This is a genomic window from Vibrio variabilis (assembly GCF_003263785.1).
Classification (GTDB): domain Bacteria; phylum Pseudomonadota; class Gammaproteobacteria; order Enterobacterales; family Vibrionaceae; genus Vibrio; species Vibrio variabilis.
This window is the reverse complement of sequence record NZ_JYJK01000068.1, coordinates 1-57,671: the sequence shown is the minus strand read 5'-3', so window position 1 is coordinate 57,671 and position 57,671 is coordinate 1. Positions and strand designations below refer to the sequence as shown.

The following is a 57,671-nucleotide window of genomic DNA, read 5'->3' as shown; positions in this document are numbered from 1 at the left end:
CGCCTCCCAAATGAGTTCCACAGTCAGTTCGCTTCGGGACATCTGATTTCTATCGTTAATAACGACTTAATGGGGATTCGATTGATGTTTGGTGTCGGATTCCTGCAGCTATTTAATACCCTACTGGCGTTATCGTTAACCCCGCTATGGATGTGGCGCATTTCCCCCGAATTAACTCTGTATTCGGTGATCCCAATCATCATTGCCTTTGTGATTTTTCGAATCGGTTTCACCAAGATGAAAGATCTGCACATGGAGCATATGCGCCGTTTGCAAAAATATTCTGCTGAACTGATGAGCTACCTTTCTGCCATTGACTTGATCAAAAGTCAGCAAATGAGCGCTTGGGTACAAGCCGAAACCGACGCACTCAACCAAAAGCTGCTCAAATGCCAAATGAAGCTGACCCGCATTCAAGTTTTCTACATGCCCGTGTTGGATTACGCCAACAATGTCATGAAGATCCTCATCTTAGGTCTTGGCGGCTATATGTTGATGCAGCAAGAGCTGACTCTTGGTGAAATCACTGCATTTTTGACCTATTCAGTGCTGCTCTCGATACCGCTAATGGCACTAGGAAGAATCGCGACCATTTATCAGCGCGGTATGGTCGGTATTACCAGCTGCCAAACTATCTTGAACGCTGAGGTACCTGAGATTGACACCAAAACCTTATCAGAAGAAACGCTTGCTTCTCTTAAAGGGCAAACTTTCTCGGTGCGCAATCTCACCTACCGCTATTTACAAGACGATGCTCCAATCCTGGATGGCATTAGTTTCGATATTCCGCCTGGTAAGAAAGTCGGGGTTTTGGGAAGTATTGGCGCTGGGAAAACGACCCTAGTGAACTGTCTTAATCACCATCTCGATGTGCCAAGTCACTCAATTTTTCTTGGCGATCGCGACATCACTAGCTTCTCCAGAAATGATTTGAGGCGCTTTGTAAAAACCATTACTCAAGACCCCTATTTATTCTCTGCAACCATCACTGAAAACGTCAAGTTCGGTAGCGGGAGTCGAACGATTAGTGACGACGATATCCAAGGCGTGTTGGAACTGAGTCAACTCGCTGGCGACGTGGAGCGTTTTGAGCAAAAAGCACAAACCGTGGTGGGTGAAAAAGGCGTCATGCTTTCTGGCGGGCAGAAGCAGCGCTTGAGTATTGCGAGGGCTCTGCTAGAGCCCTGCGATTTGCTTATTATGGACAATGTGCTCTCAGCCGTGGATTACGAAACAGAAAGAAAGATACTCGAAGGGCTGTTTGCAAGGTTGGAACATCAATCGGTGCTCGTGGTCTCTCATCGCGTTAATGCCTTGGAATATATGGATGAGATCATAGTGCTTAGCGAAGGCAAAGTACTCGCCAAAGGCGACCATTTAACGCTATTGAAAACCTGTGACTACTACAAAGAGACTTGGCTCCTACAGCAAACAGAAACGGAGGCAAGCCCATGCTAAAAGGGTTAGATGTAAAATACCTCAAGCACTTCTTTCATTTTGCTCAGCCTTATCGACGTACGGCGTGGATAGGTGTCGCTATGCTGCCGCTCTCCATCGCGTGCAGTTTGCTATTTCCTTGGTTGATTATCCAGGTCATCGATGGCTATCTGTCTCACGGCAACATTGATGCTTGCTCACGCCAATCCTTTACTTAGTCGCGGTGCTGATTGCTAGTTATATCGTCGACACTACCTATGCCTACAATCTCCGCAAAACGGGTCAATTTACCATTGCTGATATGCGCTCTGTGTTGGTATCGCGTGTACTCAAACTGCCACGCAGTTACTTCGATAACACCCCTATTGGAATCACCCTGTCACGATTGACCAGCGATCTAGAAACCATTGGTGATTCGTTTGTGCAAGCTGTGGTAGGACTGGTTCGAGACAGCCTAAATACCATCGCCCTTTTGATCATGATGCTCGTCATCGATTGGAAGCTCACTATGGTTGTTTTGGTGGTGATGCCCCGGTGATTTATTTAACCGTTTATGTGCGTAATCGACTACGTCAAATGCATCAGATCACCCGCTCTGCCCTTGCGAGAGGCATTGGGTACCTGCAAGAAGTACTGCTCGGTGTGAAAACCGTGCAGCTATATCGCGCCGAGCAAGAAGTAGAGACCAAATACCAAAGCTATACTGATGAGTTTTTGGCTGCGCAGATGAAGGTGAACAAATACGATGCGATTCTGTTCGCGTTTATCTCTGGCGTTACCTCAATCACTATCGCGCTAATGATTTGGTTTGGCTCTGGGCAAGTACTTGATGCCTCGCTCACGCTAGGGGTGTTGATTGCCTTTATCAACACATTAGAGAAAGTGTTTATTCCGATCCGAGACTTCACCTCTCAAATTGCGTCTATTCAAAGCTCCTTTGCCGCTTTTGACCATATTGAGGAGCTATTTGTTGAACCGCTTGAGGAAGAAGGACATACATTGCTACCAAGTGATGAGATCGAGCCAAAGCTCAAAGAGTTCCAAAGCTTGGAGTTTCGTGATGTTAGCTTCCGATACAAACAAGATGGACCTTATGTGCTCAACGATGTGTCTTTTACCCTCAATAAAGGCCATCAGGTTGCACTGGTGGGTTCTACAGGATCAGGTAAGTCAACCATTATGCGTTTGATCACTAAGACCTATCGTGACTATGAAGGCAGTATTTTGCTCAATGGTATTGAGCTATCACAGATAGCAGCAGAGGACTGTGCGCACCTGTTCTCGATGATGATGCAGGATGTTCACCTGTTTGAGCAGAGCATCGATTTCAATATTGCGCTTGGAAAACAAGGCGTCGGGCGCGATCAAGTCATCGAGGCGGCACGCTATGTGTATGCCGATCGCTTTATCGATCAACTCCCAAATAATTACGACTTCAAACTCGACAAAAATGGCGCAAACCTTTCGGTTGGACAAACGCAGTTGATCTCGTTTGCACGCGCTGTCGCGCAAGGTGGGCAAATCATGATGCTTGATGAGGCCACCAGCTCTGTCGATTCCATTACAGAGGATTTAATCCAAAAAGCGATGAGTCGTTTGTATCAAGACAAAACCGTCATCGCCATTGCACATCGCCTAAGTACCATTAAACACTCTGACATTATTCTGGTACTCGACAAGGGCGAAATTGTCGAACGTGGAAGTCACCAGCAACTCATCGAGTTTAATGGGCTATACGCAAGTCTGCTAAGTGAATCGAAAGGTGACAGCCTTGAGCAAAAAAACGTAAGTAATATGTAATCCAATTCCGATGATGTCATTAGTTCCATTTACCGTTACTAATGACATCATTAATAAAAACCATCATTCCCATGACAGTTCTGCCAGCTTTGGTTATTCCATTTCATAATCTGTTTTAAATATTTTATGTCTGTGTGAAAATAGCCGCCAATCCTCTAGGATTCCCCTAAATATACGTGCAATCTTCTAAATTTAAGGAGTATTTATGAGATTGATGGATTCGATCGCGAAGAAGCTAGTGCTGGCGATCGCCACTATTATGGTAACGATATCGATATTCGCTTCCTATTTTATTGTTAATCAGCGCTCCGCTTCTGTAGAGAGTCAAGTGACTAAGGAAGTTCAGTTAGTCACTGAAAAAACAGTACGCTCCATTCACGAGTTCTTTCGCGAGCGCTCACGTGTGGTCACAACCTTGGCAAAAAACCCGTTTATTAACAACTGGTTTGCAACTATACTCAGCGGGGCTCTAACATAGATAGCGACCCTACCTATCAGTCGATTGTTGATACCTTTCAATCCATTTCTAAGCACGATCCGCTGATCAAATCGGTCTTCTACGCCCCAGCCAATACTCATGAATATTTCGATCTCAACGGCCGTTATAACAACCTTGACTATTACACTACCAAACGACCTTGGTGGTTTGAAGCACTAGAAAAAGACCGTCTTTTCATTACAAAACCACAAATTGATGCCAACGATAAAAGTATTGTTACTTCAATTAAAACTACGGTAAAAGATAATGAGCAGCAACTTATAGGTGTTTTAGGAATTGATATTCTAGGGACAGAAATCAAGCAGGGCTTGATAGATAAAATGCGCTATCAAGGTGTTGGTACTGGCTTTTTAATTGCTTCTGATGGTGGCATCATCGCATTTAACGATACTCAAGACCGTATTGACATGTCGACACTGCCAACGCTAGCCGACATTGACAAAGTGTTTGCCAATACCTCTGGATTTGCCGAACTTCAAAATCAAGTCAGCCGCCAGCTACAAACCATAGGTTCTGTTTCCTTTAACGGTAAGCCGCACCTGGTATTTGTAGAAGCTGTTACTGATCCCACTCTCGAACTTGATTGGCGTGTTGGCTTCATGGTGCCAGAGAGCTTAATTTCCGAGCCAATTCAAGCGACTTTCTGGGGAACAGTCACGGTAATTCTATTGGTGCTGATCATCAGCGGGATCGCTATGTTGGTTATCATTAATCGCTTCCTAACTAAGCCGTTAAACAATGTTGTCACCGCGATGGACAATATCGCTGTAGGCGAAGGCGATCTAACACAACGTTTGGAATACCAGCATGATGATGAGCTAGGCAAACTGAGTCGCTCGTTTAACATCTTTGTCAACGATATCCAGCAGACCACACAGCTTAGCCTTCGCACCACTGAGCAAGTCACTAACGATGCAATTGAACTGCATCGTATCGCTGAGCACTTTGGCAACACCATTGGCCGTCAAAAGAGCTACATTGAGCAAATTGCCACCGCTTCGACGGAGATGTCACAAACGATCAGTGGTATTGCGGACAATGCGCAAACAGCGCAACAACATGCTTCGGTTGCGTCAACGAGTTCTCAGCAAAGCCAAACATTAACCCACGATGCAAGCACTCTGATGAATGACATTTACCAAGATGTCTCGAAGTCAGAACAAGTGGTTGCCGTTCTTAATGACAATGCCACCGCAATCACTAGTGTACTTGAGGTGATTAAAGGCGTCGCGGAACAAACGAATCTACTCGCGCTCAACGCCGCGATTGAAGCCGCTCGCGCAGGTGAGCAAGGGCGTGGGTTTGCGGTCGTTGCCGATGAAGTCCGCACCCTAGCCCAGCGCACTCAAGAGTCTACTGTGGATATTGAAGGCATCATCGCAACGCTACAAAGCTCTGCAGCTAACGCGGTAGATTCACTGCGCATTGGTCGCTCAAAAACCGAGCAAGGTGTGGAGATGATTGCTGAAGTCGACAATAAGCTCCGTGAAATTCATCAAACGATGGAAATGATCGACTCTCAGTCTCAAGAGATCGCATCTATGGTGAACGAACAAGCCATTGCTTCTGGTGAGATCAGCCAACAGACCGTGTCTGTGGATCAGCTGGCCGAAGACAGTGTCGCCGACACTCGCAAGATGCTCAGCAAAATCGACAAGCAGCTTGAAATGGTGGAAGAGCTTAAGAAGACGATTGGGAAGTTTAAGGTAAGCTAACCCATAGCCCTTACACCCTTGAAACAGTAAAAAGACCTGCTTGTTCGCAAGCGGGTCTTTTTATCTCGTAATGCTGATTAAAGCAGGAAGGCTACTCGAACTATTTGCGAATCCGAAAAATGGCGTATCCGATACTGATGGCGATGAGCACGGCGACAAAGAAACCTATCAATAAATACGCTTGAACGGGTAAATCCATTTAACCACCTTCATATTCAGTGTCATTAGTAACAATCTAGGCACGATAACTGTGGTCACTATTATTGATGGTGCGATTTATAAAATCAATCGGCTTTCATTTTGTTCTCGCAATTGTTCCAACGACTTAGTTTAACCTTTGTGTCGAGTTAAAAACGACAGGTGAAAAAAAACCTGCCATCAAGCAGGTTTTCTATCATTCGAGTATCGGATTACTCTTCAGAAGCGTCGTCCGCTGCTGGTGCTTCAGGAGTATCGGTTGCTGTAGCATCTGCTACTGCGCCTTCTGTCCCCTCTTCACCTTCAACTTCCGCTAACTCTTCCACTTCATCGATGCGTTGTAGACCTACTACAGACTCATCAGAAGCGGTACGGATTAGCGTGACACCTTGAGTGTTACGACCGACTTGGCTCACCTCTGCAACGCGAGTACGTACTAGCGTACCGGCATCGGTGATCATCATCATTTCGTCGCCTTCTTCAACTTGGACAGCGCCAACTACAGGGCCGTTTCGCTCAGAGACTTTGATTGAAACCACACCTTGTGTTGCACGACCCTTAGTTGGGTACTCTTCAAGCTCTGTACGCTTACCGTAACCATTTTGCGTCACGGTTAGAATGTCGCCTTCGTTTGAAGGAACAATCAGAGACACAACTTGGTCATCGTCAGCGAGCTTCATACCGCGAACACCTGCCGCTGTACGACCCATTGCACGGACTTTGTCTTCGCTAAAGCGAACCACTTTACCCTGCTTCGAGAACAGCATCACATCGCTGTCGCCGTTGGTGATATCCACACCAATTAGCGAGTCATCATCACGTAGGTTCACAGCGATTAGGCCGTTAGCACGTACGTTAGAGAACTGGTCTAGTGACGTCTTCTTCACTGTACCGTCGCCAGTCGCCATGAAGATGTACTTGTCAGCGCTGAACTCAGACACTGGCAGGATAGCCGTGATACGCTCACCTTCTTCTAGTGGAAGAATGTTAATGATAGGCTTACCACGAGCTGTACGGCTCGCTTGTGGCAATTGATATACTTTCAGACGGTAAGTCTTACCGCGAGTTGAGAAGCACAAGATGTTGTCGTGAGTGTTAGCAACAAGCAGACGCTCGATGTAATCCTCATCCTTCATCTTAGTTGCACTCTTACCTTTACCACCACGACGCTGAGCTTCGTAGTCACTTAGGTATTGATACTTCACGTAACCTTCGTGAGACAGAGTGACTACTACATCTTCACGAGCGATCAGCTCTTCCATATCAATGTCATGAACGGCAGCAGTAATTTCACTGCGACGCTCGTCACCGTAAGTCGCTTGAACTTCTTCTAGCTCTTCGGTGATCACTTCCATCAAGCGCTCTGTGCTTGCAAGGATGTGCATTAATTCTGCAATCTCTTCTAGAAGTGCTTTGTACTCATCTAGGATCTTCTCGTGCTCTAGACCGGTTAGACGGTGTAGGCGAAGTTCTAGAATCGCTTGAGCTTGTTGCTCAGTTAGGTAGTACAGACCGTCACGGATACCGTATTGGTCTTCTAGCCAATCTGGGCGAGCTGCGTCAGTACCCGCACGCTCTAGCATTGATGCTACGCTACCTAGCTCCCAACCACGCGAAACTAGACCAACCTTCGCTTCAGCAGGTGTTGGTGCGTTTTTGATAAGTTCGATAACTTCATCGATGTTCGCAAGGGCTAGCGATAGCGCTTCAAGGATATGAGCACGGTCTCTTGCTTTGCGAAGTTCGAAAATAGTACGACGAGTCACAACCTCACGGCGGTGATCAACGAAGCACTTCAGCATGTCCTTAAGGTTGAACAGCTGTGGCTGACCATTGTTTAGGGCAACCATGTTGATACCGAATGTGGTTTGTAGCTGAGTCTGCGAGTACAGGTTATTTAGAACCACTTCACCGACTGCGTCACGCTTACATTCGATAACAATGCGCATACCGTCTTTATCAGACTCATCACGTAGTGCGCTAATGCCTTCTACTTTCTTATCTTTAACGAGCTCTGCAATCTTTTCGATTAGGCGAGCTTTGTTCACCTGATAAGGGATCTCGGTAACAATGATGGTTTCTTTGCCATTCTTGTCTTCTTCGATCTCTGCTTTAGAACGCATGTAGACCTTACCACGACCCGTCTTGTAAGCATCGATGATGCCTTTACGGCCACTGATCAGTGCCGCTGTCGGGAAGTCTGGGCCCGGGATATAATCCATGAGCTCATCAATCGTGATGTCTTCGTTCTTGATGTACGCCAAACAGCCATCGATAACTTCATTCAAGTTATGCGGTGGAATGTTAGTTGCCATACCTACCGCGATACCAGAAGCACCGTTTACAAGTAGGTTTGGAATCTTAGTCGGCAGAACCGCTGGAATTTGCTCAGTTCCATCATAGTTAGGAACATAGTCAACGGTTTCTTTATCTAGGTCTGCTAGCAGCTCATGAGCGATTTTAGCCATGCGGACTTCGGTATAACGCATTGCCGCCGCTGAATCGCCATCAATGGAACCGAAGTTACCTTGACCATCTACCAACATGTAGCGAAGCGAGAACGGCTGAGCCATACGAACAATAGTGTCGTACACAGCACTATCACCGTGTGGGTGATATTTACCGATTACGTCGCCGACAACACGGGCAGACTTTTTATATGGTTTATTCCAATCATTACCTAGTACATTCATCGCGAACAGAACGCGGCGGTGTACTGGTTTTAGGCCATCACGCACATCTGGAAGAGCACGACCCACGATAACTGACATCGCGTAGTCGAGATATGAGCCTCTCAGCTCATCTTCAATGTTTACGGGCGTGATCTCTTTAGCTAGATCGCTCATAGAGCCAATATCCCTCTATAGTTTGATCGTATATTCGATACGTATAAGGTGACAAAATATAACACAAGAATAGTGGGTTCGGCATCACTTTCCCTACCCTTTTATCAGGTTGTGACCTTGGTTGTGATTCAAACGTCCACAATTTGCACATTTTGAATCTATGACTCTGAAAAATGGCGAAAAAACACCCAAAATGTTCGAGCTAAGTAGGTCGCAAGCCACAAATGCACCAATTATGCTCACTGGGTAGGTTTTCCCGGTGGAATTTGCGCTATACTTGCGCGCCATACCGGAGCAAAAAGTTGTCGGAACGACTATCTACCGGAACACAGAATTGTCGGAACAGAGAATTGGCACAGATGGATAAGCAACAAAACGTCGATCTAGACGAAATCAGAAAATTTGAAGAGATGGCAAGCCGTTGGTGGGATCTGGAGGGTGAATTTAAACCTCTGCATCAAATCAACCCACTGCGCCTCAACTATGTGTTAGAAAAAGCCAATGGCCTTTTCGGCAAAACCGTACTCGATGTCGGTTGTGGTGGTGGTATCTTGGCAGAGAGTATGGCCAAACAAGGCGCTAACGTCACAGGCCTAGATATGGGCAAAGAGCCACTGGAAGTGGCACGCCTGCATGCGTTAGAAACAGGCACCAAGCTCGACTACGTTCAAAGTACGGTTGAAGACCATGCTGCCGAAAACGCGGGTAAATACGACGTTGTGACCTGTATGGAGATGCTTGAGCACGTACCAGACCCAGCCTCCGTAATTGCTTCTTGTGCCAAGCTCGTCAAACCTGGTGGTCAAGTGTTTTTCTCTACTCTTAATCGTAATATCCAGTCTTATTTGTTTGCGATTGTCGGTGCAGAAAAGCTACTCAAAATTGTACCAGACGGTACTCATAGCCATGACAAGTTCATCAAGCCTTCTGAGCTGATTAAGATGATTGATGCAACCGAGCTAATTGAAAAAGGCATTACCGGCCTCTCCTACAACCCGCTAACGGACAGCTACAAGCTCGGAAAACATGTCGACGTTAATTACATCGTTTACACAGAAAAACCCCTGTAGCGCTTTTAATAAATTGGCTCGTCAAAGACACGAAACAATCGAACACTATATCTAGTACTAGCACCAATTTGGCGAGCCGACACTGCACGCCAAATTAGTGCTACAAATCACGTTAACGAGCCGCCACAAATTGTTCACAAAAACAAGACACTTTCGTCGGTTTTGTGTACTGAAATCGCACTTTTTATCTCCTCAACAATAACAGCCAAAACTTGCCAAAGATCAAGGAATTTTTTTTCGCATCGTTTAAAACGAAACCAATCCGCTAGCACGTGTTTTTGTACAACTAAGACGGGTCTAACTTCCATGGTAAGTGTCCACTAACGTATTTTTTTCTTTCCCCTAGTTATCCACAGTTTCCTCAAATCGCCGAACTTGAAAATCTCGCTCTATAGCACTATCTTGTAACCCGTAAACCAAATGACCCCTATATCTTGTGTTGGAAGCCAATTTCAATAGGGTGACATTGATCACGAAGCCTTCGCTAAGACTCAACAAAATTTCATAAAAGCGAGGTTTCATATTGTTTTGTTAGGGAACACCTCAGAATGAACCAGCAACTTTCCGTTACTAAACGTAATGGCCGCAAAGAAAGTATTGATCTCGAAAAAATCCACCGCGTTATCGCATGGGCTGCTGAAGGCCTAGACAACGTTTCTGTGTCGCAGGTGGAACTTAAGGCTCACATCCAGTTTTATGATGGCATTACAACGTCAGACATCCATGAAACTATCATCAAGTCTGCAGCAGACCTTATCTCTGAAGACGCACCAGACTACCAATACCTTGCAGCTCGCTTGGCTATCTTCCACCTACGCAAAAAAGCGTACGGTCAGTATGAGCCACCAGCACTGTTTGACCATGTGTCTAAAATGGTTGAAATGGGTAAGTATGACGCGCACCTGCTTGAAGACTACACAAAAGCTGAGCTAGACGAGCTGGACAATTACATCGACCACACTCGCGATCACGACTTCTCTTATGCTGCGGTTAAACAGCTGGAAGGTAAGTACTTCGTACAAAACCGTGTAAGCGGTCAAATCTACGAAAGTGCGCAGTTCCTATACATCCTTGTTGCCGCTTGTCTATTTGCCAAGTATCCAAAAGAAACGCGTCTTGACTACATCAAGCGTTTCTACGATGCAACATCGACATTTAAGATTTCACTACCGACACCAATCATGTCTGGTGTACGTACCCCTACTCGCCAGTTCAGCTCTTGTGTTCTGATTGAGTGTGGTGACAGCCTAGATTCTATCAACGCGACGGCAAGCTCTATCGTGCGCTACGTTTCACAACGTGCAGGTATCGGTATCAATGCGGGTCGTATCCGTGCCTTGGGTTCTGAAATCCGTGGCGGCGAAGCGTTCCACACAGGCTGTATTCCATTCTACAAATACTTCCAAACAGCGGTTAAGTGCTGTTCTCAAGGCGGTGTCCGTGGCGGTGCGGCGACTGTGTTCTACCCAATGTGGCACGGCGAAGTACAATCACTGATGGTTCTTAAGAACAACCGTGGTGTGGAAGAGAACCGTGTCCGTCACATGGACTACGGTGTTCAGTTAAACAAACTGATGTACGCACGTCTTGTTCAAGGCGGCAACATTACTCTGTTCTCACCATCGGATGTTCCGGGTCTTTACGATGCATTCTTCGAAGACCAAGACGAGTTCGAGCGTCTATACGTTAAATACGAGAACGATCCGTCAATCAAGAAAGAGACGGTAAAAGCGGTTGAACTGTTCTCACTACTGATGCAAGAGCGTGCGTCTACCGGTCGTATCTACATCCAGAACGTAGACCACTGTAACACTCACAGCCCGTTTGACTCGAAAGTTGCACCGGTTCGTCAATCTAACCTATGTCTAGAAATCGCGCTTCCAACTAAGCCACTAGCGAATGTTGAAGACGAATCTGGTGAGATTGCGCTTTGTACTCTGTCTGCATTCAACTTGGGTGCGATCAACGAGCTTGACGACCTGAAAGATCTGTCTGACCTAGTGGTTCGTGCGCTTGATGCACTGCTTGATTACCAAGACTACCCACTACCAGCGGCATACCGTTCAACTATGAACCGCCGTACTCTGGGTGTTGGCGTGATTAACTACGCTTACTACCTAGCGAAAAACGGTGTTAAGTACTCAGATGGTTCTGCAAACAACCTGACTCACCGCACGTTCGAAGCGATTCAGTACTACCTACTGAAAGCATCTGTAGAGCTAGCAAAAGAGCAAGGTCGCTGCCCATCGTTCCACGAGACGAACTACGCGAAAGGCCTACTGCCAATCGATACGTACAAGAAAGACATCGACCTCGTGTGTGACGAAGCACTTCACTACGATTGGGATGAGCTACGTGCAGAAATCATGGAGTTCGGTCTACGTAACTCTACACTGACTGCGCTTATGCCTTCAGAGACTTCTTCGCAAATCTCTAACGCAACCAACGGCATTGAGCCACCACGTGGTTACGTATCAGTGAAAGCGTCGAAAGACGGTATCCTGAAACAGGTTGTGCCAGACTTTGCCAACCTAAAAGAGAACTACGAACTGCTTTGGAACATCGGCGGTAACGATGGCTACTTGCACCTTGTTGGTATCATGCAGAAGTTTGTTGACCAAGCTATCTCTGCGAACACTAACTACGACCCTAGCGTCTACGATAGTGGCAAAGTGCCAATGAAGAAACTGCTTCAAGACCTGCTAACTGCGTATAAGTTTGGTGTGAAGACACTTTACTACCATAATACTCGTGACGGCGCGAAAGACGACCAGAACGACAAAGCAGCCGTTGTTGAGCAAGACGACGATTGTGCAGGCGGTGGCTGTAAGATCTAATGTGCTCAGCACACAATCAATACAGCATTTAAGATTAGATTTCTCTGCCCTTCCTTGTGAAGGAAGGGCTTAAAAAGGATTGCAGCATCATGGCTTACAGTACTTTTACCCAAACTAAAAATAACGCGCTTAAAGAACCAATGTTCCTGGGTCAACCAGTCAACGTTGCGCGTTACGACCAACAAAAATTTGAGATTTTTGAAAAGCTGATCGAAAAGCAGCTTTCATTCTTCTGGCGTCCAGAAGAAGTGGACGTGTCAAGCGACCGCATCGACTACAACAAGCTTCCAGAGCATGAAAAGCACATCTTCATCAGTAACCTGAAGTACCAAACGCTTCTAGATTCGATTCAAGGTCGTAGCCCTAACGTTGCTCTACTGCCGCTTGTGTCTCTGCCTGAGCTAGAAACGTGGATCGAGACATGGTCATTCTCTGAGACTATCCACTCTCGTTCTTACACGCACATCATCCGTAACATCGTGAACGATCCGGGTGTGGTTTTTGACGATATCGTTGAAAACGAGCACATCCTTAAGCGTGCGAAAGACATCGCACACTACTACGATGACCTGATTCAAGCGACAAACGACTACCACCGCTTCGGCGAAGGTACACACAACATCAAAGGCGAAGAAGTTACAGTTAACTTGTACGACCTGAAGAAAAAGCTGTACCTATGTCTAATGTCTGTAAACGCACTAGAAGCGATTCGTTTCTACGTGAGTTTCGCTTGTTCGTTCGCATTCGCAGAGCGTGAGCTGATGGAAGGTAACGCGAAAATCATCAAGCTAATTGCTCGTGATGAAGCGCTGCACCTAACCGGTACTCAGCACATGATTAACCTGCTTCGTAACGGTCAAGACGACTTCTCATTCATGCAAGTTGCTGAAGAGTGCAAGCAAGAGTGTTTCGACCTGTTCAAAGAAGCCGCTGAGCAAGAGAAAGAGTGGGCAGAATACCTATTCAAAGACGGCTCGATGATTGGTCTTAACAAAGACATTCTGTGCCAGTACGTTGAGTACATCACCAACGTTCGAATGCAGGCGGTTGGTCTTGATGCGGCTTATCCAGAAGCAACATCGAACCCAATTCCTTGGATCAACGCTTGGCTGTCTTCAGACAACGTACAGGTTGCGCCGCAAGAGGCGGAAATCAGTTCTTACCTAGTCGGTCAGATCGACAACGAAGTAAGCGCAGACGACTTTGAGGGCTTCGAACTTTAATGCCAACCATCAAAATAAACTCTATCACCACGATCGAGTCTAACCCCTCTAACACCGTCCTAGAGACGATGGAACAAGCAGGGTTAGAGCCTGAGTATAACTGCCGAGACGGTCACTGCGGTGCCTGTCGCTGTACACTGGTCTCAGGTGAAGTGGAATACGTAGGGTTTGCGATGGCATACACACAAGCAAATGAGATTTTGCCGTGTATTTGTCGAGCTAAAACTGACATTGAGCTCGATAATATTGCGCATCAAATAAAGAAGCGAGCGTAGTGCCTCACTCAGGCTAACGCTCTCTATTCTAAAGTAAACGGCTCATCAGAGCCGTTTTTTTCATTTTATGAAACATCTGACGGTGGTTTGAGTATCACCCTCACCTTCCCTAGCCAACTCTTCTCTTCGGCCACCGAAGACAACATATCTCGCCACTCTGCAAAAGTCACGACCAATGGGTTATAACTATTAACGGGCTTGCTGATCCCATAACGTACCGTCTCGACTTCTGGCTCAAAGGTGCCGAACATGCGATCCCAGATAATCAAAATGCCCGCATAGTTTTTATCAATATATTGCGCGTTAACGCCGTGATGCACTCTGTGATGTGAAGGCGTGTTGATCACCCACTCCAACACCCCCAGTTTCCGTATCCACTGAGTGTGAACAAAAAACTGCAAACCAAGGTTAAGCAGTACAACAAAAATCACCCATTTGGCTCAAAGCCAATGATGACTAGCGGCATCCAAAACAGCCACATCCCCGCTAATGGGTACATCAAGCTTTGCCGAAAGGCCGTACTGAAATTCATGTTTTCTGAACTGTGATGAACGACATGTGCCGCCCACATCCAGCGCACGCGATGGCTAGCTCGATGAAACCAGTAGTAAAAGAAGTCTTGGAGCACCATCAGCACGACAAACATCGACAGCGACATCTGGATATCGAATAGCTTCCAACCGAATAGAAGTAAGTAGAGCTTCGCGATCAGAAAGCCAGTGAGTAAATCCGACAGTTGGTGCATCCCCGCCAGAGAAAAATTACACACCAGCTCCTTGAGTGAATACATGGCCGAATCAGGAAGCCTATTAGCACGCTGCCCAAACCAATATTCGAGTAGCATCATGATCAAGAATAGCGGCGCGAGCGCCACCAACAGCCATTCCGGGTTATCTGCGAGTGTATCCATACCATTCCTATATCGGAGTTATCCAAACGCGTTATCGGCACACGAAGTACCAGTAGGCAGCGCTACCATTTTGCGAAGTGATCCTCTGTTAGACCCATGACGTCATCGAGTTCAATAAGGCGGCCATCACTCAGTGAGATGGTGCCTTTAAAGCGACCGACGAACTGACGGAAATTACTCTTTAACAACCACAGATTAAGTCGCTCTTTACGTACATTTTTGGGTGTAAAAGTAAGATCAATCTGACCGCTAGTATCGTAGATACGCCAAGCCGAGTCTGGATTGTGGCGGTCAAAGTCAAACATAACAGCAGGCATCAAAACGCGCTCACCGTCTATCCATAGCGCATTTTCGTTCACCCCTGTTTCATTAACGCCTGCCGCAAGGTTCAATCCGATCTGAGTGCCTTTTGAGTTGGCGCTAATACTTGCCCATCGCCAGCTGGTCTCGCGCCTCATAAATCCCGCTGAAAAATCATATCCACCGAGCGCGTCATCAAGAGATACGGGCTCACCCTTCACCACTAGCTGCCCTGACACTTTCAGCGCATTATGCTTTTGAGTGTAAGTCCACCCTGAATAACCCGTTGGAGAACTCACCATAATGGGGGCGCTATCATGGCAGGGAGGGGAAAGGGTGACATCCATAGAAAATAGCTGGCACTTCACCGTAACATGCCAAACTCCCTCTTCAATCTTTAAACACAAGTCACCATTATTAAATTGCGCTTTACCCTGCCAAGGAGAGGGTGTCATTGAATAGCCTACCCCTAATGGTCTTAACCAACTCTCCTCAATCAGCTCATTGCTTTGTATATCATAGAGATAACAGAAGCTATTGCCGACGTAACGAATGTCTGCGATGGCGAAACCGATAACAAATTCAGGTGTGAAAAGACTAATGAATTGAAACTGCTTGTAGTGAAAGTACTTCGCTAACGCCCCGCACTCTTTGTCCATGGTAGAAAAATAGCGAAAGTTATCGATATCGAGCTGCTCTGGAATCGAAGTGAGATAACCGAATAACGGCTGTCCATGATCATCGATTAAGGTCTTAATTTGCTGAATTGATGAGAGTTCCATGCTCAAACAACCACGACTTAGAAGGAGAGATTGTACAAGTATGAGTCAAATTTTAACCGGGCGGCTCAAGTTAGAGCAAAAGCACAAAAGAGATCACAGTTTCAATAGATTCAGTTAAGAACAACGTGAATGGCGTGGCACAAAATAAAAGAGCTGGCACATTGGCCAGCTCGAAAACAAAAATTTGTCGTGGGCTTAATCGACTGTCGATAGTATCGAGTCTGCTGTTCCCATCGATACGGCTTTATCTGCAATGCGACGACCGCCATCGTCGTAGAGTGAAATGCGAAAACCGTCGTCTGACAGGAACTCTTCGCCAGGAGCCTTTAACCACATAGCTGCTATATCACCGCACTTTTTACTGAGTGCTTCTCCAAGCATTATCTGCTCGTTCGCCACTTGATAGAACACTCTTATTCTGGATTGTTGGATCATATCTCCCCCCTCCTGATCACCACTTTTTCTGGGGTGAAACTTTATTCTAATCAACTGGAAATAAACGGCTACTCTCAAAAATGAGAATTTGAAAATCCCTTTAGAGATCAGCGTACTGTGAGGTAGATCTAATTTTTATATATAAATAACCAAACGGAATATATTCACCCTATTGCACTTATGCATTGAGGGCGAACACGTCTGTTACGGATCTATGTCGTGATTTGATCAAGCGGTAAAAAGACATCTTGAGTCCGAGTTAAAAAACCGTAGTCAGGAAACATCGGCTTGTTTTCTAGGTAACGACGAAGCATATCTGCTGCTACTGTGCTGATAACCGTCTTCACATTTTGATTGCTGTATGTGCGCTGCAATTTTAGAGTCTGTCCCCATTCACCTTTTGGCGTTGATATCGCCAAAGAGAATTGGTCATTCTCAAGCTTGCCTGTTGAAATCGCGATATCAGCATTGCAGTTACCTTTGGTCGCACCCGCAAGCGCCAATGTTGCGCCTAGCTGCTCACTGTCTCGATCCAATGGCGATGTGGTTTTCGCCCCTAATATCCAGGTCGCGCCGCAGTACTGCGCCAGTTTTTCATTGTCTTGCAGCCAAGAAGCCAAATAGCCTTTCGTGGCATGCTCAGAGATGGCAATGGTTCGATTGTTCAGCTCAACCAAATGACCCAATCGATCGAGCATTGGCTCATCCACACTGACCACATTGCTATGAAGAAGCTTCTCGATCATTGCCAGAACGCGAGTACCTGTATCAAGATCGTCTGCCGGACCAAATAACTTCACTTCAATAAACGGCAAGTATGAACGATAACCAAGCTCATAACCCGCTGGTAAGGATAGATGTTTCAGTGTGTCAGCAATACCCGATTCCGACAGGCCAAATGTGTATATGCGGCGGCACACTCGGCCTTGCGTCGTTTGAAAATGCTTCGCTAAATCAGGCAAGATCTGCTCCGTCGCCATCTTCTTAAATTCGCTTGGCACTCCGGGAGTAAAATAAAACAAGCAGTCATTGATCATCATCTTAAAGCCACAAGCGGTACCGATTGGGTTATCCACCACACTAGCTCCTTGGGGAAGCATTGCTTGTTTAATATTGCTCTCGGGCATCACTTTGCCACGCTTAGCATAAAAAGAGTTGAGAGTATCAAGCCAGCCTTGATTGAGAACTAATGGCACGTCAGCAGCTTCCGCTGCAATTTCAGCACTCAAATCATCCGAGGTGGGACCAAGTCCGCCATTAACAATGACCACATCAAGGTTAAGACTTAACATTACCAGCTCTTGCAGCAAAGTCGCTCTCTGATCGCCCACCGTCGAGCGCTTATACATAGAAAACCCATGCTCATAAAAGACACGACTGAGCCAAGCGGCGTTGGTATCCACAATGTCACCATAAAGCACCTCTTCTCCAGTACTCAGCATCGCTATTTTAGGCATGTTTTCTCCTTATTCGTTTTTCTCTAAGAATGACATGAGTTTGAGAAATAGCAATAGGTCTCTGTATTAACACGTTTTGTGCCCCTACCTACATTTAAAGCACTCAGTCGCTAGCTTTACCTTCAATCCTTGAAGTCGGTCATGCGCCCGACCGCTTTTGGATCTAAACTAGAAACAACTAATCAATTAGTTATCGGTTTTGTACCTGTGGAGGGAAATGTATGAGCAGTAGTACCTTTATCGTCAACTTTGTTGGCCAAGCGACCCCAGCCACCATTAAAAACCTCGCATCAGTGACCCACGAAAACGGGGGAAAATGGCTGGTGAGTAAAGTGAACTTTATTGAAGACAACGTTGCCGCTGTCATTAAAGTCGAGCTTCCAAGCGACAATGCGCAAGTTGTCAAAGACGCCTTCAACAATCAACAAGGTTTGCTCGTCCAGATTTCAGATACGGATCCGCATCGTCATGAGCAGGAGACGGTTTTCCAGCTAAGACTCGACGCCAATGACAGAGCAGGTATCGTCAATGAAATCACTCAGTTCTTAGATGGACAAAATATTCGTATTTTAGATATGGATTGTCACCGCGTGTTTCTCGCTGGCGGCGGCGGTATCGGCTCTAGCTATTTACTGCCAACATGGCATTGAAGATCCCACCTGCCATGCAAATAGAGGATGTGGCGAGTGAACTTGAAGCGTTAAGTGAAGATACTCGTGTGATTCTTGAGTCGTAGCGGACTAATTAGTTTCAGCTGAAAAAAGGGCAAACAGGGTTTGCCCTTTTTATTTGCTTCAAACTGACTAAACGCGATTGTCTCCAAACCCATAAGCGATAATTTGGCTTATCTCAGAGAGCGAACGACCGGATTGCTGGTGCCATTCCATGAAGGCTTTGTTTGCAGCAGTCAAAGCACGTTTAGTACCTCTTCCAGAATCAATGATGTTGGTATTACGAAGATACCCTTCCACATCATTGGACAAAATGAAGGTATCTACGCCCAATTGACGTAACGCATAAGGTCCGGTATTGCCCCCAGACGAGCGCCGTGTTTTTTCAGATGTGCCCATAAATCCGTTATCGACTCCTTCGGCCAATCTGCCACCATTTGGGCGAAAGAATCGTATTCAAAGCGTGCTCGCTGAATCATCGCCGCATTGGCAGGAATGGACATCACCTTGGTCATATGACGAATAATTTTAGGGTCTTGCGCTTTTTGCTCCCACTGTTCTTCAGAAAGCATGAGCAAGGGGTCAACACGAAATTGGAAAAAGTGCTCTTCAAAGTTCGGCCATTTGTTTCTCACAACTTTCCATGAGATGCCACTTTGGAACACCTTCATAGAAAAAGCAGACAGCCAACGATCCTCCGGAATGGCGGCAACTTCATCTCGCGTAAGAGGCTTAGAAACTATAGACTCAAGCCCTTGCTCTCCCCCTTTACGCTCTGCTGCTCTCGCATAAATCGAATCAAACTTTTCCATAACTTTCCATTACCTACTGAAAAATCAAACTAACTCATATTCCAAGCCTAATGCTTGGTAGCTATCGATGACTTCTTGACGTCGGTAGCAATCAAGGCTGTGATCGTTTATCAATCCCGCGGCCTGTAAGTATGCATAGACAATGGTTGAGCCGACAAACTTAAAGCCACGCTTTTTAAGATCTTTACTGAGCGCATCGGAGACTTTTGAGGTTGCAGGATAATCTTCCAGCATTGTATAGCGACTAACCAATACCTTGTTGCCGGTAAACGACCAAAGATAATTGCGAAAGCTGCCAAACTCTTTTTGAATTGCGATGAAATGCTGAGCATTGGTAATGGTAGAGCTAATTTTCAGCTTGTTGCGAATAATGCTCGTATCTTGTTGCAGGCGAAGTTCATCCTCTTTGGTCATAGCTGCGACCTTCTCTACATCAAAGTCAGCAAAGGCAATGCGATACCCTTCGCGCCTTTTGAGGATGGTGTACCAACTTAGCCCTGCCTGTGCAGACTCTAACACCAGAAATTCAAACAAGGTTTTATCATCAAGGACGGGTACGCCCCACTCTTGATCGTGGTATTCCACATAATCTTGCTTGGTTTCATCTAGCCAGGGCAGCGATTCGCCATGATTGGTATCTCCTTTACAATCCATATCCACCAGAGTTCAGGATACTCCTAACAAACGGCCTGTGCCAGTAAGCAACTGACACAGGCGTGATTTTCTATAAGTTTTGGTTAGCTTTACTATCGATTAGATCTTGAATCGACCAATTTCACTCTCTAGCTTTTGTGACAAATCAGACAGTTCAACCGCTTGCTGAGCCGCTTCTTGCGCTTCTTCAGCCAGTTCATCAGAGACGTCGCGAATACCTTGCGTATTGCGGGTAATTTCAGACGTAACCGAAGCTTGCTCTTCAGCAGCCGTAGCAATTTGCGCGGCCATATCACTGATTTGCTCAACTGCGGCGTGGATCTGCGTCAAACTCGCTGCTGCGCTATTGGCATCATCAACACTGGTTTCAGCCAACGCTTTGCTGTCACCCATAATGCCAACCGCCTTCGCCGTTGTGCCTTGTAAAGTTTCAATCGTGCTTTGGATCTCTTGGGTAGAAGCATGAGTGCGCTGACTCAGCACACGAACTTCATCTGCCACAACCGCGAAGCCGCGGCCTTGCTCTCCTGCACGAGCAGCCTCAATCGCAGCATTGAGTGCCAACAAGTTAGTTTGCTCAGCAATATCCTGAATCGTCGAAAGAATGGTATTGATGCTGTTACCGTGAACTTCAAGCTCTTGGATAACCGATGTAGCGACATCGACTTCCGCAGCCAAATTTTGAATAGAGTGTTGAGTTTGCGATACCTGACCTGCACCATGAGTGCTAGCCCCTACCGCCTCAGACGAGTTCGACGCGGTCATGTCTGCGTTGTTCGCAATCTCTTGTGTCGCGGCGGCCATCTCATTGATTGCGGTCGCTACCATGTTAATTTCATCTTGCTGAGTTTGAATACGCTGACTTCTCACTCGCGCATGCGTTGCCGTGTCTTTAGCTTGTTCAGACAGTGCGATAGAGACATCTTTTAAGTGCATGATAGTTTCATGCATATAGCTGACGAACGTATTGAAGTTACGCGCTAACTGCCCCACTTCATCTTTGCTTCTTGGCTCCAATCGCTGAGTTAGGTCACCTTCACCAGACGCAATTTCCTTGAGCGCTTTCGATACGCGAGCCAGATCGTTGACCAAGAAACTCATTAGCCATGAAGCAATAAGCGCGACCAACACCAAAATAATCACTGAAGTGATAACAAGTTGTGTCAATGCCGTCTTATGTCCAGCAAGCTCTGTAGCCTTGTCCATTTCAATCGCAAATACCCAATTAGTACCCGGCACTTGTGAGAACAGCATCAGCTTCTCAGAACCACCCAGAGTTAGCTCCAAGATCGAACGATCCGCGACTTTTTGCTCAATAGTACGAGTTGTAAAGTTTTGGCCTAGCGCCGTGACCGGTTTCAGCAACAGTGACTTCTTAGGGTGAGCGAGAAACGTGCCGTTAGTAAGATCAATCAGCATAGCACTGGCATTGTTACCGACGTTTAGGCTGATCACATCATTCACTAGCTGATCAATCAAAACATCAGCGCCGACAATACCGGCCATTTTTCCTCGGATTCGCACAGGTTCAGCAATGGTTACCAGTAGCGCATTGGTAATCGCATCTTGATACGCTTCTGTAATGATCTGTTTGTTTGCGGCTTTTGCATCCTGATACCAAGGACGTGTTCTTGGATCGTAATCGGCTCGATTGCGCTCAGGATGAGAGCGATACATCTCACCTTCAGGCGTACCGAAGAAAATGTCATCGAATCCACCAGCGATACGCGCTTGCTGCAAGTAAGGCACTTTATCCTCTTGGTCAGCGAAGCCATTGAACGCGCTGGCGATGTCTTTACGAATATCAATCCAGTTTTTGATACCTTCAACAGCGGCATGCGATACATTATTTGCACGCGCAGTAATTGCGGCATTGGTTTGAGAAGAGAGTTGATTGGCAGAAAGGATGGTCAAAGCCAAAGCCATAATAATCACTGCGCTCAACGTAGCGGCAATGAGCTTTTGTCTTAATGATAGGTTCATAAGTTATTATTCTGTTATTTATAGGATTTACTGGCCATTCACTCTAATTATGAATTCGTGAATGGCGGTCGAATAATATACATATTTCAAGACAAAATCGAGAGGCAATATATTGACCTTTAATAAATAGCCAACGTCAACATTCTGACATTTGTAAGAATCACAGCATAAAAAAGGGCAGCTAATAAGCTGCCCTTTTATTGATAGTAGTCTCTTTAATAACGCTCTGTCTTCATACCCATTAGCAAGCTCACACACATCATGAGCAAGATAACGGTGAATGGTAGTGCTGATGAAATAGCACCGGCTTGCAGAGCAGCAATCGCTTCTGTGCCACCAATCCAAAGAAGCGCAACCGCAATAGCACCTTCCATGAATGCCCAGAATACACGCTGAATAACTGGCGCATCGACTTTACCACCAGCCGTAATGCTATCGATAACCAAAGAGCCAGAGTCTGACGAGGTAATAAAGAATACCAGTACCAGAACGACAGCAATGATCGAAAGTAGCGTACCCATTGGCAGTGCATCGAACATTTCGAACATCGCCAGCGGTACATCACGTAGACCGTTAGCACCAAGCGTACCTACTTGGTTCACGACTTGATCAATGGCCAAACCACCGAACACAGACATCCAGATCACAGTCACAGTCGTTGGGACAATCAGTACTGCGGTAATAAACTCACGAACGGTACGACCCTTGGATACACGTGCGATAAACATACCGACAAATGGTGACCATGAAATCCACCAAGCCCAGTAGAATACAGTCCAGCCGTGCATCCAAGCTTCGTCTTCACGACCGTGTGGGTTACTTAATGGAATGATGTTCTTTAGGTAAGCAAACAAGGTGTCTGGAATCGCTGCGAAGGTTACCGCGTAACCAATGATCGCCACCAAAATCAGCAGCAAGAACGCCACGATCATGTTGATGTTACTGATGACTTTTACACCACCATCAATACCACGCAGCACCGATACAACCGCCAGCAGTGTCACAACCGCAATAACGATCACTTGTAGCGTCATGCCCGCTTCAACACCGAATACGTGCTGAATACCACTCGCCGCTTGCTGTGCACCCAAACCCAGTGACGTTGCAAGGCCGAAGAGTGTCGCAAGTACCGCAAGGATATCAACGACGTGCCCTGCCCAACCCCAAGCTCTATCGCCTAGAATTGGATAGAAGATGGAGCGCATTGAAAGAGGCAACCCTTTGTTGTACGCAAAAAACGCCAGTGAAAGTGCTACCACGCCGTAAATCGCCCAAGGGTGTAGACCCCAGTGGAACATCACCGCCCCCATCGCAAGCTCTTTTGCTTGCTCGGTATTCGCTTCTACGCCAAGCGGAGTTTCGTACCATCCGGTGAAGTAAGCGACTGGCTCAGCTACACTCCAAAACATCAGCCAATGCCCATACCGGCGGCAAACAGCATCGCAAGCCAGGACATGAATGAATAATCAGCGACAGCATCGGTACCGCCGAGGCGGATTTTTCCGAAAGGCGTCACAATCAACACCAAACAGAAAATGACGAAAATATTGCCAGACCACATGAATAGCCAGTCAAATTTGTTGATGATGCTCCACTTAATTCCATCAAGTGCGCTCTTTGCCGTCTCGGCATCAACAATCACTGTCATTACTAGGAGAAGCGCAATAAAACCTGCACTGATCCCGAATACAGGGTTATGAACATCAAACCCCCACTTTTGGACGTTGTCCTGTCCTATGGTGTAATCAGTACTGTCAATACTGTACTTATCAATACCCTTTGTCATGAATCCTCTCTATGACTAAATTGCTTTCAACTCAAAGCATTTAATGTTCTATATAACGGCGACATTGGCATACAACATCGCTGAGAACACGCATTAATCTACTTTTCGGCGACGTATACTAACAAATTATAAGGGTAATTTCACGATGCGTGATTTTTATGCTTGAAATTTGAGCAAACAGGAATAGAAAAAAAGGTTAGTACTCGAATGAGTGCCCTTGAGGAGACGAGAATGATGAAAGTACATTTTTGCGCACAAGCAAGAATAAAAACTGGGCGGAATAGGACACAGAGTGCCTGCTAGCCCAGCCCAAATGGTTAGTTTTTAGAAATACTACTGTCCAATTGAAGTACAGGAGCCGCATCGAGATCATCAGCGTTCATCATTAATGAGATACGTTGAATAGACGACAAAAGCAGTGTCTGCTCCCAACTCTCCAATGCTTGAAACTTATTAACGAAGTTGTCTTGCAGTGGCGGAGGTGAATTTTTTAGAACTTCTTGCCCTTTTTCGGTTAGTACTGCGTGGACTTTTCGTTTGTCTTGCTGACTGCGGACACGCGTTACGTATTCTTGCGCTTCTAGACGATCAATAATCGTCGTCGCGGTTGCTTGACTAATATTAGTGGAGTTGGACAACTCACGAATCGTCACATCTCCCATATCTCGAATGGTATTCATGAGGATCAATTGCGGGCCAGTCAAACCACACTCTTTCTTAAGCTTCTTCGAATGTAGATCGATAGCTCGAATGATCTGACGCATCGCTACTAAGACTTCTTCGTGTTTTTCCAAAACTCATTCCAAACGTTCACTGATATTGCGGGCACTTTATAACAGAACTTTGCTATTGATGCGTGGGAAATTTGATAAAAATTATGTGAGATCACATTGGGGTGAGTGGTTGTCGCAACTTCACCGCATTATGACAACCCATTCTCCAACGCATACTTCGCCAACTCCGCCGTAGAATGCAAATCCAGCTTATGCTTAATATTCTGGCGATGCGTCTCCACCGTTCGATAAGAAATATTCAGCAGTTGAGCGATCTTCTTGCTACTGCAACCCTGCGCTACCAAAGTCAAAACCGATTCTTCACGGCGACTCAGCGGATTGGACTTTACCGCCGTTGGAGTAATGTCTTGAGAGAATAAGGTTTGGGTTACCGATTCGCAAAAATAGGTCGATCCTTGATGAACCGTTTTAATGGCTTGAACCATTTTCTCGGCAGAAATTTCTTTAAGCATGTAACCAACTGCCCCAGCCTGCATCACCTTCATGATGTACTCACGATTGTCATGCATGGTCAGCATTAACACGCGAACATTCGGCAACTCGGCCTTGAGTACTTCCGTCGCTTCAATGCCATTCATTATTGGCATGCTGACGTCCATTAATACAACATCTGGCATCGATTGTTTGATGACTTCAACCGCTTCCACACCATTGCTGGCTGTTGCCACCACGTCAATATCGGGTTCGCGCTCTAAACGCGCCATAAATCCTTCAAGCACTACTTGATGATCATCGACAATCACTACACTAATTCGGTCGTCCATCACACCGCTCCTTCTACCGTCAACAACACGGTTATTTCCGTGCCTTTGCCATACTCGCTAATCAGCTCGAACTCACCACCGATAAACTCGACTCGCTCGCGCATATTACGCAGACCTATTCCGCGGCTATTCATCGCGCTACCAACATCAAAGCCGACGCCATTGTCAGACACAATAAGTTGCAGTACTTCACCAAACTGCTTGAGAAACACCGTCACTTCGGTCGCACTGGCATGCTTTTCAATATTATTTAACGACTCCTGCACTACTCGATACAGTGTAGTCGCTACTTCAGATTTCAGTTTGGGTGTATTGGCGTCAAGTACCAAGTTTGTTTCCGCCATCGAGTAATTTTTAAAGTCTTGCAGCAAAGTGGTAATAGCGGCCTCAAGTCCAATATCATCCAACGCACTTGGCCTTAGATGATGAGATATGCGTCTTACTTCCATAATCGCTTCTGACAGCGAGGATTGAGATTGTTTGAGATGATCCATAGAACGGTCATCCACACTGCCCGTGTCCATCAACTCCAAATGACACTTACTCGACACCAGCAACTGATTTACACCATCGTGAAGCTCCCTTGCTAGATGCTTGCGCTCATCTTCTTGAAACATCACCGTTTTATGCGCCAACTCTTTAAGGTTCTTATCAGCAAGCTTATGTTCGTGCCAATTGATCGCCAGCGTTAATACAATGATCACTGCAACTGTCACGGCAAAAATAGTGACAATAGAAAACATGGTGGTTTCGATATTATTGTCGATAGCCGCGCGCAGTACCGCCACTTCTTGCGCCACATCTTCAATGTATAAACCGGTGCCAATCATCCACTCCCACTTATCAAGCCACGCAGCGTAACTCAACTTGGTGACCGTTTCCCCGGTTGAGGGTTTTTGCCACAGGTACTGATGAAAACCGCCCCCGCTTGCGCTTGAAACAGCAGTGCTTCTATCAGGTAATCGCCATCTTGGTCTTGGAGCTTGAGTAGGTTTCGTCCGACTAACTCGGGAATGATGGGGTGGACTAAATTGGTGCCAACCTTATCGTAAGCAAAGAAATAACCGTCTGTTCCATAGCGAAGACGGTTCAAAATCGCTTTCACTTCAACCTTAGCTTCTCGCTCCGACAAAGTAGGATCGAGATACGCCTGCTCGATAGCATCAAAAGCGAGCTCAACACTGTCTTTCAACGCGGCTTCTTTGGTGCGGATCAAGCTCTCGCGAAAGATGCTTATTTCCTTTTCGCCCAGTGCTTTAGCTTGGTAGAGAGTAATCCAACTGACGCTCGCGGTTACAATGACCAACGGGATCAACGTCAGAAGAATCAGTTTGGCTTTTAACGGCATAGAAATCCTTTCCTAAATTCGCCTTTGCACTTACGAGTAAAGCTGCACTAAGTGCAGCTTTATTAACCATACCAACGAGTTGAGATGAAATGAAACGCTAAGCAGAGCTTACGCCAAGGCGATCACATTCCATAGAATTCTGGGAACATCAGAATGGAGGCCAGCACCGCTATCTGTATCGCGATGAATGGCATCACGCCTCGATAAATATCACGTGTTGTCACTCCATTTGGCGCTACCCCTTTGAGATAAAACAAGCTAAACCCAAATGGCGGCGTCAAGAATGAAGTTTGTAGGTTCATCGCAATCAAGATTGCAAACCAAGTCATGTTGATGCCAAGAAGCTCAGCGACTGGCGCAATCATAGGTACGATGATGAAACAAATTTCAACGAAGTCGATGAAGAAACCAAGGATCAAGATAACCAGCATAGTGATAATCAAGAAGCCCCACTTCTCACCTGGTAGTTCTAACATCCACTCTTCCACCAGCATATCGCCGCCAGTATAGGTAAATGCCATAGAGAATGCGGTCGCACCAAGCAAGATAGCGAACACCATCGCCGTCACTTTGACGGTCTCTTTAGACGCATCGTAAAGCATGCTCCAGCTAAACTGACGATAAAGCAGCGACAGCACAATCGCACCAGCACCGCCGAGAGCAGCAGACTCAGTAGGCGTCGCAATGCCCGCGAAGATAGAGCCCAATACCACCACGATCAACGCCAAAGGAGGAATGATAGCTTTGAGTGCTGTTTTCACCTCGTCTGAACGTGATATAGATTCATCTCGGGGGATTGGCTGCGCACTCTCTGGATTAAGCTTGGCAAAAATAAGAATGTAAATGACATAAGCACCAACCAGAACAAACCCAGGCCACAGCGCCGCTTGGAATAGATCGCCAACCGGCACACCCAACACATCACCCAGCAAGATAAGTACGATAGAAGGCGGAATAATTTGCCCAAGGGTACCCGACGCGCAAATCGTGCCGCAGGCAAGCCCTTTGTCGTAATTGTACTTAAGCATGACAGGCAAGGAGATAAGCCCCATTGCGACAACAGAAGCACCAACTACACCCGTTGATGCGGCCAGCAATGCGCCCACCAGTACGGTAGAGATAGCGATACCGCCACGCACGCCGCCAAACAAGCGCCCCATGGACTCAAGAAGCTGCTCTGCTAAGCGCGTCTTTTGAAGCACCAAACCCATGAAGACAAACAGAGGCACCGCCATAAGTACCGTGTTCTCCATGATGGATTGGATTCGATATGGCATAAAGGCAAACATCTCCATGCCTTCTGCCCAAACACCAAAAATTAATGCAATGCCACCAAAGGTAAAGGCGACAGGGAAACCAAGAAGTAGCGCGAATAAGGCTACAAAAAACATCACAATACCGATCATGAGAGCGTCCTTATTCTTTAGCGTCGGAAGACTTTGCGTACATCAAATGCGGATTAAACAACTTGTTCAATGAGTGAAGCACCAATCCGCAGCCAGCAACCGCCATAAATGCGAAGGACAATGGGATCATCGCTTTGATGACCCAGCGGTAAGGTAAGCCACCTGGGTCACCGGAGGTTTCACCAAGCTCAAAACTTTCTTTCGCAAAGTCGATGCCGTACCAAGCGACCAATAGGCAAAATGGGAACAAAAAGATAAAGGTGCCGAGTAAGTCGATAATCGCCTGCGCCTTCATAGATAAACGCTCATAGAACACGTCCACACGAACGTGGCCGCCTGCTTTAATGGCATAAGGCACACCTAATAAGAACACCGCTGAAAACAGGTGCCACTCCATTTCTTGGAAGGCAATCGACACATCATTAAAGACGTAGCGCATGACAACGTCATAAACCACGTTTGCTAACAGAAGAAGAAAAAGAATACTGGATAACCACCCGAGCGCATCGGCTATCTTGTTAAACAGTCTTTCGATATAAATTAAACTACGCATACAACTTTCCGCCTATCCGCCGTGATTCGTTAATAGTTATGATTAGGGCGTATGACAATGGGTATAAAAAGAAAGTGGCGCAGGAGCTACGCCACTTGAGTTGGGGGTTAGTCGTCGAACTTGTTTAGGTAAGCTTTCGACGCGATATCAGTCCAAGAACGCACTTGCTCTAGGTAAGCGGCTTGTGATGCTTGGATCTCTTTCGCCATTTCATCTTTGTCAGCATGTTGCTTAAGCAGTTTGTCGTTGGCATCACGAAGTGCATCCATCACTTCTTTCGGGAAGTCTTTCACTTTCACGTCAGGGTAATCCGTTTGAATAGTCGCCCAGTTCTTACCACTTTCGTGAGTTGATTGGATGTACATGTCGTACGCGGCTGTCTTCATAGCAATTTGCAGAATCGCTTTCAGGTCATCCGGAAGCTTATTCCAAGTACGTTTGTTAACTAGGAACTGAAGCTCAGTTGCTGGCTCATGCCAACCTGTGTAGTAGTACGGAGCAATTTTGTGAAAGCCCATACGAAGGTCAAGTGAAGGGCCTACCCACTCTAGTGCGTCAATCGTGCGACGTTCTAGTGATGTATAAAGTTCACCGGATGCGATGTTCGTTGGTTTAGCACCGACTTCAGCCAGGATTTCACCCGCGAAGCCTGGGATACGCATTTTCAGACCTTGTAGATCCTCTACGCTGTTGATCTCTTTCTGGAACCAACCGCCCATCTGTACATCAGTGTTACCGCCTGGGAAAGACAGCAAGTTATGTGGGTCATACACTTTTTCCATCAACTGCATACCACCACCGTGGTAGAACCACGCGTACTGCTCAGGTGCCGTCATACCAAAAGGCATAGTTGTAAAGTAGAGTGTATTTGGCACCTTGCCTTTCCAGTAGTAAGACGCAGAGTGCCCCATGTCGTACTGACCAGATTTCACCATATCAAACACACCAAATGGCGCTTTGTGTTTGTTGGACGAGTCGATGCGAATTTGCAGACGACCGTTCGACATCTCTTCGGCCATTTTCGCCATGTTCTTCGTTGCATCACCGAAAATTGGGAAGTTTGGCCCCAAGTTTCTGCAAGTTTTAGGCGATAGACTTTATCGTCAGCGCTGGCATTACCGGCAACAAACGCTAGGCAGGTGGCAGCTACGATGGCCGTGCTCTTCATGACACGTGATACTGATTTCTTGATTAGACTCATTATTCAGTTCCTTGAGTAGGTTCCTTTTTGAAGCCAGTCACTGGCTCCAAGTTTCACATTCCAGATAACTATGGATGGAAAACCCAGCAAGGTGTATTAGTGGGAGCACGCAGTAATAAGACTATCAACAGATCGACTTCGACCTTGGTATTACGTATTACTACGTAGGCGATAAGTGAGAGCGCAACTCACCACGAATTAAAATCAGTAAGTTAGAACATTCGAAAAGAAAACTAGAGCGAGAAAAACACGTACGCATTTATTATCAGCAAGTTATTACAGGATGGCTACTTTTGTGACACCTGTCGCTAACATCTACCGATTTGCCAAACGACAGGATCAAAAAAACCCCTCGAAAGGGGTCTTTTTGAAATTGGGTAAAGTGAAAAGCTTATAGCGCTTTGTAGATCACTTTGTTGCCCGCTAGCTGCTCTTTAGCTACCAAACCTTCTTCAAGAAGTTTCTTTAGAGCGCCAGTTGCCCAAGAGGCTGCTTTCGCATCTTCTTGGCCAGCCGCAAGGCCGATACCTTTCGGGTTGATGCCTTCAGCGTTGTTAGCAACGATGTCTAGCACTTGTTGCTGTTTAGGAGTTAGGGCTACATCAACTTTTTTTGTCGCAGTTGCGGTTTCAACGACAGGTGCTTTTGCTACAACAGGCTTTGCTGTTTTTGTTGCAGCGGCTGTGTTGGCAACTACCGCTTTAATACGCTTTTGCAATTTTGCTTGCACTTTGCGCTTATGAGCAAGTCTCATCGAGTTTTCTCTCCAATTCACTGCATCAAGGCAGTGGTCAAAATTTGAAGCGCGTTTTATACCAAAATTTTGAATGCTTTTGTAGGGTCTTGACACAAACTCGAGACAAAAATGCCGTCCCAAGCCAACAATGACTATTATTTAAACAATAAACTTTGTGGTTGTTTCACCAGTATAAAGTGAGGTCAGTATTCATTGATGGCATCGATTATGGACACATTACATCTTAGCAATCACCACTATACTTGGGACTCCCCTACCGTCAGAATGCTGGCCGGAGTGGGGGCGTTGGTGTGTTTCTGCTTTTTATTGCTCTCACCTTCTTGGGAGCATGCTTGGCTGTTCATTGCCATTTTTGCAAGCGTGTCGGGCTTTGCTTACCTTATGCTACAAAAAAGTCGCGTCACATTTACCCTAACCAGCACTCATCTTCAACAGCATTTGTTTAAAGGCGGTTGGGTGCTGCGCTGGGCGAACGTCGAAAGAATCGGGATTTGCACCCAGCACCAAGAGGGCTGGCACAAGCCCCTACCCTGGATTGGTCTTCGAATAAAAGAGTATGGTCCTTACTTGGATGCCATCTGTCCGCGGATTGCTACCGATATTCTACTCAGCCAACGAGCGCTACTTTATATCGGCGCGCAGCAAACCTCACCAACCAAGAGCTTTGAAGACATTGTTCTAGACGCGGAACCCTTTGTCGATGAACGCGGCGTCGAGTACAAAGGACTGCTGGCCATGCTTGCTAATCGGATGAAGCATCAAAGAGAGTTTTACGGATACGACGTATTTATCGCCGAAGCCGATTTAGATAGAGCAGGAGAAGATTTTGTGGGATTGGCTCGCCGCTATCAAGCAGCGGCAAGCCGGAGTGAGATTTAGTAGAGAGGCATCTCATCAGCAACGTACGGGTTAGAGACTCGCTCACGACCAAACGTCGATTCTGGACCATGACCAGGTACAAACGTCACATCATTACCGAGTGGCCACAGCTTGGTTTTGATGGAGTTGATCAATGTTGCATGATCGCCTTGAGGGAAGTCGGTACGTCCAATGCTACCATTGAACAATACATCACCGACAAATGCGACCTTAGCGCCTTCATTAAACAAGCACACGTGCCCCGGAGTGTGACCGGGTGTGTGGAAAACACTCAAAGATTCATTGCCGAAAGTAACAACATCGCCTTCGTCTAGCCACTCAGTTGGCTCAAACGCTTCCGTTAACGGCCAGCCAAACATTTGGCTCTGACCTTCCAGACCTTGAAGCCAGAAGTTGTCCGCTTTATGCGGGCCGATGATGTCCACTTTAAGGGATTCGGACATCTCTACCGTACCACCAACATGATCAAGATGACCGTGGGTCAAAACTAGCTTCTCAACCGTCACGCCAAGCTGCTCAACCAAGCTAGCAACTGTTTTACGTCGCCACCTGGATCAACCACAATACCTTTCATTGTTTCATCACACCATACAATAGAGCAGTTTTGCGCGAAGGTAGTGACCGGAACGATTTGATACTTAAGACTCATGATAAACCCTATATTTTGTAAACTGAGGCGACTATGACACTGTCCCAGAAGAATAACAAGTCTCGGCCGCTGACCAAACAATGAAAATCAGAACAGTGATTCGTTGATGTTCTGGATACCACCATACCCCGGAGACAACAAAGCCACCGTGGCGAAACTGGCACGATGGCTCGGTATCAGTATAAGGTTTTACCCGACTATCGATTACTCGATAAGGCTGCCTCTTCTACTGGATTACGCTTGTCATCGTAACGATAGACATCACCGCGGAAGTGCGCCTTGCCGTCTACGAGCCAAGCTGTTTGATAGATGATGTGAACTGGAATTCGCTCTTTGAAGGCAATGGCCTTATTCGGACGCGAGGAAGCGACGTCGTCTAGGCTCTTTCCTTGCACCTCTAACAACACTTCGGCAAATTGATCGGCATGTTCAACCCTGACGCAGCCCGAACTAAACGCTCGTAAGCTCTCATCAAACAAATGCTTGCTTGGCGTGTCATGCAAGAAAATGGCTTGCGCGTTTGGTGTGTTGAACTTGTATTGGCCGAGTGCATTGAGCTCCCCTGCTTTCTGGCGCATTCGATATGGGAATCGCCTAGCGTTGACCTCACTCCAATTGATCATAGTCGGATCAATTCTGTTCTGGTTATTCCAGCCTTCCAAAATCTCGAAACGCTGTGAGAACAAATAGGTCGGATCACGCTTCACCTTAGGAATGATGTCTTTCACCATGATCTTCCACGGCACATTCCAAGTTGGGTTCAAAATTAAGGAATCCATTTTAGTTTCAAAAATTGGGGTTTGGCGGCTGGTTCTACCGACAATGACTCGCGATTCAAATCGTGTTTCACCTTCATCCCAATATCTAAGCTGAAAGCTCGGAACATTAACCAAAATGATGTTTTGACGCTGCTCTGGCCATAAACGGGAGCGCTCTGAGTTCAGCGCTAAGATCCTAAGTTTGTCGTCGGCAGACTTATTCAACCATTCGACCGTGTTTGGTCCGATAATACCGTCGTCATTCAGTCCATAGAGACGCTGAAATTCTCGCACTGCAAAATCTAGTGCCTCATCAAACAGATAATCATCGCGAACCAAAACCTCGACGTCCGATGCTTGTAAACGTTCCACCAACAACGCATATTGTTGCGCCGTCAGCACATCGCCCATACGCAATAGTCCCGTTTGTTCGTACAACGGCATATCCAGTTGAGATTTTACTACCAGGTCAATATAAGCGTTTTCAAATCCCGGCTGTTTAAGCATGGGTGAGGCGAGGCTGAGAACATAATCCGCTTCCGTACCTGCCTCAAAGGCAGAGACCAGCAAATCCACTTCAGTCGCAGAAGCCTTGGCATCACTTCATTTAAATCGGCTGTGAAATACCACTCTTTGCCTTTATCCGCAGCGGTAGCGACATAGCTCATATAAAGCAAGAACGTATCTGTGGTTAGTCTGTCATAAAGGACAACATCTTGCTTCTGATAGGCAGCTTGCATTAAATCAACGCGATGCTCAAACACTGGGCTAAAACCAGCGAGTCGAACGACGTCGAGTTGAAGGTTAACTTGAGCATTCAACTCAACATCCGCCCAAAGCGTCGCTCGTTCCAGGCGAGAGTAGACATAATCGACGAGCTGTGGATAAAGGAATTCACTGTCGATGCTCGGCATCGATTCGGTCTGTTCAGAAGCTTCTGCCGAACTCGATTTCAGGATAGGTTCTATATGTTTGACAGAATAAGAGGTAAGCTCGCTTGAATCAGACACGAGCTGATCTGGCGCCGCTGAAGCGGCGACTGAGTATGACAATACCGAGACCAACAGACTCGGCAAAATTAACCAGTTTCGCATCTACCCACCTCCTTAGACAGAGTCTTAAGTATGGCAGAAATCACACTTTGGAAGGTGCTAATTTATTTTAAACCAGTGAGCGTCTCATTTATGTGATAGCACTCCAATGGTTATCCCATTGAATCCCCGAGACAAAGGCACTTTTGGTGAGATCCGCATTTATTTTTACGATCTTTCCAACGCCAGAGCTTACATAAAATTGGTCATTTTTAATCACCACACCAGAGGCATCTGGTAACACATTGATCTCTAAAAGTTCGAGAGATGATTTATCCCAAATACCGTAACAGTTGCCTCTTGGCGAGGTCGCTAAGATATGCGAATCCGTTGCGGCGATACTCGCTATATAATGGTTGAAGCGCGCCCATTGCTCTGGTTCACCCCCGAGTTCAACCAAAGGCTCACCAGTCCTATGCATAGCGACCAATGGAACATAATCGTCTGGCTCGCCTCGATACTGCTGACCACACAATACGGTTTGATCGCCATCATGAGCCAAGTGCCGAATGCTCTTGTAGTGATCCGCTAGCATCACTTGATCAAGCAACTCCCCATTGGCTGACAAATAGCTAAGGCTTGGCGTCATTGTCGCCAAATTAATTGGTGTTCTCCCTTGAGTATGAACCCCGCCAACACCAACCACCAGCCTGCCATCAGACATAATAATGATTTCATGCGGGCCGATCCCAAATCCGGAAAACTCGGCAGCTTTTTTGTAGCTATTCTCGGCATCGTAGACACCAATAATGCCTCGACTCGTTCTGCGTTCTCCTTGAGTAGCGTACAACCATCGTCCATCGTTTGAATACACTCCGTGACCGTAGAAGTGACGATTATTTTCCGCTGGAATGAGTACCTTTTCTTCACCATCTCGATAGTCAAAAACCATCGCATAACGGCCGGGACGACGAGCAAACATCACAGCATGATGCTTTGATGGGGCGATCGCTACTCCATGTCCCCGCGCTGGCAAAGGAAAACGGTGTTGAAATTGCCCCTGCTGAGAGTAAACCACCGCCTCATATTGACCTTGGCGCCGAATCGCGCCACCAATCAACACCTGGTTTGAGCTTGAAGTGCCAAGCTCAATGCTGCCCTTCGCTGAGGTTTCTATTCGCTGCGCAACCCGCAAGCAATGAGGGCGAAACCGACCCCATTGCCAACGCTTTGGCCAAATTACGTTTAGTGATATCAATCGCCATCTGTTGCATTAAACCCTATCACGACGCCCAGCTTTATTGCCGCTTCTTCACCGATCAGGTATTTAAGCTGCTCCAACTTGTTGAACTGCGCCAACGCGGTTCGGTAACCCGCTTTAGTTTGCAACATATCGAATAGGCTCGACTCTTTCGGCCATGTTTCTAGCGTATCTTGGAACTGCTGAGCAATATCGTCAGCGAGCGCTTCATCGCCTTTAACTCGTAAAATAAAGTCAAGCCCACTTTCTTCGGCCAAATACAAAGCCTGCATTGCCACTAAGTTCTGCTTTAGATTCGCAAGTGATGTTTTAGCGCGCCAAGATTCTGAAAAATACGGGCGTGGAGCCCAATTTTCGCCAGCGGTCGCGATAGCTTCTTCATACTGTAATCAAGCTGATTAGTCAGTAGCGCTAGATATTCCGCATGCCATGCTTTTGTATCTAGCTCAGCCCAAGGGGTTGTGCTCCAAGCCTGCAAAACGGTGTTTGAACGATCGACCAGAGAGTCCGTGACTGCGAGAAGCAAGCTGCAATCTTCCTTACTCCCTTCACTCATGCTTGAGGCACCGTCATATAACAGCCATTCCACAGAGCCAAGTCCTTGAACAGTGACGCTCTGAGATTGAATCGACGTCATATCCCAACTCTTGGTTTTGATCGCCGTCGCCATCTTACGGCCAGTGGTATTTTTTTTGTCGGGCCAAAACTGAATGTTCCAGTTTTGCTCCAAGGCATCTGAGGGGCCTCGCTCCTGCCCTTGAAGATGCATCCAACTCTTCATCCCGTGCTGCCAAGCGATTTTCACCTCTTCTAGACTGCTTTGAGAGTCGCAATAACGTACAGATTGATCGCGAAGTTTGAGCATAGAATCATTAACGCGCAGAGCCGAATCAAACTGGATCGCATACACACCTTGGCTTTGATGATTACTCGCTTGAGGACGCATGTTGTCGGTACTGGTTGATGATTGACACCCCGCCAGTAGCAGTAAAGCCGCAATGGTCACGGATTTTTGATAATACATCACTGCCTCCTATAGCGATTTTAAGAAAGCAAGCAGCGCTTCACGCTCTTTCTTGCTCATTGCTAGCACTTGATTTCTGGAAGCTTGGGCTTCACCGCCGTGCCACAAAATCGCCTCTGTTAGGTTACGAGCGCGACCATCATGAAGAAAATACGTATGGCCATTCACTTCTTCGGTATACCCAATACCCCATAGTGGTGGCGTTCGCCAATGCGAACCAGAGGCAGCGTATTCCGGGCGACCATCAGCCAGTCCCTCCCCCATATCGTGTAATAACATGTCTGTATAGGGATGAATTGTCTGATTCGACAAAGCTGGCAAGCCTTCACGTTTCGCCGTTTGGATATTGGTTCGATGACAGTTGTCACAACCCACTTTTTTAAACAGGGCTTCGCCGGCTAGCACCTCTGGGTTATCTATGTTGCGACGCTGTGGAACGGCAAGGTGCTGTGTATAAAACTCAACAAAATTAAGAATGTTGTCGCTAACCTCAGGATCGCCGCCACTTAGGCTCTCGGTGCACAAGTCTTGCTTATCGGTGCAGTTTTCTTCAGTAAACAGTGCACTGGTTAAACCAACATCACCGTTGAATGCCGCGGCATTTTGCTGCATTAAGTTTGGTTGTCCCGCTTTCCAGCCAAATCGGCCTAAGGTCATCTCTTTGGTTCGAACATCGAGCACATAGTTAGGAATACCGGCAACAGACGTGGTGTCCTGTTGCTGCTGCTTGGCAAACTCTAGGATGGTCGATTCAGGAATGGATTCAAGCAACCCAAGGCCGATCATAGGTGGAGCGACGCGAGCTGACATCATGACATCTGGATGCATATCTCCATAAGCAAGTTCAACGATCTTTAAGTTTGGCTTACGAAGCATAACCGTGGTGCCATCTTCAAATCTCATGGCGACGTCGTCATAAGTAATATGTAGTTGGCCTTCAGGCGCCATATCAGGAAGAGCAAAGTCTTGAAGCTGGCCACCATAGGTTGGCTCAGGAATCACGCCTGACATTTTAATTGCTTGTTTTTTTTCTTCTGTCTCTGCAGGAATACTTAAGCGAACTAACATTGACACCGCATGCTGGTCATTCGCCTCTGGCGGGTGTCCACGACCATCTTTTATATGGCAGTTTTGGCATCCATTAGTATTGAATAAAGGCCCTAGGCCATCGCGAGCATCGGTTGACGCAGGCGCTTGAACCCAAGGGTTTCGAAAGAAACTGTTTCCGACACTAAAATCGAGACGTTTGCTCATCGGCAAATTAGCCGCTGGCATGGAAAAAGCGTTGGCTCCGTCTTTTTTGACTGTGGTTTTGCCACCGGAAAGTCGGCTAGGTGTCGACTCCGCAAAAACGGAAGTAGAGATTAACGCAAAAAGCGCAACCCAGATGATGTTTGATCTAGACATACAGCACTCACAAATAGAACAACAAAGGGGGCAAGTGCCCCATTTCACGGATTTTTATTATGATTAGAACTCGTGGTCAGCTGTGTCTGGGCTCAGGCTATCAATGCCTACAATACCCGCAGCACGTTCGATTGAACCTGTTTGAGCAACAAGCGCAATAATCGTCTCATTCACAAGTTTGTTGCCTTGTGGGTTGTTTGAAGCGATAAGTTGATCAAAGTACTGGTTGTCTTTTTCAGCAGAAGTAACAAGTTTGCCTACTTGAGCACGAGCCAAGTCAAACTGCTTTTGGATCTCTTTCGCTGCCGTTTTGTCTTTTTGCTCAACTAGGTTAGCAATGCTTGGACCATCAACGAGAGTGCCATCAGCGCGTACATAGGTACCGGTGTAGACGTTGTAGATACCCTGCTCGTTATAGTAGTGAGAGTTGTGTGTATTATCAGAGAAGCAATCATGCTCATCTTCAGTAGAGTTAGCCTCTAGCGCCACTTTCATGCGCTCACCAGCAAGTTCACCCAGAGATAGCGAACCCATGCCAAATAGCATCTTGCGTAGGCCGTTGTCCGCTTTGTCAGCAAGAAGCTCTGCACGGTAGTTATCTTTTTCAGATGCAGACCACTGCTTTTCCATCCACTGCAGATCTTGAATCAGAAGAGCAGAAGCCGCTTTTAGGTACTCAGCACGACGATCACAGTTACCATTGGTACAACCTTCACCAACAACGTAATCCGTGTAAGGACGAGCGCCAGCGCCGGCATTCGTGCCGTTCAGATCTTGACCCCACAAAAGAAACTCAATGGCGTGGTAGCCAGACGCCACGTTAGCTTCTGAGCCGCCTACTTCGTTTAGATCTGCAATAGCTTGAGGCGTAATACTTGCCACATCTAATGTCGTTGCACCGATCTTAAGTGTTTTATTAGCGACGATGTTCGCCTGTGCGCCTTCATTGCCGAGTTCGTATTGATAGTCACTACTTACGTAGTCGATAAGCCCCTCATCAAGAGGCCAAGCGTTGAGTTGCCCCTCCCAATCATCGACAATCGCGTTACCAAAGCGGAACACTTCTGTTTGCTGGTATGGCACGCGTGAAGCGAGCCAAGCTTGTTTCACGTCAGCAAGGCCTTTTTCCGATGGCGACGCCAAAAATGTGTCAATCGATGTGTCTAACTCTTGCGCTGTAATACGCGCATCAGTAAATACGGCAAGAGCAAGATCGGCGTAGTGTTCAACAACTTGATCTTTAGTGACTGCTGAAAGAGCAGACGTGGAGGTGATAAGAAACGAGGCGGCAATTGCGCCCTTCACTGCGGTTGTTACATTCATGAAAGCATCCTTGTTGAGCTTAATTTTTATTATTTAGTGCGAATCATTATCATTAACACTATCAGCCGCGATAATACCTGGTTACAATTTATTTTCAACAGTGAATACAAAAAAACCTCACATGTGTGAGGTTTTTATTCAAAAGATTAACAATCTAGTCTAAAGCTCAAGATGATGCTTTCCGTGTGACACTTTGGCCTTGAGATAGCTTTCATTGCCATCTTTAACATGAGCACTGGTGTTAACGACGTCTTCGATATTGATGCCATGCTCGCGAAGTTCACGGATTTTCTTTGGATTATTGGTCACTAAGCGGATTGAGTGAATGTCTAGTGCTTTGAGCATTTGAGCAGCTTCGGTGAAATCACGTAAATCATCACCAAACCCAAGATGATTGTTCGCTTCGTATGTGTTCATACCTTCAGACTGAAGCTTGTAGGCATCGAGCTTGTTGTACAAACCAATACCACGCCCCTCTTGGCGCAAGTATAAAATGATGCCACCTTCACGACCCATCTTTTGAATGGTCTCTTCGAGTTGTTCACCACAGTCACAGCGAGACGAGTGAAATACATCCCCCGTCAAACATTCGGAGTGCATTCGCACTAGAGGTAGCGCTTGGTCTTTGTCTGCTGCTTTAAAGATAATAGCAACGTGTTCTTTGTCGGTCTCTAAGCCGCGAAAAGAGAGCATTTCCGCATCGATGTCGCTTTTTGCACCGACTTTTAATTGTATTCTGGCACGTACTTCCGCCATCGTATTTCCTACTAGATTTTCTGAGGCTATCAGTGAGCTTATCTCAGCCATAGTCTTTTTCTCCAATATGGGAACTATGGGGCTAATACCGCACTTTTCAACAATAAGATCACCATGAAAAATGTTATATTATAACATTTAGTGCTTTTGTAAAATGAAAAAAGCCCCGAGTGAATCACTCAGGGCTTAGAATTTGTTGGAGTTAATACGCTGATTATGCTTGCTTTTGCTTCCATACTGCCAGCTGTACCCAAACGTTTTCCAGCTCTGCCAATTCTTCTTTTGTTAGCAGAGACATGGTTTTCGAGGTACTCGATGCGCTAGCACCATTTGAAGATTGAAGGTGCGCGTAAAAGTCTTTTTTTAATTGGCTGATCACTGCTTCCACTGCTGTTCCACCTTACGTTTAAGACACTCCGATGCTTTGGCATCATACCATTCTGATCAGATCGTACAGCTTTTTTAGCTATCTCTGGAACTGCAATCACATTTTGCCTACGTTTTTCATGTTTTTTTCTAAAACTTAACGCCACTCGGACGATAGCGCTATTTTTGTACTGAACTTTTTTGTTGCCACTGTACAATAACGGCACACCAACTAATAAAGTAAAAGCAATGTTGAAAATCATCAGTAATCAAGACTTCGACACGTTTTCTGAAAACGCGAAACAAGCACCGCGCAAACGTAGCCACCATAATCTACACGAACAGTTGGATGCAGGTGTACAACGCCTATTCATCTCAACTGAGCCAGAAACTTACATGCGCCCACACCGTCACAGTGAAGAGCACAAATGGGAGCTATTTTTGGTATTAAAAGGTCAACTTGACCTGCTTATTTTCGATGACGAGGGCAACGTAACTCAACGTCACAGCCTATCACCAGAAACCAACCGCGCTATCGAAATTCCACCAGGTACTTGGCACGGCTATGCATGCATGGAATCTGGTACTGTCGGTCTAGAAATCAAAGAAGGTGCGTACATCCCGACACCTCAAGAAGATTTCGCTCCATGGTCTCCTGCTGAAGGTGAAGATGGCGCTAATGAGTACCGTGACTGGATGAGAACCGCGTTACCGGCATAATCCTCACGAAAAACCTAGCCGCCTTGCTGGTTAAATGTCCTCAGTCAGCCATGTTTTTGCTGGTAACATCGACCATAATGTTGATAATACTCGCTCCCTAACGCTGACTGAGGATACCTCGTGACCACTCCGGCATTTTCCACACTCAATCTCCCTACTGAATTACTGAGCACTTTGGATAGCCTTGGCTACACCAAAATGACCCCAATTCAAGCAGACTCACTACCAAAAATCCTTGATGGTAAAGACATCATCGGTCAAGGAAAAACCGGTTCAGGTAAAACGGCGGCATTCTCACTTGGCCTTCTTGCCAACCTCAACGTCAAGCGCTTTCGTGTGCAATCATTGGTTCTTTGCCCAACGCGTGAGCTTGCTGACCAGGTTGCAAAAGAAATCCGTACCCTAGCTCGTGGTATCCACAACATTAAAGTGCTAACGCTTTGTGGCGGCATGCCAATGGGGCCGCAAATTGGCTCTCTGGAGCACGGCGCGCACATTCTCGTCGGCACACCAGGTCGTATCCTTGATCACCTCGAGAAAGGTCGCATCAACCTGGAAGAGCTCAACACATTGGTATTGGATGAAGCCGATCGCATGCTGGAAATGGGCTTTAAAGATGCACTCGATGCCATCATTGGTGAAGCACCTCGCGATCGTCAAACGCTACTATTTAGCGCGACATTCCCTGAGCAGATTCAAACCATTGCCTCAACGGTTATGAAGCAGCCAGAAATCGTGAAGGTAGAGAGCAAGCACGATCATTCAAGCATCCAGCAGTTCTTCTATCAAATCGATACCACAGAAGATCGTGACAACGCGTTAGAGAATCTATTACTGACACATCAACCAGAGTCTGCGGTTGTGTTCTGCAACACTAAAAAAGAAGTTCAGAACGTGGCGGATGAACTTCATCATCGCGGCTTTAGCGTCATCGATATTCACGGCGACCTAGAGCAACGCGACCGCGACCAAGCGCTGGTTCAGTTTGCCAACAAGAGTGTCTCTATCCTAGTCGCAACCGATGTTGCTGCACGCGGCCTTGATGTCGACAACCTAGACGCTGTATTCAACTACGAGCTGTCACGTGACCCAGAAGTGCATGTACACCGCATCGGTCGTACTGGCCGTGCGGGTAACAAAGGCTTGGCATTTAGCTTCTACAGTGAGAAAGAGTTCTATCGTGTGGCGCGTATCGATGAGTATTTAGATATGCCTATAGAGCCAAGCACGCTACCACCAGCGTCCTCAAACCGCCCTTATCAGTCAAAGATGACCACGATTCAGATCCAAGGTGGTAAAAAGCAGAAACTGCGTCCGGGAGATATTTTAGGCGCTCTAACAGGCGACAAAACGCTTTCAGGCAACCAAATTGGTAAGATCAATATGTTTCCAATGAGCGCTTATGTGGCAGTGGAAACGTCGATTGCTAAAAAGGCGCTCGGTAAAATCACCAACGGTAAGATGAAGGGCCGTAACTTCCGCGCTCGTATCATCAAAGCTTAACGTTTGTAGAAGCCGCCCTTTGTAAATATAAAGACTCGGCGTTACAGAGATAGAGCGATGGATGAAAATGGACAGCCCTGTTTGCAGCGTCCACATCCATCGCACTTACTTTCACTCGCGGTGGGTAAGCTGTAGTTTTCCAGCTCTATAGCGTTTTGAGGACACGCGTCCTGACACAAGTAACAATCGCCAAACAGCGCATTTTGACAGCTCTCTAGAAAGCTTGGTCGCAAGCCGTTATCGGTGATACTTCCGTGCAATGCGCCTGTTGGGCAGCTTTTACCACACTCTCCACACTGACTGCAGTATCCATAATCCAGCGTTAGCTGAGCTAACCCGCCTTCGATTGAAATGACCTGTTCAGGGCATGCTTTTTGACACTCACCACACCCATCACAGATTTGCTGAAACAATACTTCGTCTATCGCTTTTGGCGGTCTAGGTAATACTCTCACTACCTTTTCTGCATTCAACTTTGAAGCAAGAGAGTCATCGGTCTCAGCCGGATGACGAGTCGCGCCATTTGTTAGAGCGCGAAACAAACCACGGCGGCTTATCGTCTTGTGCTCCATATAGGCTTTTACGTACTGCTCATCACGACTCATAGCTTTCTCACGATAGTTTTCTCACGATAGATGGGTGTATTTTTAACGATATAGCTTCACAGAATTTGGCGTAATGTCGAGTACATCCTGCACCACTTCACACCATAGAGATACCAACGCTGCCAACTGTTTGTAGCTGTTGGTTGTGGCATGCTTTTGTACTAATTCAAAGTAGCGGTAACACCAAGTGAGCAAGTGCTCGGACAATAGCGTTTTTACTACTTCGATATCTTGCTGCTGCTCTAAAAGTTGGCTAACTGCAAACAGCATCAAACCAATTTGATCTTCTGGTTCACGCATGCCAGTGTCTAACTCAATGCCGTGCTCACGCAAGAACTGGCGATAGGCAACGGTACTGTCACCAAAGATCACTTCTTCTTTATCGGTATACACAGAACCCCAAGGTGGAGCCGACATCACTTCGCCGCCTTCAAACAGCAAAAAGAAGTCTTGGTTTAACGCATCTGGTAGCTCTGTTTGAGCGGTTTTACACCAAGCTTGAATCTCGCTGTTTTCCAGCGCTTTATCTTCCGATAAGGCTTTGATCAAGGTTTGGTTGTTGCTATCAGTGAGCGGAAAGTACAAAAGTGAGCCAAACACCTTGGCCATGGTCTGTAGGCTTTGAAGATCAATAACGTCTGATTGTGACATGAACTGAGATTACCAAGTTATTCTAAACATTAAAGCTGAGTGTAATAGAGGGCAGGCACAAACGCCTACCCTCCTCACTCATTACATGCCTGCAGTCATATGAAGACCAAAGAACACGCTGCGACCAATAAGCTCTGCAACCATAACCATCGCAAAACCCACCACCGCGATTGGCATAGAGCGAGATTCAGAACGCATAGCCCAAACCCAAGCGGCAATACCCGCAAACACCAACACAAAACGTAGATTTTGAATTTCTGCCATGTTTGGCACAAGCTCAGCTGCCGATACGATCGCTGAATGGATGCTAGGTAGTGAACCCACCATGGAGATCGTCGTCATCACAAGTGCTAGACCTGCAACCGATGCAACAATTGCCGTGATCTTGCCAAGCTTAGGGCACTCAAGTTTTGCTCCACGCATTAAGATAAGTGACAGCATCACGCCGCACACTACTGCCGTTAGTGCGAACGATTGACCGGTAAACGGTGTATCCCAAGTAGGAACAGTATCAATGATGTACACATTGGTCATTGCGTACATAAACACCACACCAATCACCATTGCCGCAACCAATAAGCCTTTGCGAATCGCTTCGCTGCCCTTATCAATAACAGACAACAACCAATAGATGCCACCCAAACCAAAGAACATTGAACCAAACAAAATCTCGCGCGATAGCCACGAGGTACCCACTTGATTTAACGCGTTAATGGCGCGCATTGGGCTACCTAAGTGCATGGTCGAGGCCATAAAGCCTAGTCCCATAAACACCCAGATAAAGAACATGTTACGAGTAATGCCCGTTTTCACGTGCGCATCTGCTTTTCCAAACAGTGTGATTAGACCCATCACGATAAATGCACCCACAGCAGTTTGTGCAAATACAGTGAAGAAAATCAAAGGCCATTCATGCCATCCCATCTTAGACCTCCTTAGGGTTTGCTAGGTGACCAGTCGTGTCATTAGTTGGACGCGCATGACGGTTTGGCTTGATCACAATATTAGGTTTCGTCAGTGAAGAAGACGGAAGCGGTGCTACATCGGCATTAGTGCCGTACTTGGCACGAAGCTCAGCAATCGGGCCAAACTCCAATGCTCTCAGCGGGCATGAGCCAACGCAGATAGGTTCGAAGCCCTCAGCTACGCGCTCAAAACAGCCGTCACACTTGGTCATGTGACCTTTTTCCTTGCTGTACTGAGGCGCACCGTAAGGACACGCGTTGGCACAGTGTTTACAGCCAATACATACCTTCTCATCTACGATAACAAAGCCATCTTCACGCTTGTGCATCGCACCAGACGGACACACTTTCGCACATGCAGGCTCATCACAATGGTTACATGCGATAGAGGTGTAGTAGGCGAACACATCCTGACGGTAGGTACCGTTTTCTTCTACCCAGTTACCACCAGCGTATTCATACACACGACGAAAACTGCGGTCGACACCCAAATCTTTAAAGTCTTTGCAAGACAACTGGCAGGTTTTACAGCCAGTGCACTTACTCGAGTCGATATAAAAACCGTATTGTTTCATGAGTTAGTCCTTACGCCTTCTTAACCAGTTGAACTTCGACAAGGTTGGTGTGTTGCGGGTTACCCTTCGCCAATGGACTTGGCTTTTGAGACGTCAACACGTTGATGGAACCATTGTGATCCACCTTATTGCCATCTGGTGCGTACCAAGCGCCCTCACCCAATGCCACAACGCCTGGCATCATTCGAGGCGTCACTTTCGCGTTGATTCGAACTTCACCACGGTCGTTATAGATCTTGATGCGGTCACCGTTCTTAATTCCACGACGTTCAGCATCCATCGGGTTGATCCACATTTCCTGGCGCGCGGCTTGTTTGATGATATCAACGTTGCCGTAAGTCGAGTGACAGCGAGCTTTAAAGTGGAAACCGGTCAATTGAAGCGGGTACTTATTGCGTAGAGGCGAGTCCCAGCCTTCGGAAGTACTTACATAGATCGGTAGCGGGTGAATCACATCACCTTCAGGCAGTTCCCATTCCGCAGCGAGTCTTGCTAGTTCTTCAGAATAGATTTCAACCTTTCCAGACGGTGTCGTCAGCGGGTTGTTCTCTGGATCTTCACGGAATGCTTGGTAAGCCACATAATGCCCATTCGGGTCGCTACGCTTAACAATGCCCTGTTTGCGAACCGTTTCAAAATCTGGAAGTGTTGGGTCTAGCTTCAAGGTTTCCGCGTACAGATGTCGCAGCCAACCTTCTTGATCGCGGCCTTCGGTAAACTCTTTGCCTACACCCATACGCTCAGCAAGATCCGAACAGATTTGATAGATACTGCGCGCCTCGAACTGAGGCTCAATCGCTTTGTCTGCAAAGATGAAGTAAGGCATGTTCGCAGCTTTACCGTCCATACAGAAGTCCGCCTGCTCTGACGTGGTCAAATCTGGCAGGATGATGTCCGCGTACTTCGCTGAAGAGGTCATGTGGTTATCAATCACCACAATCATTTCACACGCTTTGTCATCTTGAAGGATGTCGTGGGTACGGTTGATATCTGAGTGCTGGTTGATAATACAGTTACCAGCGTAGTTCCAGATGAACTTAATTGGCACATCAAGCTTATCTTTACCGCGCACACCATCACGAGTTGCCGTCATTTCAGGTCCACGAACGATCGCATCGGTCCAAAGGAACATAGAAATAGACGTTTGAATCGGGTTTTCAAGGGTCGGGAAACGAACAAACGGAATGTTGTAATCTGACTCACGCGCACCAGAGCCGCCGCCATGAATACCTAAGTTACCCGTTAGTAGTGCCAACATCGCGATAGCACGAGAGGCGATCTCACCGTTTTGAGTACGTTGTAAGCCCCAACCTTGATAGATAGCACATGGTTTCGTTGAACCAATTTCGCGAGCCGTCTGGATGATAATATCAACTGGAATACCAGTAATTGGCGCCGCCCATTCCGGTGTTTTCTCGATGCCATCTTCGCCAAGGCCAAGAATGTAAGACTTATAGTCGCTGTTGGCTGGTGCTGAGGCTGGCAAGGTCTTCTCGTCGTAGCCGATGCAGTATTTGTCTAGGAATGCTTGGTCAACCAAGTCTTCTTTGATCATCACGTGCGCCATTGCAGCAATAAAGGCGGCATCGGTACCTGGTTTTATTGGGATCCACTGATCTTCGTGGCCGGCTGCTGTATCGTTATAACGCGGATCAATCATGATCATGCGCGCGTTCGATTTCGCTTTGCTCTCAATTAAGTGGTGGATCAAACCACCACCAGACATGCGCGTTTCAGCAGGGTTGTTACCGAACTGAACGATCAGCTTACTGTTTTCAGTGTCTGAGAAAGAGTTGCCGTTTGCCCAACCACCGTAGGTGTAGCTCAGGCCTTTCGCAATCTGTGCTGTCGAGTAGTCGCCATAGTGGTTCAGATAACCGCCAGTTAAGTTCATCAAACGTGCAATCAGAGACTTACCCGGAGGCCAAGACTTAGTGACCGTGCCGCCAAGCGTACCCGTGCCGTAGTTCAGATAAATCGCTTCGTTACCGTATTCTTTTTTGATGTGATCTAGGCTATTAACGATCTCTGTGTAAGCCTCATCCCAAGAGATGCGCTTAAACTTACCCTCACCACGCTTACCAATACGCTTCATTGGGTATTTAAGCCGATCCGGATTGTAAACACGGCGACGCATTGAGCGGCCACGTAGACACGCACGCACTTGGACATCTTTATTCGCGTAATCATCGGTACCGGTGTTATCGGCGTCGACCCATTTGATCTCGCCATCAACTACGTGCATGCGCAGTGGGCATCGACTACCACAGTTAACAGTACAAGCACTCCAAACAACCTTTTCGTCACTTGGTGCTGATTGGGTTTCTGCGTGGGCAGATTTGAAGGGGAGAGAGATGGCGCTTGTCGCTGCCGCGAGACCACCGATGGCCGACGAGGATTTAATGAACCCTCGACGCGTCAACGACGGCGTCAATAATTGCTTCAGTTTATTATTCATATGGACATGCTCAGTTATAGTTATGCATCATCACAGGCATGTTACAAACGAAAAAGCTGGAAACAGTTGATAGAAATCAACTCTACTACTTAATAGGTAATTTCTGACAAAAACTTGTCATTTAGTAGAATATTTTTAGAACAGGCGTTCATAAAAACAAATAAATTATCACATTTACGCTTAACCACAGAATGTATTGAGAATTATTCCGAGCAAGTAACGCAAATAAATCGTATTACATGCTCATCTATCTTCCCTAAACAGAGCTAAATTTCAGCAATAAATAACTGCGTTATCAAAGGGTGTGCAGTCGCTCCTGTGAGTAGCACTATGTCGACATTTGGCAGTGGTGGCATGTTGTCTAGTACAACGACATCCTTGTTTACGCTTAGTTGCCCCATCGCCCCGATGCCAAGTCCTGCAGAAACCAACGACCGCTGGGCGGATGCCGTATTGCAGCATGCGATAAGTTGATGATCCACACTGCGTTTCGCCAAACTATCAATGGCAGCAGCATGGTATTTACAATCGGTTTGAAATAGAACTAAAGGCAGCGGCCTTTGAGAGACATCAAAATTCTCAGCAGCAATCCACACTCCATGATCGGACTCAAGCCAATAGCCCTCTTCACTGTCTGGTGCTCTTGTCACTATCGCTGCATCGATTTTTCCTTCATCGAGCCACTCTCTTAGCACCACACTGGCTGAGAATAGACTTGAACAGAGCACGTCGGCTCCGTTTTAGTGATGGCACTGATCACTTTTGGAAGAATGGTTTCATTGTAATCTTCGGGGCAGCCGAGCCTGAGTGAGGTTTTGTTTTGATACTTCTGCACTTGATGCAACGCTTTATCATGCAGCGCCAAGATTTGCTCCGCATGTGCTTTTAGAGCAAGCCCTGCTTCTGTGAGCATCATATTACGTCCCTGACGCTCAAACAGTGGCGTCCCCGCTTCGCTTTCTAGCTTCTTCATCTGGCGCTAAATGCCGACTGCGTTCGATTGATCTGTTTCGCTGCCCGAGTAAAACTGCCCGTTTCCGAAAAGGCCAGATAACTGCGTAGCGCTTCAATATCCATATCTCTCTCCACCCATCGATTCCATTGATGGCACTCATTAAAACTATGCGTTAGTCACCCATCAAACCATTGATTATGATGAAAATCAAACCAGAAAGGAGGCGACATGAGACTGTATATTGCAAACCAAAACTACTCGAGTTGGTCACTACGAGCCTGGCTTATCTTTGCTCAAAACAATGTAAATGTGGAAGTGGAAAAGCTGACTCTATTCACTCCCGAGTTTTATCAAACACTCGCCGAAGTCACTCCAACGGCCAAAGTACCTGCCCTTGTCGACTCCGATATCACTACTTGGGATTCACTCGCCATCATGGAGTATGTCAACGAGCGGTATCTTGACGGTCGTTGCTGGCCAGCGTCTATCCTCGAGCGCGCCAAAGCACGAGCCGTAGTCAGTGAAATGCACTCAGGTTTTATGGCGCTTCGTAATGAGCTACCCATGAACTGCCGCGCGCGTCGCATAGTTGACTTGAGTGAGGCTGCTGGTGCGGATATCAAACGAATCGATGAAATGTGGTCGGAGCAAATGAGTCAATACCCAGAACAATGGCTATTTGGCGACTGGTCTATTGCTGACGCTATGTATGCCCCGTTGCACTCAGATTTAGAACCTATGGCATCGAGCTATCTGAGCCTGCAAAGCGCTATCAAGACAAAGTCCTCTCGAGCGCGGCGATTTTACGATGGCTTGCAGAGGCAAGCTCAGAGACGGATATCGTGATGGAAGATGAAGCAGGCGAAGAAGTCTGTGCCTAGCATTTAACATCAACTACACTAAAGCCATGGAAAACAGGTAAATAGTACTTAAAGGAACCTCTCCATGGCTGGCGCAAGTTTACTGACGCTTATTGATGATATTGCTGTACTGATGGACGATGTGGCTGTCATGTCCAAAGTCGCGGTAAAGAAGACCGCTGGCGTGCTCGGTGACGACCTAGCGGTCAACGCAGAGCAAGTCAGCGGCGTCTCTACAGAGCGTGAACTACCAGTAGTCTGGGCGGTAGCGAAAGGCTCACTACTTAATAAAGTCATCTTAGTGCCAGCAGCACTTTTGATTAGCTTAGTTGCCCCTTGGCTTATAACTCCCCTACTCACCCTTGGAGGCGCCTTTCTCTGCTATGAAGGCTTTGAGAAAGTACATCATTGGTGGAGCCATCGCGGTGAAACCTCAGTATCAAGCAGCAGTCATCCAGCTCTCACCATGAGTGAAGAAGAGCTCGCTGACTACGAAAAACAAAAGGTGAAAGGCGCCGTTCGCACCGACTTTATTCTCTCTGCTGAAATAGTGGTGATTGCACTGGGCACTATGATGGCACAGTCTCTTACCATGCAAGCGATAGGTTTAAGTGTGGTAGCAGTATTAGTCACCGCTGGTGTTTACGGTTTGGTGGCGATCATCGTCAAACTTGATGATGCTGGGCTATGGCTTATCAATAACAACCCTAACAAGAGTTCGATAAAACAAAAGATAGGCATGGGTCTGCTGCAGTTTGCTCCGTGGTTGATGAAAGCACTGGGCATTGTCGGCACTATCGCTATGTTCCTAGTTGGCGGTGGTATTATCGCCCACGCCCTACCCTGGCTAGAACACTTAAGCGCCGCTCAAGCGGACACCTTTAATCATATCCCTAGCCTGGATCTATTTTGGGAAAGTATTGGTGCCAGCATGATTCATCTCGCAAGTGGCGCTGTCCTTGGCGCGGTCTGTTTTGCGCTGCACCAAGGTTTTATGGCGTTCAAAAATAAATAAACGGCACACTCTTTATCGGAATGTGCCGTTACAAAATAGCGAATCTATCGCTTTACTAAATCAAGTGAATGCGCTGGTTAGCGTTTCAGCTCAGACAGCTGATCAGAGAACCAAATCTTGCGCTGGAAACGCGGGTTCTTAGAAGACATATCGATCTTGTATGGATTTTCTTCTTCCAAACGCTGCGGGATGTCTAAGATCTTGCTTAGCTCCTGAGCTAAGTACTTCTCAATCTTGAGTACTACCATCTTCTTACGCAGGCGACCTTGCTCATCGCGGTTAAGAATGGTCGGCATAGTATTCAGCGTCAGAATCTCGCCTAATGCAGGATGAGACATACGCTCACGACCTTCGGTACTGGCGTAGAAATGAGAGACGGTAAACACCATGTTCTCAGGTTTAAGCTGCTGCAGGAACTGGCACGATTTCACCACGGTTGAACCGGTGCGAACCATGTCGTCAAACAGCACGATGCTGGAATTTTCTAGCCCCTCGAAGGTGTCTTCACTCTCTTTGTGCAGAGTAATTTCAACTTTGCGTTCAGCTGTGCGCTCTTTATCCAACATGATGAATTTGGCTTTGCTCAAACCAATTCGGTTGTACATCTCTTTAACGAAATCACGTGCCCCTTTGTCTGGCGCACAAAGTACCAAACCTTCGCCATCTGGACCGTAATTCAAGATGTTAGAGTTAAGCAGGTAATGCGCGTAAATCTGATAAGGAATAAGGTTATAGAATCGGCCACCAAATACATCGCTGAACATCTTTTGCACGGAATCTGAGTGGTTATGTACCGTTACCACATCATCAACACCAGACAATTTCAACAACTGCGCGTAAAGCTGCGCGGTAAACGGCTGACCATCAAATTTCTTAATGTCCGACACAGAGCGCTCACCACCCGTATCACCAAGCTCAGGACGCGCGCCACGATCTTGTGCAGAAAAGAACAAATCTGGCTCCACCAACACCACACGACTCGCACCGTTTTCTTTCGCAGCACGGGCAATAATAAAGTTGTGCATGGCTAGCTCTTGACGACTCGTCACAAGATTACCGGTGCTGACGATGATAACCGTCTTACCTTCTAAGCTATTACCTATATTGTCCATATCGTCCTCATCAGAGATGAAGCGCGGGCAAAATTCGGTATTCATGAAGTGCTTCATACTGATGACATCAGAGATGTCCTCATGCTGCCCCATCGCATAAGCGACATCAATGGCAAACGGGTTATCGGAAGAGTTACTGACAATCACTATATCGCTAGATAGTGGATTTTGGCTGCTCATGGCATTCCTTATTGATTCGGAAAGTGAGTGGGTTGTGATGGGGGTATTCTAGCGGGAAAGGGAGCAAAACGGCAGGGGGAAGGGTAATTAATGGTAAGTGTGGCTCTGCCTGTCATCGCTATACCTTTGCCACTACCGCCAAAGACTTCGTCATTCCGCACTTGATGCGGAATCTACTCGACGCGTATGTCAGATGTTTGAGGAGCTCTTGTTAGCTCATTTTTGGACAAAAGCATGCTAGCTGGTCAATGTCGGCACAGTAATGGACAGAGATAATTTAAGGGAAAGTTTTGTGCATTCAATACCAGATAACAGCGTCTAATCTTTCAGTTAGTCGTAGCAGATACTTTCTAGAGCCTCAATGCAAACCTCATAGCGACTACAATCTTCATTATCTCTTCACAATTCAGATTAGCTGATATTATTCAGTAGGTTAAAATCATTTCTTGCTTCATTTTTCCCCTATCTTTGTTCGTTATTATTTCATCATCAATCAAGCAACGTTCGTTCAGCCGACTTAACCTTTTAGGGGATATGATGAAAAAATTGACCAAAGCGATTATCACATGCTTGATGATTGGTTCTATCGGGAGCGGAGCATACTACTACCAAGCTCAGAACGCTCAACAAGAGATGGTGTACACCACTGACACGGTTCGCAAAGGCAACATCGAGGATGTCGTGTTGACCAATGGCGTACTTTACCCAAACAAATTGGTTAACGTCGGTGCTCAAGTCTCGGGAGAAGTTGAACAAATTGCTGTCGAGTTAGGCCAAGAAGTCCAGCAAGGCGAACTGATCGCGCAGATAGACAATCTCACTCAACAAAATGAGCTCAAGAACGCAATTGCTTCACTCGACTCTATCGAGCACAAATTCGCGCTAAACAAGCCATGATCAAGCAATCTACCTCCACCTTTGAGCGCTACAAGTCGATGCTAAGTAATAAGGCGTCATCACAAGCAGATTACGACAGTGCCGAAGCAGAACTTACCATCTATCAAGCTGAGTTAGACCAGTTAGTGGCAGAAAAACAGAAAGCCGAAATCAACGTCGATACTGCTCGCCTAAATCTGAGCTACACCACAATTGATGCGCCGATGAGTGGCACCGTGGTGTACGTTTCAGTAGAGGAAGGGCAAACGGTCAACACCAATCAATCTACACCATCGATTGTTGAGATTGCCGACCTCGATACCATGGTGGTTCGCGCTCAAATTTCTGAGGCGGATGTCATTCATGTCAGTGAGGGGCAACAGGCTTACTTTTCGATTCTTGGTGCGTCCGACACTCGTTTTAGTGGTGTATTACGATCGATTGAGCCGGGGCCGACTTTAATGAATGGTGATGATAGCAATCTAGAAATTGGTGATAGCGATGCGATCTATTACAACGCACGCTTCGAGGTGCAAAACCCAGACAGACTCTTACGCATTGGCATGACGGCTCAGGTATCAATTGTTCTTGATAGTGCCGATGATGCTTTGGTGATCCCTGCTCAAATTCTGCAAAGCACTGGCAAAGAGGGTTATCAAGTGCCGGTTATGCAGGGTGACAAAGTGGAGCTAAGAAACGTTGAAGTTGGGCTCAACAACAAAGTTTATGCCGAAATCACATCCGGTCTTCAAGAGGGAGATAAAGTGGTTATTGGTCAAGCGTCATCAAACGCAACGAGCAATATGCCAATGCGTGGTCCAGTTAACCAAGGTCCAATGAGAATGTAAGCCATGAATAATCCACTATTAGAAATCAAAGGTGTGAGCCGAGCATTCCAATCTGGCGATCAAGCTCTTACTGTGCTGAATAACATTGACCTGACGATCAATCGAGGCGAGATGGTGGCGATTATTGGCGCTTCTGGCTCAGGCAAATCGACGTTGATGAACATTCTTGGTTGTCTTGATAAGCCCTCCCAAGGGCATTATCTGATTGATGGTCAGGATGTTTCAAATATGGATGCTGATCAGCTTGCACAATTAAGACGAGAAAACTTCGGATTTATTTTCCAGCGCTATCACCTACTGAGTGACTTAACGGCGCTTGAGAACGCAGAGATCCCCGCACTGTATGCGAACACAACTAAAGAACAACGCCGTGAAAAAGCTGAGCAGTTACTTACTCGCTTGGGTTTAGAGGAGCGTCTCGATCACAAGCCCAATCAATTGAGTGGTGGTCAACAGCAGCGTGTGAGTGTTGCCCGAGCACTGGTCAATGGTGGCGATGTGATCCTTGCTGACGAACCAACAGGTGCGCTCGATAGTTACAGTGGCAAAGAGATGATGCAACTTATCCAAGAGCTTCACGCTGACGGACATACCATCATTCTTGTTACCCACGATCCTAAGGTTGCCGCATTTGCTGACCGAGTTATCGAAATCAAAGATGGTCAAATCATCCAAGATCAGCAAAACCGCGATAAACCAAGCTCACCAGTTGTGACTAAAGAGACCAACGAGACTCCAGAACACAACAACAAACAACTCAGCATTTTTCGCTATCTAGAGGCGTTTAAGATGGCGTTGCTTGCGATGTCTAACAACCGTCTACGAACCTTTCTGACCATGTTAGGGATCATCATCGGTATCGCCTCAGTGGTATCAGTTGTGGCAATGGGGACTGGCTCACAGCAAACCATCCTTGAAAACATGGCAAATATGGGTACCAACACAATAGAGATAAAACCCGGAACTGGTAGGGGTGATAAACACTCGGGTCGTATCCGAACGCTGACTGCTGATGATGCCAAAGTGCTGGAAAACTTTGCCTTTGTGGATAGCGTGACACCAACAGTACGAGCGAATGGTGCCATCCGTTATGCCAGTGAAGCGCATACCGGAAGCGTTGAGGGTGTGGGTTTAGACTACTTTCGAGTTAAAGGGCTTGAGCTCGAACAAGGGCAGTTTTTCAGCCAAGAGAGTATCGATTCGCTCGAACAAGTAGCGATCATTGATGCCAACGTCGTCACCGACGTTTTTCAAGACGAGGACCCGATAGGGAAGGTCATATTCCTTGGTCAGCTACCTGTGCGCGTTATTGGGGTCACAGCAGAGCAAGAAGATAGCCTTAATAGCAGCGATACCTTGAATGTTTGGCTACCTTACTCCACGGTATCGGGTCGATTGCTTAATCAAAGCTTTGTGAACGACATTACAGTAAGACTCAATGACGAGGTATCAAGCTCGGCAGCTGAACAGGCGATTATCACGCTCATCAAAGCGCGTCATGGCGCGGAGGATTTCTTTACCGTCAATACCGATGCGATTCGTCAAAACATCGAGAAAACCTCATCCACCATGACCATGCTCATCTCAGCCATTGCCTTTATCTCATTGGTTGTAGGCGGAATTGGTGTGATGAATATTATGTTGGTATCCGTTACCGAGCGCACAAGGGAGATAGGTATTCGCATGGCCGTTGGAGCTAGACAAACTGACATCTTACGTCAGTTTCTGATTGAAGCTGTGTTAGTCTGTGTTTTAGGTGGTTTGATGGGAATCGGCTTGGCTTACTTTATTGGATTTGCATTAGAGTATATGGGTAGTGACATTCGAATGATCTATTCAACAAACTCTATCATCGCAGCGTTCAGTTGCTCGACTCTAATTGGCGTGGTCTTTGGATTTCTACCTGCGAGCAATGCCGCCAAGTTAGACCCAGTAGAAGCATTAGCACGAGATTAAATGCAAAGCCCCATCACTTATAGTGCATGGGGTGAGCTCTCTTTAGGATTAGGACAGACCATTGAAACTACTCTACAAATTCTTCTTTGCTTTCTGTGTGACGAGCTTTACATCAGTAGGATTAATGTTGCTGCTGGTCACGCATAACCTATCAACGGGTTTTAATGATTATGTCGAAGCCGAAGAGCTAAAACATGTTGCGGCGCTGCAAGAGCAACTGACCCTGTTTTACGACCAAGAAAAAAGCTGGGACTCTTTAAAGCAAGATGATGCACTGTGGAAGAGTATTGTTAACTTTCATCGCAAAGTAGACCAATCAGCACAAGAGGCAGAAAGCGAATACAGTTTAGGACGTTTACTACACGTACCACGACGAGTGAGCCTTTTTGATGCTAATAAAGAGGTGGTGATCGGGCGTAAAGAACTTCACCCAGAAGCCCATAACCAGCGCATTCTGCATGATGGTAATGTGGTGGGCTACCTCTCATTCATACCCGCTCAACTTAGTAGCTATAGTGCCGAAAATGAGTTTCTGGCTAAACAGACCAGAAATTACTACACCATCGCACTTGCTGTGGTTGTTCTATCATTTGTTACTGCGTGGGTTTTCTCTCGGCATCTGGTCTCACCTATCAGCCGTCTTATCTCCGGTACTTATCGAATGATTCGAGGTGATTATCAAGTTCGCGTTGAAAAGCAAAGCAAGGATGAAATTGCTCATTTGGCGCAAAACGTGAATATACTGGCGCAAACCTTAGAGAAAAATCAAACTAACCGCTCGGTATGGATGTCGGATGTTTCGCACGAACTCAAAACACCATTAACCGTGATGCGTGGGCAACTGATGGCCATTCAAGATGGCGTTTTCCAAGCCGATGAAAAGCGCATTCAACTGATGGTGGATCAGGTGGATTCATTAAGCCGCATCGTTAACGATTTGTACCAACTCTCTATCACCGATGTCGGAGGCCTCTCCTATAAAAAAGAGGTGGTGCAGCCAGCACAATTGCTACTTGAAGTGTTGAGCGGATTTGAAGCAAAGTTCGATCAAAAATCATTCTCCGTTGACTGTTCGACGTTAATTCCTCTACTGAACAATGCACATTGTCAGGTACTTGGTGATAGTGACCGTCTAAAGCAGCTATTTACCAATTTGTTGGAAAACAGCTACCGATATACGCATGCGAACGGGCAAGTGAACCTTATTGCTCAGATTGAAGATCAAAACCTCACACTAGTGTTACAAGATTCAGCACCAAACGTACCTATTGAGATGCATGACAAACTGTTCGAGCGTTTCTTTCGAGTCGAGTCCTCTCGAAACCGCGAACATGGCGGATCAGGGTTAGGCTTGGCTCTGTGTCAACAAATTGCCGATGCGCATCAAGGCAGTATTGTTGCGAGTGATTCACCATTTGGCGGTCTAAAAGTGACCATCCGATTACCACTGTTTAAGGAAGTCAACCCATGACAAGACCTCAAGTTTTGATTATCGAGGATGAAGCTCATATCGCAGAAGTTCTGGTGGCGTATTGCCAAAACAGTGGCTTTGGAGCAACACATCTCGCGAGTGGCGCTAACGTCATCAACTATATCAAGACACACCATGTCGATATGATGTTGCTTGATTTGATGCTGCCCGATACCGATGGCATGGAAATATGCAAACAGGTTCGAGCATTTTCTCAGGTGCCAATAATTATGATCACGGCAAAAAGCGAAGAAATTGACCGACTGCTGGGGCTTGAGTTTGGAGCGGATGACTATATCTGCAAACCGTTCAGCCACGTGAAGTCATTGCCCGCATTAAAACGGTATTACGCCGAGTAGCACCGACAAATACGAAAAATCAGCAAACATCGATGATCATCGAATCCGGTTTTGAAATGAAGCCTGCTGAGTTTGAAGTTCGCTTTGAGGGGGCGTTAATTGACCTAACTCCCCAAGAGTTCAAGATCCTAAAACTATTTCTTGAGAACACAGGTCGAGTGTTCAGCCGTGACGATATTTTAAATCGGGCTTATTCAGACACGGCTGATGTCTCGGACCGTAACATCGACACTCACATCAAGAATATTCGTAAAAAAGTAAGTAAAGTTTCTACGGGCGAATCACCAATTCGTTCCGTTTATGGTGTGGGGTATAAGTTTGCTCACCGAAGTGGGTAGGCAAATATTGCATCTTTAAAATGTGTTTGTAACTCATAATGGGGCAAAAATGCGTTACGAAAAACCTTTCATTAGTAGTCATTCGAAAAATACGAGTGTATCAACGCCACTTAACTCGACTTTCAGCATTAAGTGGCAGGTCAGTACCGCGGTGGTTAGATTCCTGCCTGCGCAGGAATGACGTCATCTCAAAGTTGGGTAGCTCACGCTAGCCGAAGATTGACGAGCACAAATGGCCCCCTTACTTCCACCCCTGC

General features: G+C 46.6%; 38 protein-coding genes and 14 pseudogenes (1 of these 52 running past the window's edge). 20 read left to right on the top strand and 32 right to left on the bottom strand.

Going from position 1 to position 57,671, the window contains the following annotated elements; genetic code table 11:
- The 5 genes and pseudogenes from TZ48_RS10200 to TZ48_RS10185 all read left to right on the top strand — a co-directional run.
- On the top strand, positions 1 to 1,458 hold the 3' portion of the coding sequence (locus tag TZ48_RS10200; protein ID WP_112479061.1) for an ABC transporter ATP-binding protein. It extends 306 nt beyond the left edge of the window; 1,458 of the gene's 1,764 nt are visible here — the last part of the coding sequence; its start codon lies beyond the left edge, outside the window; it ends in the stop codon at positions 1,456 to 1,458.
- Positions 1,452 to 3,237: pseudogene (locus TZ48_RS10195) on the top strand (ABC transporter ATP-binding protein). Before TZ48_RS10200 ends, TZ48_RS10195 begins: the two are co-directional and overlap by 7 nt.
- 205 nt (positions 3,238 to 3,442) lie before the next feature.
- A complete protein-coding gene (locus TZ48_RS10190; RefSeq protein ID WP_112479060.1) occupies positions 3,443 to 3,715 on the top strand; it encodes a hypothetical protein in 273 nt (90 codons plus the stop codon).
- Positions 3,679 to 4,023: pseudogene (locus TZ48_RS26305) on the top strand (PDC sensor domain-containing protein); the annotation flags it as partial. The gene TZ48_RS10190 and the pseudogene TZ48_RS26305, both read left to right, overlap by 37 nt.
- A gap of 21 nt (positions 4,024 to 4,044) precedes the next feature.
- The gene (locus tag TZ48_RS10185) at positions 4,045 to 5,451 is read left to right on the top strand and encodes a methyl-accepting chemotaxis protein (RefSeq protein WP_112479059.1); all 1,407 of its coding nucleotides are present in this window, start codon (positions 4,045 to 4,047) and stop codon (positions 5,449 to 5,451) included.
- Positions 5,452 to 5,861: 410 nt separating this feature from the next.
- On the opposite strand, the gene gyrA is transcribed toward TZ48_RS10185, so the two are convergent.
- Positions 5,862 to 8,495 carry a DNA topoisomerase (ATP-hydrolyzing) subunit A gene (gene gyrA / locus TZ48_RS10180; protein WP_112479058.1) on the bottom strand — a complete coding sequence of 878 codons (2,634 nt, stop codon included), beginning with the start codon at positions 8,493 to 8,495 and terminating at the stop codon, positions 5,862 to 5,864.
- Between the two features lie 359 nt (positions 8,496 to 8,854).
- On the opposite strand from gyrA, the gene ubiG reads away from it, so the two are divergent.
- From ubiG to yfaE, 4 genes are all read left to right on the top strand, one after another.
- Entirely contained in the window at positions 8,855 to 9,565 is a 711-nt protein-coding gene (gene ubiG, locus TZ48_RS10175; RefSeq protein WP_112479057.1) for a bifunctional 2-polyprenyl-6-hydroxyphenol methylase/3-demethylubiquinol 3-O-methyltransferase UbiG, read from the top strand.
- A gap of 548 nt (positions 9,566 to 10,113) precedes the next feature.
- Positions 10,114 to 12,402, top strand: coding sequence for a class 1a ribonucleoside-diphosphate reductase subunit alpha (gene nrdA, locus TZ48_RS10170; protein ID WP_112479056.1), 2,289 nt, complete (start codon positions 10,114 to 10,116; stop codon positions 12,400 to 12,402).
- 89 nt (positions 12,403 to 12,491) lie between these two features.
- On the top strand, positions 12,492 to 13,625 hold the full coding sequence (gene nrdB / locus TZ48_RS10165; protein ID WP_112479055.1) for a class Ia ribonucleoside-diphosphate reductase subunit beta: 1,134 nt from the start codon (positions 12,492 to 12,494) through the stop codon (positions 13,623 to 13,625).
- Entirely contained in the window at positions 13,625 to 13,900 is a 276-nt protein-coding gene (yfaE, locus tag TZ48_RS10160; RefSeq protein ID WP_042498113.1) for a class I ribonucleotide reductase maintenance protein YfaE, read from the top strand. The genes nrdB and yfaE overlap by 1 nt, the downstream gene beginning before the upstream one ends.
- A 65-nt stretch (positions 13,901 to 13,965) precedes the next feature.
- Here the strand turns inward: yfaE and TZ48_RS10155 are convergent.
- From TZ48_RS10155 to TZ48_RS10140, 4 genes and pseudogenes are all read right to left on the bottom strand, one after another.
- Positions 13,966 to 14,810: pseudogene (locus TZ48_RS10155) on the bottom strand (sterol desaturase family protein).
- Positions 14,811 to 14,872: 62 nt separating this feature from the next.
- Positions 14,873 to 15,892 carry a DUF2804 domain-containing protein gene (locus TZ48_RS10150; RefSeq protein ID WP_112479054.1) on the bottom strand — a complete coding sequence of 340 codons (1,020 nt, stop codon included), beginning with the start codon at positions 15,890 to 15,892 and terminating at the stop codon, positions 14,873 to 14,875.
- A gap of 195 nt (positions 15,893 to 16,087) precedes the next feature.
- On the bottom strand, positions 16,088 to 16,327 hold the full coding sequence (locus TZ48_RS10145; RefSeq protein WP_112479075.1) for a 30S ribosomal protein S6 modification protein: 240 nt from the start codon (positions 16,325 to 16,327) through the stop codon (positions 16,088 to 16,090).
- A gap of 212 nt (positions 16,328 to 16,539) precedes the next feature.
- Positions 16,540 to 17,784 (bottom strand): CinA family nicotinamide mononucleotide deamidase-related protein, encoded by a 1,245-nt coding sequence (locus tag TZ48_RS10140; protein WP_112479053.1) that lies wholly within the window; start codon positions 17,782 to 17,784, stop codon positions 16,540 to 16,542.
- A gap of 221 nt (positions 17,785 to 18,005) precedes the next feature.
- On the opposite strand from TZ48_RS10140, the pseudogene TZ48_RS10135 reads away from it, so the two are divergent.
- Positions 18,006 to 18,520, top strand: a pseudogene (locus TZ48_RS10135) (glycine cleavage system transcriptional repressor).
- Between the two features lie 67 nt (positions 18,521 to 18,587).
- Here the strand turns inward: TZ48_RS10135 and TZ48_RS10130 are convergent.
- The 11 genes and pseudogenes from TZ48_RS10130 to TZ48_RS10080 form a co-directional block, all read right to left on the bottom strand.
- Positions 18,588 to 19,267 (bottom strand): annotated as a pseudogene (locus tag TZ48_RS10130) (DNA-3-methyladenine glycosylase I).
- Between the two features lie 24 nt (positions 19,268 to 19,291).
- Complete coding sequence (locus tag TZ48_RS10125; protein ID WP_112479052.1) at positions 19,292 to 19,921, bottom strand: DNA-3-methyladenine glycosylase I; 630 nt, start codon at positions 19,919 to 19,921, stop codon at positions 19,292 to 19,294.
- Between the two features lie 99 nt (positions 19,922 to 20,020).
- The gene (locus tag TZ48_RS10120; RefSeq protein WP_112479051.1) at positions 20,021 to 21,904 is read right to left on the bottom strand and encodes a methyl-accepting chemotaxis protein; all 1,884 of its coding nucleotides are present in this window, start codon (positions 21,902 to 21,904) and stop codon (positions 20,021 to 20,023) included.
- A gap of 215 nt (positions 21,905 to 22,119) precedes the next feature.
- Positions 22,120 to 23,690: pseudogene (locus TZ48_RS10115) on the bottom strand (BCCT family transporter).
- A 317-nt stretch (positions 23,691 to 24,007) separates the two neighbouring features.
- Complete coding sequence (locus TZ48_RS10110; RefSeq protein WP_112479050.1) at positions 24,008 to 24,484, bottom strand: MarR family winged helix-turn-helix transcriptional regulator; 477 nt, start codon at positions 24,482 to 24,484, stop codon at positions 24,008 to 24,010.
- A 128-nt stretch (positions 24,485 to 24,612) separates the two neighbouring features.
- Positions 24,613 to 25,248: a response regulator transcription factor gene (locus TZ48_RS10105; RefSeq protein ID WP_042498079.1), complete on the bottom strand. Its 636-nt coding sequence runs from the start codon at positions 25,246 to 25,248 to the stop codon at positions 24,613 to 24,615.
- Positions 25,248 to 26,596: pseudogene (locus TZ48_RS10100) on the bottom strand (cache domain-containing protein). Before TZ48_RS10100 ends, TZ48_RS10105 begins: the two are co-directional and overlap by 1 nt.
- A 122-nt stretch (positions 26,597 to 26,718) precedes the next feature.
- On the bottom strand, positions 26,719 to 28,002 hold the full coding sequence (locus tag TZ48_RS10095) for a TRAP transporter large permease (protein WP_112479049.1): 1,284 nt from the start codon (positions 28,000 to 28,002) through the stop codon (positions 26,719 to 26,721).
- Between the two features lie 10 nt (positions 28,003 to 28,012).
- Positions 28,013 to 28,555 (bottom strand): TRAP transporter small permease subunit, encoded by a 543-nt coding sequence (locus TZ48_RS10090; RefSeq protein WP_112479048.1) that lies wholly within the window; start codon positions 28,553 to 28,555, stop codon positions 28,013 to 28,015.
- 107 nt (positions 28,556 to 28,662) lie between these two features.
- Positions 28,663 to 29,756 (bottom strand): annotated as a pseudogene (locus tag TZ48_RS10085) (TRAP transporter substrate-binding protein).
- Between the two features lie 391 nt (positions 29,757 to 30,147).
- A complete protein-coding gene (locus tag TZ48_RS10080; protein WP_112461504.1) occupies positions 30,148 to 30,510 on the bottom strand; it encodes a MarR family transcriptional regulator in 363 nt (120 codons plus the stop codon).
- Between the two features lie 210 nt (positions 30,511 to 30,720).
- Here TZ48_RS10080 and TZ48_RS10075 point away from each other — a divergent pair, with 210 nt between their 5' ends.
- A complete protein-coding gene (locus tag TZ48_RS10075) occupies positions 30,721 to 31,392 on the top strand; it encodes a DUF2982 domain-containing protein (RefSeq protein ID WP_112479047.1) in 672 nt (223 codons plus the stop codon).
- Here TZ48_RS10075 and TZ48_RS10070 read toward each other — a convergent pair.
- The 9 genes and pseudogenes from TZ48_RS10070 to TZ48_RS24945 form a co-directional block, all read right to left on the bottom strand.
- Positions 31,389 to 32,041: pseudogene (locus tag TZ48_RS10070) on the bottom strand (MBL fold metallo-hydrolase). The gene TZ48_RS10075 and the pseudogene TZ48_RS10070 sit on opposite strands and share 4 nt — an antisense overlap.
- A gap of 197 nt (positions 32,042 to 32,238) precedes the next feature.
- Positions 32,239 to 33,237 carry a L,D-transpeptidase family protein gene (locus TZ48_RS10065; protein WP_162674532.1) on the bottom strand — a complete coding sequence of 333 codons (999 nt, stop codon included), beginning with the start codon at positions 33,235 to 33,237 and terminating at the stop codon, positions 32,239 to 32,241.
- 23 nt (positions 33,238 to 33,260) lie between these two features.
- Complete coding sequence (locus TZ48_RS10060; protein WP_112479045.1) at positions 33,261 to 33,893, bottom strand: hypothetical protein; 633 nt, start codon at positions 33,891 to 33,893, stop codon at positions 33,261 to 33,263.
- 88 nt (positions 33,894 to 33,981) lie between these two features.
- A pseudogene (locus TZ48_RS10055) lies at positions 33,982 to 35,104 on the bottom strand (DUF1513 domain-containing protein).
- A pseudogene (locus TZ48_RS10050) lies at positions 35,085 to 36,115 on the bottom strand (imelysin family protein). The pseudogenes TZ48_RS10055 and TZ48_RS10050 overlap by 20 nt, the downstream one beginning before the upstream one ends.
- A 9-nt stretch (positions 36,116 to 36,124) precedes the next feature.
- Positions 36,125 to 37,522 carry a di-heme oxidoreductase family protein gene (locus TZ48_RS10045; RefSeq protein ID WP_112479043.1) on the bottom strand — a complete coding sequence of 466 codons (1,398 nt, stop codon included), beginning with the start codon at positions 37,520 to 37,522 and terminating at the stop codon, positions 36,125 to 36,127.
- A 63-nt stretch (positions 37,523 to 37,585) separates the two neighbouring features.
- Positions 37,586 to 38,845: an imelysin family protein gene (locus TZ48_RS10040; RefSeq protein WP_112479042.1), complete on the bottom strand. Its 1,260-nt coding sequence runs from the start codon at positions 38,843 to 38,845 to the stop codon at positions 37,586 to 37,588.
- Positions 38,846 to 39,004: 159 nt separating this feature from the next.
- Positions 39,005 to 39,601: a GTP cyclohydrolase II gene (locus TZ48_RS10035; RefSeq protein ID WP_112479041.1), complete on the bottom strand. Its 597-nt coding sequence runs from the start codon at positions 39,599 to 39,601 to the stop codon at positions 39,005 to 39,007.
- Positions 39,602 to 39,815: 214 nt separating this feature from the next.
- Positions 39,816 to 39,989 (bottom strand): hypothetical protein, encoded by a 174-nt coding sequence (locus tag TZ48_RS24945; RefSeq protein ID WP_042498055.1) that lies wholly within the window; start codon positions 39,987 to 39,989, stop codon positions 39,816 to 39,818.
- Between the two features lie 227 nt (positions 39,990 to 40,216).
- Between TZ48_RS24945 and TZ48_RS10030 the strand changes: the two genes are divergently transcribed.
- Positions 40,217 to 40,687 carry a WbuC family cupin fold metalloprotein gene (locus TZ48_RS10030; RefSeq protein WP_112479074.1) on the top strand — a complete coding sequence of 157 codons (471 nt, stop codon included), beginning with the start codon at positions 40,217 to 40,219 and terminating at the stop codon, positions 40,685 to 40,687.
- A 120-nt stretch (positions 40,688 to 40,807) separates the two neighbouring features.
- Positions 40,808 to 42,190, top strand: coding sequence for an ATP-dependent RNA helicase DbpA (gene dbpA / locus TZ48_RS10025; RefSeq protein WP_112479040.1), 1,383 nt, complete (start codon positions 40,808 to 40,810; stop codon positions 42,188 to 42,190).
- Between the two features lie 41 nt (positions 42,191 to 42,231).
- Here dbpA and TZ48_RS10020 read toward each other — a convergent pair whose 3' ends face one another.
- The 6 genes and pseudogenes from TZ48_RS10020 to TZ48_RS09995 all read right to left on the bottom strand — a co-directional run bounded on the left by TZ48_RS10020 (position 42,232) and on the right by TZ48_RS09995 (position 48,521).
- Positions 42,232 to 42,795, bottom strand: coding sequence for a ferredoxin-type protein NapF (locus TZ48_RS10020; protein WP_112479039.1), 564 nt, complete (start codon positions 42,793 to 42,795; stop codon positions 42,232 to 42,234).
- A gap of 42 nt (positions 42,796 to 42,837) precedes the next feature.
- A complete protein-coding gene (locus tag TZ48_RS10015; protein WP_112479038.1) occupies positions 42,838 to 43,446 on the bottom strand; it encodes a TorD/DmsD family molecular chaperone in 609 nt (202 codons plus the stop codon).
- 81 nt (positions 43,447 to 43,527) lie between these two features.
- Positions 43,528 to 44,370: a DmsC/YnfH family molybdoenzyme membrane anchor subunit gene (locus TZ48_RS10010; RefSeq protein ID WP_112479037.1), complete on the bottom strand. Its 843-nt coding sequence runs from the start codon at positions 44,368 to 44,370 to the stop codon at positions 43,528 to 43,530.
- A 1-nt stretch (position 44,371) separates the two neighbouring features.
- The gene (locus tag TZ48_RS10005) at positions 44,372 to 44,986 is read right to left on the bottom strand and encodes a DMSO/selenate family reductase complex B subunit (protein ID WP_042477459.1); all 615 of its coding nucleotides are present in this window, start codon (positions 44,984 to 44,986) and stop codon (positions 44,372 to 44,374) included.
- Positions 44,987 to 44,996: 10 nt separating this feature from the next.
- Entirely contained in the window at positions 44,997 to 47,444 is a 2,448-nt protein-coding gene (locus TZ48_RS10000; protein WP_112479036.1) for a DmsA/YnfE/YnfF family dimethyl sulfoxide reductase, read from the bottom strand.
- Between the two features lie 266 nt (positions 47,445 to 47,710).
- Positions 47,711 to 48,521, bottom strand: a pseudogene (locus TZ48_RS09995) (LysR family transcriptional regulator).
- Positions 48,522 to 48,627: 106 nt separating this feature from the next.
- On the opposite strand from TZ48_RS09995, the pseudogene TZ48_RS09990 reads away from it, so the two are divergent.
- Positions 48,628 to 49,280, top strand: a pseudogene (locus tag TZ48_RS09990) (glutathione S-transferase family protein).
- Between the two features lie 64 nt (positions 49,281 to 49,344).
- Positions 49,345 to 50,274 carry a DUF808 domain-containing protein gene (locus TZ48_RS09985; RefSeq protein ID WP_112479035.1) on the top strand — a complete coding sequence of 310 codons (930 nt, stop codon included), beginning with the start codon at positions 49,345 to 49,347 and terminating at the stop codon, positions 50,272 to 50,274.
- Positions 50,275 to 50,351: 77 nt separating this feature from the next.
- Here the strand turns inward: TZ48_RS09985 and TZ48_RS09980 are convergent, their stop codons facing one another.
- A complete protein-coding gene (locus TZ48_RS09980; RefSeq protein WP_112479034.1) occupies positions 50,352 to 51,566 on the bottom strand; it encodes a phosphoribosyltransferase family protein in 1,215 nt (404 codons plus the stop codon).
- Between the two features lie 537 nt (positions 51,567 to 52,103).
- Here TZ48_RS09980 and TZ48_RS09975 point away from each other — a divergent pair.
- The 5 genes and pseudogenes from TZ48_RS09975 to TZ48_RS24930 all read left to right on the top strand — a co-directional run bounded on the left by TZ48_RS09975 (position 52,104) and on the right by TZ48_RS24930 (position 57,414).
- Positions 52,104 to 53,290: pseudogene (locus TZ48_RS09975) on the top strand (efflux RND transporter periplasmic adaptor subunit).
- A gap of 3 nt (positions 53,291 to 53,293) precedes the next feature.
- On the top strand, positions 53,294 to 55,246 hold the full coding sequence (locus tag TZ48_RS09970; RefSeq protein ID WP_112479033.1) for a MacB family efflux pump subunit: 1,953 nt from the start codon (positions 53,294 to 53,296) through the stop codon (positions 55,244 to 55,246).
- Between the two features lie 61 nt (positions 55,247 to 55,307).
- Positions 55,308 to 56,717 (top strand): ATP-binding protein, encoded by a 1,410-nt coding sequence (locus tag TZ48_RS09965; RefSeq protein ID WP_162674531.1) that lies wholly within the window; start codon positions 55,308 to 55,310, stop codon positions 56,715 to 56,717.
- Complete coding sequence (locus TZ48_RS24935) at positions 56,714 to 57,076, top strand: response regulator (protein WP_239670775.1); 363 nt, start codon at positions 56,714 to 56,716, stop codon at positions 57,074 to 57,076. The genes TZ48_RS09965 and TZ48_RS24935 overlap by 4 nt, the downstream gene beginning before the upstream one ends.
- A 32-nt stretch (positions 57,077 to 57,108) precedes the next feature.
- On the top strand, positions 57,109 to 57,414 hold the full coding sequence (locus tag TZ48_RS24930) for a winged helix-turn-helix domain-containing protein (protein ID WP_239670774.1): 306 nt from the start codon (positions 57,109 to 57,111) through the stop codon (positions 57,412 to 57,414).
- Positions 57,415 to 57,671 lie beyond the last annotated feature (257 nt).

Excerpts from the sequence above, each read along its gene's own strand:
- TZ48_RS10190 (WP_112479060.1), top strand. The coding sequence starts at position 3,443 with ATGAGATTGATGGATTCGATCGCGAAGAAGCTAGTGCTGGCGATCGCC.
- gyrA (WP_112479058.1), bottom strand. The coding sequence starts at position 8,495 with ATGAGCGATCTAGCTAAAGAGATCACGCCCGTAAACATTGAAGATGAG.
- ubiG (WP_112479057.1), top strand. The coding sequence starts at position 8,855 with ATGGATAAGCAACAAAACGTCGATCTAGACGAAATCAGAAAATTTGAA.
- nrdA (WP_112479056.1), top strand. The coding sequence starts at position 10,114 with ATGAACCAGCAACTTTCCGTTACTAAACGTAATGGCCGCAAAGAAAGT.
- nrdB (WP_112479055.1), top strand. The coding sequence starts at position 12,492 with ATGGCTTACAGTACTTTTACCCAAACTAAAAATAACGCGCTTAAAGAA.
- yfaE (WP_042498113.1), top strand. The coding sequence starts at position 13,625 with ATGCCAACCATCAAAATAAACTCTATCACCACGATCGAGTCTAACCCC.
- TZ48_RS10150 (WP_112479054.1), bottom strand. The coding sequence starts at position 15,892 with ATGGAACTCTCATCAATTCAGCAAATTAAGACCTTAATCGATGATCAT.
- TZ48_RS10145 (WP_112479075.1), bottom strand. The coding sequence starts at position 16,327 with ATGATCCAACAATCCAGAATAAGAGTGTTCTATCAAGTGGCGAACGAG.
- TZ48_RS10140 (WP_112479053.1), bottom strand. The coding sequence starts at position 17,784 with ATGCCTAAAATAGCGATGCTGAGTACTGGAGAAGAGGTGCTTTATGGT.
- TZ48_RS10125 (WP_112479052.1), bottom strand. The coding sequence starts at position 19,921 with ATGGATTGTAAAGGAGATACCAATCATGGCGAATCGCTGCCCTGGCTA.
- TZ48_RS10120 (WP_112479051.1), bottom strand. The coding sequence starts at position 21,904 with ATGAACCTATCATTAAGACAAAAGCTCATTGCCGCTACGTTGAGCGCA.
- TZ48_RS10105 (WP_042498079.1), bottom strand. The coding sequence starts at position 25,248 with ATGGACGACCGAATTAGTGTAGTGATTGTCGATGATCATCAAGTAGTG.
- TZ48_RS10095 (WP_112479049.1), bottom strand. The coding sequence starts at position 28,002 with ATGATCGGTATTGTGATGTTTTTTGTAGCCTTATTCGCGCTACTTCTT.
- TZ48_RS10090 (WP_112479048.1), bottom strand. The coding sequence starts at position 28,555 with ATGCGTAGTTTAATTTATATCGAAAGACTGTTTAACAAGATAGCCGAT.
- TZ48_RS10080 (WP_112461504.1), bottom strand. The coding sequence starts at position 30,510 with ATGAGACTTGCTCATAAGCGCAAAGTGCAAGCAAAATTGCAAAAGCGT.
- TZ48_RS10075 (WP_112479047.1), top strand. The coding sequence starts at position 30,721 with ATGGACACATTACATCTTAGCAATCACCACTATACTTGGGACTCCCCT.
- TZ48_RS10060 (WP_112479045.1), bottom strand. The coding sequence starts at position 33,893 with ATGCGAAACTGGTTAATTTTGCCGAGTCTGTTGGTCTCGGTATTGTCA.
- TZ48_RS10045 (WP_112479043.1), bottom strand. The coding sequence starts at position 37,522 with ATGTCTAGATCAAACATCATCTGGGTTGCGCTTTTTGCGTTAATCTCT.
- TZ48_RS10040 (WP_112479042.1), bottom strand. The coding sequence starts at position 38,845 with ATGAATGTAACAACCGCAGTGAAGGGCGCAATTGCCGCCTCGTTTCTT.
- TZ48_RS10035 (WP_112479041.1), bottom strand. The coding sequence starts at position 39,601 with ATGGCGGAAGTACGTGCCAGAATACAATTAAAAGTCGGTGCAAAAAGC.
- TZ48_RS10030 (WP_112479074.1), top strand. The coding sequence starts at position 40,217 with ATGTTGAAAATCATCAGTAATCAAGACTTCGACACGTTTTCTGAAAAC.
- TZ48_RS10020 (WP_112479039.1), bottom strand. The coding sequence starts at position 42,795 with ATGAGTCGTGATGAGCAGTACGTAAAAGCCTATATGGAGCACAAGACG.
- TZ48_RS10015 (WP_112479038.1), bottom strand. The coding sequence starts at position 43,446 with ATGTCACAATCAGACGTTATTGATCTTCAAAGCCTACAGACCATGGCC.
- TZ48_RS10010 (WP_112479037.1), bottom strand. The coding sequence starts at position 44,370 with ATGGGATGGCATGAATGGCCTTTGATTTTCTTCACTGTATTTGCACAA.
- TZ48_RS10005 (WP_042477459.1), bottom strand. The coding sequence starts at position 44,986 with ATGAAACAATACGGTTTTTATATCGACTCGAGTAAGTGCACTGGCTGT.
- TZ48_RS10000 (WP_112479036.1), bottom strand. The coding sequence starts at position 47,444 with ATGAATAATAAACTGAAGCAATTATTGACGCCGTCGTTGACGCGTCGA.
- TZ48_RS09985 (WP_112479035.1), top strand. The coding sequence starts at position 49,345 with ATGGCTGGCGCAAGTTTACTGACGCTTATTGATGATATTGCTGTACTG.
- TZ48_RS09980 (WP_112479034.1), bottom strand. The coding sequence starts at position 51,566 with ATGAGCAGCCAAAATCCACTATCTAGCGATATAGTGATTGTCAGTAAC.
- TZ48_RS09970 (WP_112479033.1), top strand. The coding sequence starts at position 53,294 with ATGAATAATCCACTATTAGAAATCAAAGGTGTGAGCCGAGCATTCCAA.
- TZ48_RS24935 (WP_239670775.1), top strand. The coding sequence starts at position 56,714 with ATGACAAGACCTCAAGTTTTGATTATCGAGGATGAAGCTCATATCGCA.
- TZ48_RS24930 (WP_239670774.1), top strand. The coding sequence starts at position 57,109 with ATGATCATCGAATCCGGTTTTGAAATGAAGCCTGCTGAGTTTGAAGTT.